The 56,662-nt window shown below is 57.1% G+C and carries 53 protein-coding genes (2 of these 53 only partly in view); 30 read left to right on the forward strand and 23 right to left on the reverse strand.

Annotated features, from left to right (window positions below; translation table 11 throughout):
- A protein-coding gene (locus ACRZ9U_RS03735) for a membrane lipoprotein lipid attachment site-containing protein (RefSeq protein WP_170392214.1) crosses the window boundary here: on the forward strand, positions 1 to 300 show its 3' portion. Its footprint begins 207 nt before the window's first position; the window shows 300 of its 507 coding nt (coding positions 208-507); its start codon lies beyond the left edge, outside the window; the stop codon is at positions 298 to 300.
- Positions 301 to 594: 294 nt separating this feature from the next.
- On the opposite strand, the gene ACRZ9U_RS03740 is transcribed toward ACRZ9U_RS03735, so the two are convergent.
- The 8 genes from ACRZ9U_RS03740 to ACRZ9U_RS03775 all read right to left on the reverse strand — a co-directional run bounded on the left by ACRZ9U_RS03740 (position 595) and on the right by ACRZ9U_RS03775 (position 9,504).
- Positions 595 to 1,650 carry a sn-glycerol-3-phosphate ABC transporter ATP-binding protein UgpC gene (locus ACRZ9U_RS03740; RefSeq protein WP_170401600.1) on the reverse strand — a complete coding sequence of 352 codons (1,056 nt, stop codon included), beginning with the start codon at positions 1,648 to 1,650 and terminating at the stop codon, positions 595 to 597.
- Positions 1,650 to 2,897, reverse strand: a complete 1,248-nt coding sequence (locus tag ACRZ9U_RS03745; protein WP_480459619.1) for an MGH1-like glycoside hydrolase domain-containing protein — start codon at positions 2,895 to 2,897, stop codon at positions 1,650 to 1,652. Before ACRZ9U_RS03745 ends, ACRZ9U_RS03740 begins: the two co-directional genes overlap by 1 nt.
- Positions 2,898 to 2,902: 5 nt before the next feature.
- Positions 2,903 to 4,111 carry a carbohydrate ABC transporter permease gene (locus ACRZ9U_RS03750; RefSeq protein WP_170401594.1) on the reverse strand — a complete coding sequence of 403 codons (1,209 nt, stop codon included), beginning with the start codon at positions 4,109 to 4,111 and terminating at the stop codon, positions 2,903 to 2,905.
- A complete protein-coding gene (locus ACRZ9U_RS03755) occupies positions 4,111 to 5,343 on the reverse strand; it encodes a carbohydrate ABC transporter permease (RefSeq protein ID WP_170401591.1) in 1,233 nt (410 codons plus the stop codon). Before ACRZ9U_RS03755 ends, ACRZ9U_RS03750 begins: the two co-directional genes overlap by 1 nt.
- A gap of 57 nt (positions 5,344 to 5,400) precedes the next feature.
- Positions 5,401 to 6,756, reverse strand: coding sequence for an extracellular solute-binding protein (locus tag ACRZ9U_RS03760; RefSeq protein ID WP_170392204.1), 1,356 nt, complete (start codon positions 6,754 to 6,756; stop codon positions 5,401 to 5,403).
- Positions 6,753 to 7,913, reverse strand: coding sequence for a LacI family DNA-binding transcriptional regulator (locus tag ACRZ9U_RS03765; RefSeq protein WP_480901306.1), 1,161 nt, complete (start codon positions 7,911 to 7,913; stop codon positions 6,753 to 6,755). Before ACRZ9U_RS03765 ends, ACRZ9U_RS03760 begins: the two co-directional genes overlap by 4 nt.
- 439 nt (positions 7,914 to 8,352) lie before the next feature.
- Positions 8,353 to 9,090 (reverse strand): Bax inhibitor-1/YccA family protein, encoded by a 738-nt coding sequence (locus ACRZ9U_RS03770; RefSeq protein ID WP_010441904.1) that lies wholly within the window; start codon positions 9,088 to 9,090, stop codon positions 8,353 to 8,355.
- 195 nt (positions 9,091 to 9,285) lie between these two features.
- Positions 9,286 to 9,504, reverse strand: a complete 219-nt coding sequence (locus ACRZ9U_RS03775) for a YjiS-like domain-containing protein (protein WP_170401585.1) — start codon at positions 9,502 to 9,504, stop codon at positions 9,286 to 9,288.
- A 127-nt stretch (positions 9,505 to 9,631) separates the two neighbouring features.
- Between ACRZ9U_RS03775 and ACRZ9U_RS03780 the strand changes: the two genes are divergently transcribed.
- Positions 9,632 to 10,510 (forward strand): LysR family transcriptional regulator, encoded by an 879-nt coding sequence (locus tag ACRZ9U_RS03780; protein WP_170401582.1) that lies wholly within the window; start codon positions 9,632 to 9,634, stop codon positions 10,508 to 10,510.
- Here ACRZ9U_RS03780 and ACRZ9U_RS03785 read toward each other — a convergent pair.
- Complete coding sequence (locus tag ACRZ9U_RS03785; RefSeq protein WP_170401579.1) at positions 10,494 to 11,462, reverse strand: NADPH:quinone oxidoreductase family protein; 969 nt, start codon at positions 11,460 to 11,462, stop codon at positions 10,494 to 10,496. The two genes, ACRZ9U_RS03780 and ACRZ9U_RS03785, sit on opposite strands and share 17 nt — an antisense overlap.
- Before the next feature lie 337 nt (positions 11,463 to 11,799).
- Between ACRZ9U_RS03785 and ACRZ9U_RS03790 the strand changes: the two genes are divergently transcribed.
- The 3 genes from ACRZ9U_RS03790 to ACRZ9U_RS03800 all read left to right on the forward strand — a co-directional run bounded on the left by ACRZ9U_RS03790 (position 11,800) and on the right by ACRZ9U_RS03800 (position 14,456).
- Positions 11,800 to 12,171: a helix-turn-helix domain-containing protein gene (locus ACRZ9U_RS03790; RefSeq protein ID WP_170343628.1), complete on the forward strand. Its 372-nt coding sequence runs from the start codon at positions 11,800 to 11,802 to the stop codon at positions 12,169 to 12,171.
- A 44-nt stretch (positions 12,172 to 12,215) separates the two neighbouring features.
- The gene (hisN, locus tag ACRZ9U_RS03795; protein ID WP_170401576.1) at positions 12,216 to 13,007 is read left to right on the forward strand and encodes a histidinol-phosphatase; all 792 of its coding nucleotides are present in this window, start codon (positions 12,216 to 12,218) and stop codon (positions 13,005 to 13,007) included.
- A 114-nt stretch (positions 13,008 to 13,121) separates the two neighbouring features.
- A complete protein-coding gene (locus ACRZ9U_RS03800; RefSeq protein ID WP_170401572.1) occupies positions 13,122 to 14,456 on the forward strand; it encodes an 8-oxoguanine deaminase in 1,335 nt (444 codons plus the stop codon).
- A gap of 62 nt (positions 14,457 to 14,518) precedes the next feature.
- Here the strand turns inward: ACRZ9U_RS03800 and guaD are convergent, their stop codons facing one another.
- Entirely contained in the window at positions 14,519 to 15,811 is a 1,293-nt protein-coding gene (guaD, locus tag ACRZ9U_RS03805; RefSeq protein WP_170392193.1) for a guanine deaminase, read from the reverse strand.
- 138 nt (positions 15,812 to 15,949) lie between these two features.
- On the opposite strand from guaD, the gene mgtE reads away from it, so the two are divergent.
- The 5 genes from mgtE (at position 15,950) to ACRZ9U_RS03830 (ending at position 21,545) form a co-directional block, all read left to right on the forward strand.
- The gene (mgtE, locus tag ACRZ9U_RS03810) at positions 15,950 to 17,344 is read left to right on the forward strand and encodes a magnesium transporter (protein WP_170401569.1); all 1,395 of its coding nucleotides are present in this window, start codon (positions 15,950 to 15,952) and stop codon (positions 17,342 to 17,344) included.
- Entirely contained in the window at positions 17,341 to 17,907 is a 567-nt protein-coding gene (locus tag ACRZ9U_RS03815; RefSeq protein WP_170401566.1) for a 5-formyltetrahydrofolate cyclo-ligase, read from the forward strand. Before mgtE ends, ACRZ9U_RS03815 begins: the two co-directional genes overlap by 4 nt.
- Before the next feature lie 112 nt (positions 17,908 to 18,019).
- Complete coding sequence (locus ACRZ9U_RS03820; RefSeq protein ID WP_170401563.1) at positions 18,020 to 18,832, forward strand: TIGR00282 family metallophosphoesterase; 813 nt, start codon at positions 18,020 to 18,022, stop codon at positions 18,830 to 18,832.
- A 91-nt stretch (positions 18,833 to 18,923) separates the two neighbouring features.
- Positions 18,924 to 20,702: an SLC13 family permease gene (locus ACRZ9U_RS03825; RefSeq protein ID WP_170392185.1), complete on the forward strand. Its 1,779-nt coding sequence runs from the start codon at positions 18,924 to 18,926 to the stop codon at positions 20,700 to 20,702.
- A 96-nt stretch (positions 20,703 to 20,798) separates the two neighbouring features.
- Positions 20,799 to 21,545 (forward strand): YbaY family lipoprotein, encoded by a 747-nt coding sequence (locus tag ACRZ9U_RS03830; protein ID WP_170401560.1) that lies wholly within the window; start codon positions 20,799 to 20,801, stop codon positions 21,543 to 21,545.
- On the opposite strand, the gene ACRZ9U_RS03835 is transcribed toward ACRZ9U_RS03830, so the two are convergent.
- From ACRZ9U_RS03835 to ACRZ9U_RS03850, 4 genes are all read right to left on the reverse strand, one after another.
- Positions 21,546 to 23,207: an FAD-binding dehydrogenase gene (locus ACRZ9U_RS03835; RefSeq protein WP_170401557.1), complete on the reverse strand. Its 1,662-nt coding sequence runs from the start codon at positions 23,205 to 23,207 to the stop codon at positions 21,546 to 21,548.
- 11 nt (positions 23,208 to 23,218) lie between these two features.
- Positions 23,219 to 24,076, reverse strand: a complete 858-nt coding sequence (locus ACRZ9U_RS03840) for a bile acid:sodium symporter family protein (RefSeq protein ID WP_170401554.1) — start codon at positions 24,074 to 24,076, stop codon at positions 23,219 to 23,221.
- A 72-nt stretch (positions 24,077 to 24,148) separates the two neighbouring features.
- On the reverse strand, positions 24,149 to 24,883 hold the full coding sequence (locus ACRZ9U_RS03845) for a glutamine amidotransferase (RefSeq protein WP_170401551.1): 735 nt from the start codon (positions 24,881 to 24,883) through the stop codon (positions 24,149 to 24,151).
- A gap of 16 nt (positions 24,884 to 24,899) precedes the next feature.
- Positions 24,900 to 26,672, reverse strand: coding sequence for an SLC13 family permease (locus tag ACRZ9U_RS03850; RefSeq protein WP_170401548.1), 1,773 nt, complete (start codon positions 26,670 to 26,672; stop codon positions 24,900 to 24,902).
- Positions 26,673 to 26,782: 110 nt separating this feature from the next.
- Here ACRZ9U_RS03850 and ACRZ9U_RS03855 point away from each other — a divergent pair, with 110 nt between their 5' ends.
- Both ACRZ9U_RS03855 and ACRZ9U_RS03860 read left to right on the forward strand, forming a co-directional pair.
- The gene (locus tag ACRZ9U_RS03855) at positions 26,783 to 27,523 is read left to right on the forward strand and encodes a YebC/PmpR family DNA-binding transcriptional regulator (RefSeq protein WP_170392173.1); all 741 of its coding nucleotides are present in this window, start codon (positions 26,783 to 26,785) and stop codon (positions 27,521 to 27,523) included.
- Between the two features lie 172 nt (positions 27,524 to 27,695).
- Positions 27,696 to 28,970 carry an MFS transporter gene (locus ACRZ9U_RS03860; RefSeq protein WP_170392172.1) on the forward strand — a complete coding sequence of 425 codons (1,275 nt, stop codon included), beginning with the start codon at positions 27,696 to 27,698 and terminating at the stop codon, positions 28,968 to 28,970.
- On the opposite strand, the gene ACRZ9U_RS03865 is transcribed toward ACRZ9U_RS03860, so the two are convergent.
- Positions 28,967 to 29,860 (reverse strand): LysR family transcriptional regulator ArgP, encoded by an 894-nt coding sequence (locus tag ACRZ9U_RS03865; RefSeq protein WP_170392170.1) that lies wholly within the window; start codon positions 29,858 to 29,860, stop codon positions 28,967 to 28,969. The two genes, ACRZ9U_RS03860 and ACRZ9U_RS03865, sit on opposite strands and share 4 nt — an antisense overlap.
- A gap of 84 nt (positions 29,861 to 29,944) precedes the next feature.
- On the opposite strand from ACRZ9U_RS03865, the gene ACRZ9U_RS03870 reads away from it, so the two are divergent.
- The 6 genes from ACRZ9U_RS03870 to ACRZ9U_RS03895 all read left to right on the forward strand — a co-directional run bounded on the left by ACRZ9U_RS03870 (position 29,945) and on the right by ACRZ9U_RS03895 (position 35,772).
- Positions 29,945 to 30,544 (forward strand): LysE/ArgO family amino acid transporter, encoded by a 600-nt coding sequence (locus tag ACRZ9U_RS03870; protein ID WP_170401545.1) that lies wholly within the window; start codon positions 29,945 to 29,947, stop codon positions 30,542 to 30,544.
- 40 nt (positions 30,545 to 30,584) lie between these two features.
- The gene (locus ACRZ9U_RS03875; protein WP_170401542.1) at positions 30,585 to 31,517 is read left to right on the forward strand and encodes a DMT family transporter; all 933 of its coding nucleotides are present in this window, start codon (positions 30,585 to 30,587) and stop codon (positions 31,515 to 31,517) included.
- A 57-nt stretch (positions 31,518 to 31,574) separates the two neighbouring features.
- Complete coding sequence (gene betI / locus ACRZ9U_RS03880; RefSeq protein ID WP_170392164.1) at positions 31,575 to 32,147, forward strand: choline-binding transcriptional repressor BetI; 573 nt, start codon at positions 31,575 to 31,577, stop codon at positions 32,145 to 32,147.
- Positions 32,144 to 33,652 (forward strand): choline-sulfatase, encoded by a 1,509-nt coding sequence (betC, locus tag ACRZ9U_RS03885; protein WP_170401539.1) that lies wholly within the window; start codon positions 32,144 to 32,146, stop codon positions 33,650 to 33,652. Before betI ends, betC begins: the two co-directional genes overlap by 4 nt.
- 88 nt (positions 33,653 to 33,740) lie before the next feature.
- Positions 33,741 to 35,399, forward strand: a complete 1,659-nt coding sequence (betA, locus tag ACRZ9U_RS03890) for a choline dehydrogenase (protein ID WP_170401536.1) — start codon at positions 33,741 to 33,743, stop codon at positions 35,397 to 35,399.
- A 133-nt stretch (positions 35,400 to 35,532) separates the two neighbouring features.
- The gene (locus tag ACRZ9U_RS03895; RefSeq protein ID WP_170392158.1) at positions 35,533 to 35,772 is read left to right on the forward strand and encodes an HP1242/YdcH family protein; all 240 of its coding nucleotides are present in this window, start codon (positions 35,533 to 35,535) and stop codon (positions 35,770 to 35,772) included.
- Positions 35,773 to 35,828: 56 nt separating this feature from the next.
- Here the strand turns inward: ACRZ9U_RS03895 and ACRZ9U_RS03900 are convergent, their stop codons facing one another.
- Together ACRZ9U_RS03900 and ACRZ9U_RS03905 are read right to left on the reverse strand one after the other, a co-directional pair.
- Positions 35,829 to 37,229, reverse strand: coding sequence for a helix-turn-helix transcriptional regulator (locus ACRZ9U_RS03900; protein WP_170392156.1), 1,401 nt, complete (start codon positions 37,227 to 37,229; stop codon positions 35,829 to 35,831).
- Between the two features lie 64 nt (positions 37,230 to 37,293).
- Entirely contained in the window at positions 37,294 to 38,499 is a 1,206-nt protein-coding gene (locus ACRZ9U_RS03905; protein WP_170401533.1) for a multidrug effflux MFS transporter, read from the reverse strand.
- 181 nt (positions 38,500 to 38,680) lie between these two features.
- On the opposite strand from ACRZ9U_RS03905, the gene ACRZ9U_RS03910 reads away from it, so the two are divergent.
- The 3 genes from ACRZ9U_RS03910 (at position 38,681) to ACRZ9U_RS03920 (ending at position 41,211) form a co-directional block, all read left to right on the forward strand.
- A complete protein-coding gene (locus ACRZ9U_RS03910; protein ID WP_170392153.1) occupies positions 38,681 to 40,213 on the forward strand; it encodes an acyl-CoA carboxylase subunit beta in 1,533 nt (510 codons plus the stop codon).
- A gap of 28 nt (positions 40,214 to 40,241) precedes the next feature.
- The gene (locus ACRZ9U_RS03915; RefSeq protein WP_480439172.1) at positions 40,242 to 40,721 is read left to right on the forward strand and encodes a DUF6497 family protein; all 480 of its coding nucleotides are present in this window, start codon (positions 40,242 to 40,244) and stop codon (positions 40,719 to 40,721) included.
- A gap of 136 nt (positions 40,722 to 40,857) precedes the next feature.
- Positions 40,858 to 41,211, forward strand: coding sequence for a hypothetical protein (locus tag ACRZ9U_RS03920; protein ID WP_170392151.1), 354 nt, complete (start codon positions 40,858 to 40,860; stop codon positions 41,209 to 41,211).
- 86 nt (positions 41,212 to 41,297) lie between these two features.
- Here the strand turns inward: ACRZ9U_RS03920 and ACRZ9U_RS03925 are convergent, their stop codons facing one another.
- Positions 41,298 to 42,449 (reverse strand): DcaP family trimeric outer membrane transporter, encoded by a 1,152-nt coding sequence (locus ACRZ9U_RS03925; protein ID WP_170401530.1) that lies wholly within the window; start codon positions 42,447 to 42,449, stop codon positions 41,298 to 41,300.
- Between the two features lie 650 nt (positions 42,450 to 43,099).
- Here ACRZ9U_RS03925 and ACRZ9U_RS03930 point away from each other — a divergent pair.
- Together ACRZ9U_RS03930 and ACRZ9U_RS03935 are read left to right on the forward strand one after the other, a co-directional pair.
- Positions 43,100 to 43,303 carry a hypothetical protein gene (locus ACRZ9U_RS03930; protein ID WP_170392147.1) on the forward strand — a complete coding sequence of 68 codons (204 nt, stop codon included), beginning with the start codon at positions 43,100 to 43,102 and terminating at the stop codon, positions 43,301 to 43,303.
- Positions 43,304 to 43,420: 117 nt separating this feature from the next.
- Positions 43,421 to 45,466, forward strand: coding sequence for an acetyl-CoA carboxylase biotin carboxylase subunit (locus tag ACRZ9U_RS03935; protein ID WP_170401528.1), 2,046 nt, complete (start codon positions 43,421 to 43,423; stop codon positions 45,464 to 45,466).
- A 76-nt stretch (positions 45,467 to 45,542) separates the two neighbouring features.
- On the opposite strand, the gene ACRZ9U_RS03940 is transcribed toward ACRZ9U_RS03935, so the two are convergent.
- Positions 45,543 to 45,989 (reverse strand): DUF4174 domain-containing protein, encoded by a 447-nt coding sequence (locus tag ACRZ9U_RS03940; protein ID WP_170392143.1) that lies wholly within the window; start codon positions 45,987 to 45,989, stop codon positions 45,543 to 45,545.
- A 170-nt stretch (positions 45,990 to 46,159) separates the two neighbouring features.
- Between ACRZ9U_RS03940 and ACRZ9U_RS03945 the strand changes: the two genes are divergently transcribed.
- The 7 genes from ACRZ9U_RS03945 to ACRZ9U_RS03975 all read left to right on the forward strand — a co-directional run bounded on the left by ACRZ9U_RS03945 (position 46,160) and on the right by ACRZ9U_RS03975 (position 52,426).
- Positions 46,160 to 46,975 carry a hypothetical protein gene (locus ACRZ9U_RS03945; RefSeq protein WP_480901307.1) on the forward strand — a complete coding sequence of 272 codons (816 nt, stop codon included), beginning with the start codon at positions 46,160 to 46,162 and terminating at the stop codon, positions 46,973 to 46,975.
- Complete coding sequence (gene scpA, locus ACRZ9U_RS03950; RefSeq protein WP_170401522.1) at positions 46,972 to 49,098, forward strand: methylmalonyl-CoA mutase; 2,127 nt, start codon at positions 46,972 to 46,974, stop codon at positions 49,096 to 49,098. Before ACRZ9U_RS03945 ends, scpA begins: the two co-directional genes overlap by 4 nt.
- A gap of 109 nt (positions 49,099 to 49,207) precedes the next feature.
- Positions 49,208 to 49,810, forward strand: a complete 603-nt coding sequence (locus ACRZ9U_RS03955) for a VOC family protein (protein WP_170401518.1) — start codon at positions 49,208 to 49,210, stop codon at positions 49,808 to 49,810.
- Entirely contained in the window at positions 49,807 to 50,331 is a 525-nt protein-coding gene (locus ACRZ9U_RS03960) for a GNAT family N-acetyltransferase (protein ID WP_170401515.1), read from the forward strand. Before ACRZ9U_RS03955 ends, ACRZ9U_RS03960 begins: the two co-directional genes overlap by 4 nt.
- A gap of 9 nt (positions 50,332 to 50,340) precedes the next feature.
- The gene (locus tag ACRZ9U_RS03965; protein ID WP_170392133.1) at positions 50,341 to 51,021 is read left to right on the forward strand and encodes a molecular chaperone DjiA; all 681 of its coding nucleotides are present in this window, start codon (positions 50,341 to 50,343) and stop codon (positions 51,019 to 51,021) included.
- A gap of 3 nt (positions 51,022 to 51,024) precedes the next feature.
- Complete coding sequence (locus ACRZ9U_RS03970; RefSeq protein ID WP_170401512.1) at positions 51,025 to 52,017, forward strand: endonuclease/exonuclease/phosphatase family protein; 993 nt, start codon at positions 51,025 to 51,027, stop codon at positions 52,015 to 52,017.
- A 37-nt stretch (positions 52,018 to 52,054) separates the two neighbouring features.
- The gene (locus tag ACRZ9U_RS03975; RefSeq protein WP_170401509.1) at positions 52,055 to 52,426 is read left to right on the forward strand and encodes a hypothetical protein; all 372 of its coding nucleotides are present in this window, start codon (positions 52,055 to 52,057) and stop codon (positions 52,424 to 52,426) included.
- On the opposite strand, the gene ACRZ9U_RS03980 is transcribed toward ACRZ9U_RS03975, so the two are convergent.
- From ACRZ9U_RS03980 to ACRZ9U_RS03995, 4 genes are all read right to left on the reverse strand, one after another.
- Positions 52,427 to 53,971, reverse strand: a complete 1,545-nt coding sequence (locus tag ACRZ9U_RS03980) for a Ppx/GppA family phosphatase (protein ID WP_170401504.1) — start codon at positions 53,969 to 53,971, stop codon at positions 52,427 to 52,429.
- A 50-nt stretch (positions 53,972 to 54,021) separates the two neighbouring features.
- Positions 54,022 to 54,711 (reverse strand): HdaA/DnaA family protein, encoded by a 690-nt coding sequence (locus ACRZ9U_RS03985; RefSeq protein WP_170401502.1) that lies wholly within the window; start codon positions 54,709 to 54,711, stop codon positions 54,022 to 54,024.
- Positions 54,712 to 55,785 carry an AI-2E family transporter gene (locus ACRZ9U_RS03990; protein ID WP_170392915.1) on the reverse strand — a complete coding sequence of 358 codons (1,074 nt, stop codon included), beginning with the start codon at positions 55,783 to 55,785 and terminating at the stop codon, positions 54,712 to 54,714. It abuts the gene before it with no gap.
- A gap of 90 nt (positions 55,786 to 55,875) precedes the next feature.
- On the reverse strand, positions 55,876 to 56,662 hold the 3' portion of the coding sequence (locus ACRZ9U_RS03995; protein ID WP_170401499.1) for an isopenicillin N synthase family oxygenase. The gene runs 188 nt beyond the window's last position; only the last 787 of its 975 coding nucleotides appear in the window; the start codon falls outside the window, past its right edge; its stop codon occupies positions 55,876 to 55,878.

The following is a 56,662-nucleotide window of genomic DNA, read 5'->3' on the forward strand; positions in this document are numbered from 1 at the left end:
AAAGCCGAGCTTGAAAAGATCGCGGGTGTCGCAATCGATAATGGCGGTCGCTCAGATGCGAATTCAGTTCAGCTCACTGGCAGTGATACCAATCTGTACCTGAGCAATGTCAGTGTAAACGGTCAGTTGTTCGGCGTCCTGCGTACGGAAAACAACTCCACCAAAGTTGATACATCGGTGGGCTCGGCCTTTGGCGCTCAAACAGAACGCTTTACCGGATGCTTGCCCGCGGGTGATGTATACCGCAAAGGTTCGTCCGAGCGCAGTTCGGGTTTTGCAGTGCCACTGAACTGCCGTTAATTTAGCTTACATAATCTAAGTAAAAGCCCCCGCCATTGGCGGGGGCTTTCTAGTTTCAGAGTTTCTGCAAGTCTTACGAGGCGCTGAACAAGGGCCCAAACCCAGCAGCGGTCATTCAATCCATATGACACACCGGACGATGATCACGCGAGTTCAGAGGCCCCCGCCATCCGTAGGCATCCAAGCAAGCGCTATGCGTGTTCTCTATTTCGCCTCACCGCCAAAGAATAATCAGTGGTGAAACTCAGCCCCGATCAGCAGAACTGTTTAACCTCAACTGATAGGAAGCCACGTTCATTGCTCTACCAATGCCTGCCCATTCTCGTCAAAGAAATGAAGTTTGTCGGTGGGGAAATGCAGGCCGATCTTTGCCCCAGGCTTTAGAGCGGTGTCCCCATTCAGGCGCACGGTAACCTTCTCTTCGGCGCCGCAATCCACAATCAGAAAGGTATCTGCCCCCAGATACTCAATCACCTCGATGATGCCATCACATTGCCCATCGCCCGATGATACAACATCGATGTGTTCGGGGCGAATGCCGAGTTTGCTTGCTACACCCGAGCGTGCAAAGCCGCCGCCTCTGCCATGTTCCAGAGTGTAGCCATCATTCTGAGTCGTGCACGGCAATATGTTCATTTTGGGGCTGCCAATGAACTGTGCGACAAACAGGTTGGCAGGGCGTTCGTAAAGTTCGCGGGGTGTGCCGACTTGCGCGATCTTGCCGTACTCAAGCACGACGATGCGGTCGGCCAATGTCATCGCTTCAACCTGATCGTGCGTCACGTAGATCATTGTGCGCTTCAGGTTCTGATGAAGTTTCGCGATTTCGTAACGCATTTCGACACGAAGCGCTGCATCAAGATTCGAGAGCGGTTCATCGAACAGAAACGCCGTCGGGTCGCGCACGATAGAACGACCAATTGCAACGCGCTGCCGCTGTCCACCGGACAGGTCCTTGGGGCGACGTTCCAGAAAAGGTCCCAGCTTGAGAACCTCGGCGGCTTTATTGACCTGCTCTGCTATCTCGGCCTTCGGAACACCCGCGACCTTAAGTGAGAACCCCATATTTTCGGCGACCGTCAGGTGGGGATAAAGCGCATAGGACTGGAACACCATCGTCAGACCCCGCTTGGAGGGTGGGTGATCCGTGACATCATTGCCGTTGATTAGTAGCGATCCGCGCGAGATATCTTCAAGCCCACCGATCATGCGAAGCAGGGTGGATTTTCCACAGCCCGATGGACCGACGAAGACGATGAATTCACCTTCATCAATCATTAGGTCAACGCCTTTGATGACCTGGGCCGAGCCAAACCACTTTTCGACGGATTTTAGTTCGATGCTGCCCATTAGTTCCTCCCTGCCCAATGCAGCCAAACCGCGGCTGTCCAGGTGAATGAATTCCCTCCGGCAGGGCTGCCGGTCAGAGGATCGTAGTATTCAGCGAAGCCGTTCGTTGCGATCAGCTGCGACGTTTTCTGGCGCAGTGCCTCCGCTTCTTCCAGGTGCCCCATATCCGCCAATCCAAACCCGATCAGCATATTCATGAACCCCCAAGTGGGACCCCTCCAGTACCTGCGTTGGTCGAAGTTGGGCATCGCGGGGTCATAGCTGGGAACTGGAAAGGGTACTTTTGCAAGCGTCGCCCGCAGGCGCTCCAGCATGTGCTGTGAATCAAGTCCACCAAACCAGCAAAGATACGACGCGTTAGAGATGCTTCCGGCCCAATCACCAGTCAGCGCATCACGCGAGTCGAACGAGCTCAGCGTTTCGTTCCACAAAGATCGCGCGCCCGCTTCGAGCCTTTGAATGTCACTACTTAGTCCATCCGCAGCAATTCCAAGCCTTTCGCTGATCTCCTGCAGATCGCGTGCGGCGCGCAGAGTGATAAATGTCATCGTCGGATCTGCGACTCGGAAGGGATTCAGGCTCAGCAACTTCTGTTGGTCCCAGTCGGCCTGACAGCCGATCTGAACCAATTTGATATAGCGGTCATAGTCGTATTTGGTCGGTCGGTCTGCACTGTTGACGTGGCTTGTGTCACGGCGCTGGTAGTCTCCGACACCTGTGGGATCTACGCCCTCCATTGCTTTGTCCCAGTCCGGTGCATTGTCGCGACCAGCTTCCCACGGATGCGTGGTGCAGACCGCGCCGTGTTCGTCGAGTCGCCATCTCATGATCCAGCGATGCCACGCCAGCAGAGATGGGAAGAGCGCGCGAACGCGGTCCGCGCCTGCATCGCCATCTTTTTCCCAGATCTTCCGCGCCACAGTTGCAGCCACCGGGGGCTGAATGATGCCTGAGGATGGGATCGGCCCGTGGCCACCCCAGACATCCGGGCCGGGGTAATATCCGTCATCCTGTTTGTGGAACAGGATATGCGGCACCATTCCATCATCCCACTGGCCCGAGAACAGTGTTTCAAGTTCCACCCAGGCTCGATCAATGTCGAACTCGGCAAAACCAAGCGCCGCAATCGCGCTGTCCCAATTCCATTGATAGGGGTAAAGCCCTTCGGTCGGGATGGTGTAGCCGCCGCGATCATTGGCAACCAGAATGTTGCGCGCCTCGCGGTCGGGGTTTGTATGTTGGTTCATCTCAGTCATCCTTTGACGGACCCCGCAGTCAGGCCCTTAGTCATGAAACGTTCAAGTCCCAGGAACAGCGCCATGATCGGAACGGTGGCGATCACCGCACCGGCCATCAGATGCTGTCGGGGAATTTCCGAGGAGTTCAGCATCGTGACGCCTCGGGTCAGGGTAAATTTCGAAGGGTCGTCCAGCAGCATGAAGGCCAGCAGGAACTCGTTCCAAGCGATCATGAAGACGTAGAGCGAGACCGACGCCAGCGCAGGCAGGCTAAGCGGCAGCGTAATCTTCCAAATCACTGCCAGCCGCGAAAGCCCATCCATGAGACCGGCCTCTTCCACCTCAGTCGGCAAGCCACGGAAATAACCTTGCAGCATGTACAGCGCGACAGGGATCGTCGTGACCGGGTAGATCATCACGATGCCAAGTATCGAGTTGCGCAAGCCAGTCAGCGAGAACGCGATATAGATCGGCAGCGCCAGAACGATCATCGGCACCATGTAGATCAGCAGGATCGAGCGTGAGAACGCCTTTTGCCCCGAGAAACGGAACCGCGCCACCGCATAGGCTCCGGGGACGCTGAACAGCAGGGTGATAAAGACCGTCAGGACCGAGACGTAGAGCGAGGTCCAAAGATAGGTGCCGAAGTTGAAATCACGAAACAGCTCGGTATAGCTGCGAAACAGCGCGGTGCCTTGTGACAGATCTACCGAGAAATCCAGCGGGTTCTGTAACAGGGCCTGTTGCGACTTCAGGCTGGTCATCACCATCACATAGAACGGAATGATCACGATCGCGGTGAAGAAGATGTAGCCAAAGCCCGTGCAGAACCGGATTACCGCCTCTTCGTATTCGTGACGGGTGAGCTCGCCGAACGGTGTCTCTTTCAGGATTGCGGCCATGGATAGGTGCATCACGACCGCCATCGCCACCACTGTGACCAGTATTGCCTGCAAGGATGTGTCAGAGCCGATCAGGACAGGTCCGAATCCGGTCAGGCAAGACAGGCCTAGCAAGGCGGAAACACCCAGTCGGGCCGGCGCGCGTTGCGCCGAGAAGCGGACATACACCAGACCGGCAATAGCCCCCCATATCAAGCAGAGCAAGACCTGTGGCCGGAACGCAGCCCCGGTCGAGAATGACATGGTGATGGCGACAGTAGTGGCGATCACCACCAGCCAGAGCGCGCCTAGAATCGAGGCGGTTATATACCCTTTGCGCATCACAAACCCTCCTCACGGCTGATGAAGCGGAAGAAGACGAAGCTGAAGGCAATCAGGCACATCAGGATCACAACGGCCACCGCTGCGCCAGCGCCGATGTTCGAAACCGCAAAGGCCTGTTCATAGACATTTACGGTCAGAGTACGGGTGCCGGCATTGCCGCCGGTCAGCAGGAAGATGTCGTCGAACTTGTTAAACGTCCAAATGAAACGCAGCAGGAACAGTACCGACAGGATGCCCAGCAGTTGCGGGATGCTCAGTAGCCAGAATTTCTGGAATGGTGAGGCTCCATCCATATCTGCTGCTTCATACATGCTGGAGTCGATTGATTGCATCCGCGCCAGAATGAACAGGAACGACAGCGGGAAATAGCGCCAGATCTCGAACACTGTCACCATGATCAGCGCCAAAGGGCGTTCCCCGAAGAAGTTGATCGGTTCACTGCTTAGTCCCATCTGCACCAACAATGCGTTGGCAGAACCCGAGAACGGGTCGAACAAGGTGACCCATGTGAAGGCCACAGCGATGACTGGCGCCACATAGGGGAACAGATAGAGGCCGCGTATGAACCCTTGTCCCTTGAAGCTTTTATTCAGTAACAATGCTGCAAACAGGCCCATCACCAAAGCTCCAATGGTGCCGACCACGGTGTAGAACAACGTGACCCACAGCACGCCCCAGAACTCGTCTCCATCAAAGACACGGGCGTAGTTTTCCAGACTGAATTCAAGGTTGGTCAGGACGCTGGGTCCGCTCCCGGTCACGCCGGGCTCTGATCCTTCGAGCAGCTCTTCGAAAGCGTCCGGATCTCCGTTCAAAGTGACTGGAATACGGATGCGTTCGCGTTGACCGCCTTCCAGTGTGCCGAAATCGCAGAACAGGTTTTGCCCGTCCAGAACACAGGGACTTGCAACTTCGCGCGCCGTCACGCCGTCCGGTAGAACATCTGTCAGGGTGACGCCGACAACGGCGATGTCCTGACTTGAGTTGCGGACGCGGTATTCAATCCGCAGATCGTCTCCCGATCCGCGCAGGCTTTCACGCACCACAGGTGCAGGCGGACGAAGGTCAGACAGGGTGAAGGGCTTGAAGCTGATCCAGAAGATCGCCAGCAAGGGCAGGATCACCACAAGCGATACACTGATCACTGTCGGAGCCAGCAGCGTCCAGGCCAGACGCGCCTCGCGTTTGGCTAGCGCCCCGGTTCCGGTCGGTGGGGTGGCCGAAGACATGGGATACCTCGAAGGGTTGGGTGCAGCGGCGTAATCGCCGCTGCATGTGTCACAAGGTTACTGAACCTTCGCGAGCTCGTCGTTCATTGCGGCCACTGCAGCGGCGGCATCGATTTCATCGTCGATATATTGGCGCACGACCCGGTTAATTGCCTGGCTGTTGATCATTTTGGACGCCAAAGCCAGCTGGCCTTCAGCAACGCCCCAGCGCTGCGCCACGTCCAGACCGCCGACGATCTCATCGATCATCGCCTGATCATACAGCTCGCCCAACGGGGCTTTGCGGTCCACGCCAACAGGCAGCTCTGCCCATGCTTCCGAGAACGCGGTCGGGTTGTCAGCATTACCGCGACGGACCGGAAACTTGCCCTCGGGTGCGATGGCCAGTGTTTGAGTATAGCCGTCGTCCATGGCGAATTTCACGAACTCCATCGCCGCGTCGGTGTCGGCGTCGTTGGTGATGCCAAAGTAACGAACGTCACCCCAAGCCGCGCCATCCGGGTTCGATGGGCCCGAGAAGTTAGTGACGATACCAGTCTTCGAGGCCAGATCGCGCGAGGTCGGATCATCGTTGATCGTCGGCGGGGCGCTGTCGCGCAGACCGGCCAGTTCGTCAAGGATGAAGGGCGACCAGATGATCATCGCTGCTTTGCCATCAAAATACAGCTCGCGCGATTGTTTCCAGAATAGCTCACCCGGGGGCGAGGCTTTCGAGATCGCCTTGTAGAAATCCAATACCTCTATGGTCTTGGCTTCATCCAGCGGCTGGAAGCCGTCCGCGCCAACAGGGGTCACGCCATTGGCGAGGAACACATGCTCCAAAACCTGACTCATGAAGTTTTCATCAACTTTGGTTGCAGCAACGAAACCGTACATCTCGGGCGGGTTGTGCAACTGCTCCAGCGCAGCAACGACGTTGGCGAATGAGTTCGGGGCCTCAAGGCCAGCTTCATCAAACAGGTCTTTGCGGTAGACAACCATTTGGGTCCATCCATCGACCGGTACCGACGCGGTTTCGTCATTGAACGCCGCCATACCAAGCGCGCCGGGGGCGAAGGTGTCGGCGCCCAGTTCTTCGATCACTTCGGTGGCGGCTTCGGTGTCCAGAATGCCCGCTTCAGCCCATGGCAGGGCATATTGCAGCGGATGATAGACCACATCTGGCAGGTCTCCGGCGGCAAATGCTGCTGTGGCGCGTGTACCCAGATCACTTTCGGTGACCGGGATAACCTCGACCGTGGTGCCGGTTTCAGCCTTGAACTGGTCAGCCATTTCCTGTTGCTTGGCCAGCCGCTCGGGCTGTTCTTCGGTGGTCCAGAAGCGGATCGTATCCGCCTGAGCTGACGTCGCCGCCAATACTAGCGCAAGCGATGTTCCAAGCATCATTCGCGATGCTAAAGGTGCAAGTTTCATAGTCGGTTTCCTCCCCGGTTATGATCTTTTGAAAGTTGAATTTTTCGGGCCAGTTCCTTGGCTGTAACGCTTGGTGGCCCGTCGGAATTGCGTTCGATCAGAACGGCCTCACTAATCTCACGCAGATCTGCGGGCGCTTCACCGCGAGTCTGACTGATCAGCATCGTCGCAAGGCGTTCTCCGGCCCGCTTAGAATCGACGCTGAACGTGGTGAGACCAGGGCTGACATATTGGCATTCAGGGATGCCGTCATATCCCAGAATTGATACATCTTGCCCGACCTCGAGGCCCAGTTCTGTACAGACCGAGTAACACCCCAGCGCAGCCAGATCCGTTGCAAACACTATTGCAGTAGGTGGGTGATTCAGCGTCAAAAGCGCGCGTGCCTCAACCGCACCCTCCTCGCGCGTACGAGCACCTTCCCGGATCAACTCGGGATCGGCAGGCAAGGCCGCGATCTTGAGACCTTCAAGATAACCGTCACGGCGCAGATGGCTGTAGTTGAATTTCGGATCGCTACCGACATAGCCGATACGCGTATGGCCAAAATCGACGAGCCGACCGACCGCATCACGGGTTGCAGATTCACCCGAAATGTCGAACCAGGATGTCTCATCCTGCCAGTCCGCCTGCCCATACCCCGTGCGGCCATACATGATGAAGGGAACCTTCAACTCTTGCAGGTATTTCACCCTCGCATCGTCGACCTCGGTCCGGGGCAGAATGAATCCATCGGCTTTGCGCTCTTCGACAAGCCGCCCCAATACATCAAGCATATCTTTTTCGGACTTCGCCGTAGAAATCGTCATCGTCCAGTCGGATGCGCTCGCCGCTTCGCATGCTCCGGCCAGAAAGTCCTGAAGAAATGGGTTATGCCGGTCTGGTTCTTCGCTGTTGATGACCATGGCAATGGCGCGCACCCGCCCGGTTCGTATCGCCTGCGCATGGCTGAGTGGGCGATAGCCCATCTTTCGCGCGGTGGTTTGAACGCGCTTTCTCGTGGATTCCGAGATGTCGGTATATCCATTCAGGGCGCGGGACACCGTGCTCTTAGAAAGCCCAAGATGATCGGCCAATTGATCCAGTTTTACCCTGCCGGGGCCAGAATGACTCCGGGGGCGAGACTGCGGTTGCTGGAGACTTGGATTCGTCATCATTCTTCTATTTGTTTTCTCCGAAACCGGTTTCGGCAACCAAAATTATGAAATTCTTTGATTGGATCGACCAAGTACACGAACGTACCAATGGCGAAAGGCGCTGATGAACGCACATGCTAACTTGCAAATGCGGCTTTCAGAGTGGTGCAAAATTAGGGTTGCGCCAAGAAGGATGACTGCCAACTGCTACAGTAACTGCACGCTGATCATTGTTCGCCGAGCTTTGATGGGAATCGGTGAGTCGAGCATGAGAACTATGCGTAAATACGGGCGACTATCCGGCTATGAGGGCGTGTAAAATTTGTGGAGGCAAAAGAAACTGGTCGGAACATCATGCGATTTCACCAAGGCTTGGTATGGGCTTTTGAAGAGCAACATAAAAAAAACCCCGCTTAGCGGAGTGCCAAGCGGGGCTTTCTGTATTCTGTTGGAAGCGGTTTTATTCTCTGTTGCCCAGAAGTTGCAGCAGGAACATGAACATGTTGATGAAGTCCAGATACAAGTTCAATGCACCCATGATCGCCGCTTTGCCAAGCCATTCCTGATCGCCCGCATGAGCCATCTGCAGATAGGTGGTTTTGATCTTCTGCGTGTCATAGGCGGTCAGGCCGGCAAAGATCAGCACACCCAGGATCGACACTGCGAACATGATCGCAGGCGACTGCAGGAAGATGTTGATAACCATCGCGACGATCAGGCCGATAACGCCCATCATCAGGAAAGTACCCATGCCGGACAGGTCTTTCTTGGTCACATAACCGTACAGCGAAAGACCTGCAAACGCGATCGAAGTCACAAGGAATACCTGCGCGATCGAGATGCCGGTGAATGCTACGAAAATCCAGCTCAGCGACAGGCCCATCACGGCTGCAAATGCATAAAAGAACAGCTGTGCGCCGGACGCCGAGAGGCGGTTGATGGCGGCGCCAAAGCCAAACACCATCGCCAAAGGTGCAAACATCACGATCCAGCCCAGGATATTGGGGCTCAGCGTGACCGGATCACGGAAGATCGACAGCAGTTGCGGGCTCGAGCCCACGGCCCATGCCACGGCAAATGTGATCAGCATGCCTACGGACATCGTGCCGTATACTTTGTTCATATGGGCGCGCAGGCCCTCGTCTATCTCGGCAGCGCGCGCGCCGGACGCCGTCCGGATCGTGTCGAATTGTGCCATATAGGGGTCTCCCTTCAATATTCTGTTCGCAGCCCACGGATGCGAGCCGGTTTCCCGGTAAATATCGGAGAGTGTGGCCCTCGTTTCAAGGGTTTTAAGCCTGAAACTCAGCAAAACTGTCGGCAATTTTTGCAACTGTCGCCAAAAAACCGGCGGCTTGGTCGCCAAATCCCTCAAGCCGCCGGTATTTTCGAATTAATACAGATGTTTGTGCCAGCTGTCGGGCGCGTCCCAGAACGGGCGCTCTGCTTCGTTACGCGCGTCTTTGCGTGAAACGCCGATGTCATTCAGTGCATCATCATCAAGCTGGGCGAGTTCGCGACGCTGACGAGCGAGGCTAAGCAGGTCAAGTATCCGGTCGCCAATTGCCTTACGCTTGATGCGACGAGGGGTTGAGATGGCTATATGGGTCATGAGTATTGCCCTTTCCTGATTGTCTGATGAAACGTGGCGTTTCAATCAATTTCCTTGATCTATATGGAGCAGTCTGACATATTTTGGAAATGAATGTTTATGACGAGTCTCATAAGGAATCTTGAACATGCGAAATCTGGACATCACTACATTGCGGTCTTTCGTAGCTGTTGCTGATCATGGTGGCGTGACGCGTGCCGCTGGATTTCTTCACCTCACGCAATCTGCGGTCTCTATGCAGCTAAAACGGCTGGAAGAGCTTTTGGGCCTGGAATTACTGGATCGATCCGGTCGAACCATCGCGCTAACGGCGTCCGGAGAGCAGTTGCTGGCTTATGCGCGGCGGATAATTGCGTTGAATGATGAGGTAATCGGGCGGCTGACGGATCAGGCGTTTGAGGGCGAGGTCGTGCTAGGCGTACCGCATGACGTCGTTCATCCGTTCATCCCGCGCGTGTTGAAGCGTTTCAATGCCAGCTTTCCTCGGGTCAGCGTAAACTTGGTCACTTCCAACACGCGGCACTTGAAAGAAGAGTTCGCACGCGGAAGCTTCGATCTGATTGTGACTACGGAATCGGGTGCGGGCGAAGGTGCCGAAACCCTGCACCATATGCCTTTGCGTTGGGTTGGCGCGCTGAACGGATCTGCCTGGCGCCAAAAGCCTTTGCGGCTGGGGTTTTGCCGGAATTGCATTTTTCGCCCAGTCGCGACAGCGGCGCTGGATGATGCGGGAATCGAATGGGATATGAGCATCGACAGCGATTCCGACCGCACCGTTGAAGCCACCGTCAGCGCTGATCTGGCTGTGGGAGTTTTGCTGGAAGGCACCCAGCCCAGCCATCAGGAACTGATTGACCATGCCGGGGTTCTGCCGGATCTGCCTGTGCAGTTCATCAACCTCTATGGTGCCGAGCGGGTACGTGAGGAATACGTATCAGAGCTTGCGAACCTACTGCGCCAAAATTTCAATCATCCAACGGCGCAGCCGCTTAAAGTGGCGAGTTGATGCGGATCACCACCTTGCCAGTGGATTTGCGATCGCGCAGCAGTTCCAAACCTTTTGCTGCATCCTGCAAGGGCAGGACGTGGCTGATATGAGGCTTTATCCGGCCCTCAGAATGCCAGCGGAACAAGGTGCTGAAGCTGTCGCGCACGATCTCGGGTCTGAAATTCAGATAGCCGCCGATATATACGCCGATCACGGTCAGGTTCTTGACCAATAGATGGTTGGCCGGGATCTGGGGCACCTCACCTGCCGCAAATCCGATCGGTAACAAGCGGCCTTCCGGGTTGGTCGCGCGGAAGGCGGCCTTGAAGACATCTCCACCAATCGCATCGTAGACCACGTCAGCACCACCCAGAGCGAGAACGCGGTCGCGCAGGTCTTCGCTTGCGTCAAGCAAATGGTCCGCACCAGCTTTTTGTGCCACGGCCAATTTGTCCTGCCCGCGGGCTTGGGCGATGACTGTCGCACCCATCAGTTTTCCGATTTCAACTGCGGTCAATCCCACGCCACCGGCAGCACCGGTGACCAGTAGGGTCTCGCCCGGTTGCAGTCGCGCCCGGTGCGCAAGAGCAATATGGCTGGTGCCATAGGCAATTTGGATTGCGGCCGCGTCTTCGAAACTCATGGAATCTGGAAGGGGAATTGCCCGGTCCGCATCAAAAACGCCTGATTCGGCCAGGCCGCCTTGACCTGAATAGACTGCAACACGATCGCCCAACTTCAAATGCGTAGCATTGTTTCCAATTTCGGTGACAATCCCTGCAATCTCCATGCCCAGCGTAAACGGTGCTTCGGGGGTGTCTTGATACGTTCCTTTCTGCATCAGAAGGTCTGCAAAGTTCAGGCCGCAGGCGCGGATTGCGATACGAACTTGGTTCTCTTGCAGCGGTGCTTCGCGTGTTTCGCATAGCTGAGCGGGTGCCCCTTTGGTCTCGATACGAAATGCCTGCATCATTGGTCTCCGCTCTTTTGTCGCCATAGGCCGTTTGGCTTGACCGTTTGTCAATTCCATTCGCAATCTTCACAGCGTTAAACTGAATAGGGTGGATCAACTGTTTCCCATTTAGAAACTATCAATCTCTATGTTGGCCGTACAACCACAAACCACTGTTCGAATTCTCTGATTCAACCAGCTTGAAAAAATAACGGATTGCGGCAATATTGTACTATGGTGCTGTTCGGGGGGCACGATCCGAATTAGGGAGTTCTTAAGCAGCGACCCGCTAACTAAGCGGCGATGGCTGCTGTCGCGGTTTCCCGGACAGGTGTTTGTGTAAAGGAGACTACCAATGACCCATCACGTCGATGTCCATGTGGGCAAACGCGTCCGGCATCGCCGCTGGCTGATTGGCATGACTCAGCAGCAGTTGGCGCAGCAAGTTGGTATCAAGTTTCAACAAATCCAAAAATACGAAACTGGGGCCAACCGGATAAGCGCATCGCGTTTGTGGGACATTGCCGAAGCTTTGGATGTTCCAGTCAGCTTTTTCTTCGAGGGTCTTGAAGAGGCTCAGAAGTCGGATGCAGACAAGAAATCGGTTCCTGCGGATTTGATGGGTGATAAAGAAGCGCTTGATCTTGTTCGCTCGTATTATGCGATCCCGGAAAACCAGCGTCGCCGCCTGTTTGAACTGGCACGCGTGCTGAGCGACGTCGCCTGATACAAGCGCTTGACTTCGCGGGGTGTGGGGCGCACGGGTAAGCAATGCAAAACACCCTACGAAGCGATCTAGAGATTGCCGAAGAAATGGCCGACGCTGCGCGGGCGGCCATTCTTCCGTTTTTCCGCCAATCTAACCTGAAGACAGACAACAAACTCGATGCCGGTTTTGATCCGGTGACAGCCGCTGATCGCGAAGCAGAAAAAGCAATGCGTAGGGTGCTGGCTGATCACCGGCCTGAGGACGGTATCCTGGGGGAAGAGTTCGGTCATTCCGAGGGAACAAGCGGACGAGTTTGGGTGCTGGACCCAATCGATGGCACGCGCGGTTTCATAAGTGGTACGCCCACATGGGGTGTCTTAATCGCCCTGAGCGATGAGACTGGACCGAAGCTTGGTGTGATCGATCAGCCCTATATCGGCGAACGTTTTATCGGAGATAAAGAGCACGCCTTTGTCAAAGGCCCTTTGGGACGCACCGAACTTGGGACGCGTGACACTCGATCTCTGGACCAGGCGATCATCTTCACCACCTTCCCGGAGGTTGGCAGCGCGGTCGAGGCCGCCGCCTTCAAGGCGGTTTCTCAGAAAACGAAGCTGACACGCTATGGGATGGATTGTTATGCCTACGCGTTGCTCGCTGCAGGTCAAACCGATCTAGTGGTCGAGGCCGGATTGAATTCCTACGATATCCAGGCCCCAATCGCGGTGATCGAGGCCGCGGGTGGTATTGTGACGGATTGGCAGGGCAATCCGGCTCATAATGGTGGGCGTGCGCTCGCTGCAGCCAATACTGAGATTCATGCGGCAGCGCTAGAAATTCTGAAGCAATACTAAACGGGTTGCCGACCCTTCTTTGCGACTTTAAACTGATCACGGCTGGTTCTTACGCCCGTTTTCCACCAGCCCATCACTCCATGCATGAGACGGGCAGTATGCGGGAGTGCGAAAATGACAGAATTTCTGATCCGTAACGCCGATATGATCCTGACGATGGATGATGATCGGCAAGAGCTTGCAGGCGCTGATCTGCTGGTTCGGGATGGTAAGATTGCCCAGATTGGCCAGCGCCTTACGAGCGATGGCGAAATACATGATGCCACTGGGTGTGTTGTGACCCCCGGTCTGGTGAACACCCATCACCATCTCTACCAAACGCTCACCCGCGCGGTTCCCGGCGGGCAGGACGCTTTGCTGTTTGGTTGGTTGCGAACGCTCTATCCCATCTGGTCCCGCTTTGGTCCTGACGAGATGTTTATATCTGCCCAGATCGGATTGGCCGAGATGGCACTGTCCGGCTGCTCGCTTAGCTCTGACCACCTTTACCTATATCCCAATGGCGCGCGGCTTGAACACACGATCCATGCAGCGTCAGAGCTGGGGCTGCGTTTTCATCCCACGCGTGGGGCTATGAGCATTGGCGAAAGTGATGGTGGACTGCCTCCTGATGCTTTGGTCGAATCCGAGCAGGCTATTCTGGAGGATATGATCCGCGTAGTAGATGCCTATCACGACCCATCTGAGGGTTCGATGTGTCGCGTTGGTTTGGCGCCATGTTCGCCGTTCTCGGTTAGTCGGGACCTGATGCGCGATGCCGCGCTGTTAGCGCGCGACAAAGGTGTGATGCTGCACACCCATCTGGCGGAGAACGATGAGGATATAGCCTATTCTCAAGATCAGTTCGGCTGTAGACCCGGCCAATACGCCGAAGAATTGGGCTGGACCGGTTCGGATGTCTGGCACGCTCATTGTGTCAAGCTGGATGGCGCCGAGATTGACCTGTTTGCACGTAGCCGAACCGGCGTTGCGCACTGTCCATGTTCCAATTGTCGTCTTGGTTCAGGTATCGCGCCAGTCCGAAAAATGCGTGATCAAGGCGTGCCAGTCGGGTTGGGTGTGGATGGATCAGCCAGCAACGACAGCGGCAATCTGATGGCCGAGGCGCGCCAGTCTATGCTGCTGCAACGAGTCGCAAACGGCGCTGACGCCATGTCGGCCCGTGAGGCGCTTGAGATCGCCACCCGAGGCGGGGCGGATGTGTTGAATCGGCCCGATTGCGGCCGGCTTATGCCCGGTAAACGAGCTGATATTGCCATTTGGGACGCGCAAGGAATTGAAAGTGCAGGCAGTTGGGACCCCGCTGCGCTCCTTCTGGCCGGACCAACGCGTGTCAAACACCTCTTTGTCGAGGGACGCCAGATTGTTCGTAACAGTCAGATCGCCACGATCGACCTGCCAAGGGTCATAGAAACCCAGAATCGTCTGGCACGCGCGCTGGCAGAATAGCGGATCCGCTCTTCATCTGGCTAAAAATACCTCCGCCGGAGGCATGGGCCATAGGCCCATTCCTATCGACCAGAAACAGCTCGTCCGGCGATCCAGGTATCGGTTACGGCACGGTCATCACCCATCATAATGGTCGGGAACACCGCTTCCCAAAGATCATCAGCATGAGCTTCGCGCTGGGCGATAGCAGGCGTCGATGCGAGGTTCAGCACCGCCAGATCGGCCTCCATGCCCACGGCGATGTTGCCAATACGGTCATCCATCCGCAGGGTACGAGCCGATCCCACCGTTCCAAGCCAAAGCAATTGCGAGGGGTGCAAGGGATGGCCTCGCAATTGACCAATCTCATAGGCCGCAGCCATTGTGCGCAGCATTGAAAAACTTGAGCCGCCTCCGGTGTCGGTGGCCAAGCCCACGCGGTGCCCTGAGTGGATCAGACCATTCATGTCAAACAGGCCAGAGCCGATAAACGTGTTTGATGTGGGGCAGTGGATCAGAGCTGCATCTACCTCGCGCAGACGATCGCGCTCCCGCTCTTCCAGATGGATCACGTGCCCGTAAAGGCCATTTCCACCCAGCAGCCCAAACTGCTCATAGGTGTCCAGATAGTCGCGCGCGTCGGGGAACAGGGATCGGACCCATTCGATCTCATCGGTCTGTTCGCTCAGATGGGTTTGCATCAGGCAGTCGGGATGCTCGGCCCAAAGCGCGCCCATCGCCTCCAGCTGTTCTGGCGTCGATGTCGGCGAAAATCGTGGAGTGATGGCGTAAGATATGCGATCAACCCCATGCCACTTTTCAAGCAGAGCTTTGGACTGGTCGTATCCGGTTTGTGCAGTATCTCGCAGCCCCTCAGGCGCATTGCGATCCATGCAGGTTTTACCCGCGACGACCCGCTGCCCACGCGCCTGCGCGGCGGTAAAGAAGGCATCAACACTCTCTGGATGAATGGTGCAAAAGCTGCACATGGTTGTGGTGCCATGGGCTGCGGTTAGGTCTAGATATCTGTTTGCAATTTCAGCGGCATAGGCGGGGTCGTCAAACTTCATCTCTTCAGGGAACGTGTAGCTGTTCAGCCAATCGATCAGCCGCTTTCCCCAGCTCGCGATCATCGCCGTCTGCGGATAGTGGACATGAGAATCCACAAATCCCGCCATGATCAGCTGATCGCCATAATCCTTAATGTTGGCTTCGGGATGCGCGTCAGACAGGTCGGACGCCTGGCCCAGTGCCGCGATGCGGCCATCTTCGATCAGGACGGCTTGGTGAATTTTGGTCGCATCGGTGGGCTCACCTTCGAACGGTGATCCGTTGAAGCTAAGCACACGTCCCTTCAGAAGCGTCTTTTGCGCCATTTGTTCTGTTCTCCGCCTGTTTTGGACCGCCAACCAGCATAGGGGCGCGAAAGATGCGGGTAAATTGGACCATTGTCATTGTTTTCCGGTAGCTGCTTCTTCTATCTAGGGGCAATCGACAAGATAGAGGGGCAGCGCATGACGACAGGCAACGACGAAGCCAGACCCGATCAGCCCCGTGACGAAGACGCCTATGCGCTGGACCCGCGAACCGTTGCAGCCATCCTGTATGCGGTTGATGTCGAAGATCGCGCCAAGCTGATTGAGCTGATGGAGCCGCTGCACGCGGCCGATATTGCTGACCTTCTGGAACAGATCAATCCTTACGACCGTGCGCGCCTGATCCGGCTGTATGACAAAGAGTTCGACGGCGATATCCTGTCGGAGCTCGACGAGTCAGTTCGGGAAGAAGTAATCAATGTCCTGAAACCGGACGTTCTGGCCGAAGCCGTTCGGGATATGGAAAGTGATGACGTTGTTGACCTTCTGGAAGATCTTGAAGAGCCGCAGCAAGAAACCATCCTGGGCGCGCTTGAAGACTCCGAACGCGTCGCGGCAGAGCAAGCCCTATCTTATCCAGAAAACTCTGCTGGCCGCCTTATGCAGCGCGAGGTGGTCATGGCGCCCGATCACTGGACCGTGGGGCAGGCCATCGATTTCATGCGTGCCACCGACGATTTGCCGGAACAGTTCTATCACGTCATACTTGTTGACCCGCGATTGAAACCGGTTGCTCAGGTCACGCTGGGCAAGTTGATGGCAACCCGGCGCGAGGTGCCGCTGCAGGACATTGCCGAAGATGAATTCCACACCATCCCCGTCGAACAGGATGAAGAGGACGTAGCCTATGCGTTCAATCAGTATCACCTGATTTCGGCTCCCGTCGTGGATGGCGACGGTCGTTTGGTCGGTGTCATCACCATCGACGATGCGATGGTGGTCCTGGACGAAGAATACGAAGAGGATATGCTGCGTCTTGCGGGCGTCTCGGACGAAAGCTCTCTGTCCGATAGTGTAGCGGCAACCAGTAGGCGCCGCTTGCCTTGGCTTGGTGTCAATCTGGTTACGGCGATTTGCGGATCGCTGGTGATTTCTCAGTTTGAGGCCGCGATTGATCAACTGGTGGCGCTCGCGATCCTGATGCCGATCGTCGCCTCGATGGGGGGCAATGCCGGGACCCAATCACTTACCGTTGCAGTGCGGGCGTTGGCAACACGCGACCTGACCGGCTCGAACGTAGGGCGCGTAATCCGGCGAGAACTGCTGGTGGGAATGCTCAACGGGCTGTGTTTCGCTATCGTGTTGGGAACCGTCGGGATGATGTGGTTCGACTCCCCGCTGCTGGGTGTCGTGATCGGATCGGCGCTGGTCGTGAACATGATCATCGCGGGCTTTGCTGGTACGGTAGTACCGGTAGTGCTGGACCGTCTGGGTGTTGACCCGGCGCTGGCGTCAGGAACCTTTGTGACCACGACAACGGATGTCATGGGGTTCTTCATCTTTCTGGGGCTTGCCAGCGTGGTGCTACTGTGAACGAGACAACCGATCTGACCGAAATCAAGGCCGCAGCGCGCAAGGCGGCATTCGTGCGACGCAAGGTAGCGTTTGATATGCGCATCCCGGGCGCGGCCGGGCGCTTGTCCGAGGTTCTGGCGGGTCATCGCGGTGTTCCCATGTCTGGCTACATGCCGATCCGCACCGAAATCGACCCGCTGCCTGCAATGGCCGAGGCTTCTGCATATGGTCCAGTGGGCGTGCCTGCCATTCAGGCCGCAGGGCAGGCGTTGCGCTTCTCTCGATGGACGCCTGAGGGCATACTGAAAGATGGACCCTTCGGCGCGAAAGTGCCCGAGATCGATGACTATTTCGACCCGGAAATCCTGATCGTGCCACTGGTTGCGTTTGATGCGAAGGGTGGCCGCTTGGGCTATGGCGGCGGCTTCTATGATCGCACGCTTGAAGGGTTGCGCGCCAAGCGCCCGACGCTTGCCATAGGATTTGCCTTTGATGCGCAGGAAGCCGAACATCTGCCGCTGGAGCCGACCGATCAACCACTCGATATGGTGATTACTGAAAGCCGGGTGCTAACTTTCTAAGTTATCCCTCGCTATGCGCGATCGCGATTTCCTTTACATTGGCAGGCTTCAGGCTGAGTGATTGTTTGCTTCTGCCTTGTTATTGCCACTTCCAGCCCCTAGGACCGCAATCATGAGGATTTTGTTTCTTGGTGACGTCATGGGGCGCTCGGGTCGCGCCGCCATCCAGCAGCATCTGCCACGCCTGCGTGACGAATGGCGGCTGGATTTTGTCGTTGTCAACGGCGAGAACGCCTCGAACGGAATGGGGCTGAGCGGGGACCACGCCAAGCTGCTTTTGGACGCGGGGGCCGATTGTATCACCTTGGGCGATCATGCTTTCGACCAGAAAGACATGCTGCAGTTTATTGAGAAAGAACCTCGCATCGTGCGTCCGTTGAATTATGCCAAAGGGGCACCGGGGCGGGGGCATCGACTGTTCACCGCGCCGGGCGGTCGCAAGGTTCTGGTGGTGCAGGTGTTAGGGCAGGTCTTCATGAAACGCCCCTTTGACGATCCCTTTTCGGCCATTGAACCGATCCTGAAATCGCACCCACGCGGCGGCCAGGCGCAGGCGATCATCGTCGACATGCATTGCGAGGCAACGTCCGAGAAGATGGCGATGGGCCATTATTGCGACAAACGCGCGAGTCTTGTGGTTGGGACGCATACGCACGTTCCAACGGCAGATGCGCAGGTATTGCCGGGCGGTACAGGATACCTGACCGATGCCGGGATGTGCGGCGACTATGACTCGGTCATCGGAATGGACAAGCAGGAACCGATGCGCCGGTTCATAACCGGGATGCCCAAGGCGCGGTTTACGCCTGCGACCGGTGAGGCGACTTTGAGCGGAGTTTTTGTCGAAACCGATGACCGCGATGGAAGCGTAAAATCCGTGCAGATGATTCGTGTTGGCGGGCGGTTGCAGCAGTCTACACCCTGAAAAGCACGTCAGACTTGCCCCGCCGCACGCAATACGTGAAACTACCTATTAGGCGCGTATGCCAGATCAGGGTTCGGACAGAATACCAAGAATGCAATTCCTTCAACTGACAGAGATGGGCAGCGCAATTCTGGCGCTGATGATCGTAGCGGGCATGTTCATCATGTTTCTGCGCGAGGTCTATCCGACCGAAGTTGTCGCCATCGGCGGGGCGGCCCTGATGCTGGCAACCGGTATCCTGCCCTATCAAAGTGCGCTTGCAGTCCTTTCGAATCCCGCGCCGTGGACCATCGGCGCGATGTTCATCATCATGGGTGCCTTGGTGCGCACCGGAGCGCTTGACGCGTTCACCTCGCTCGCGCAGAAGCAGGCGCAGGTGAACCCTCGGTTTGCCATCGGGTTATTGATGGCGTTTGTCGTCGTTGCTTCGGCGGTGGTGTCGAACACACCGGTTGTCGTTGTAATGATCCCGGTCTTTATCCAGATCGCCCGCACGCTGAACGTTTCGGCGTCCAAATTGTTGATCCCGCTCAGCTATGCGGCGATCCTTGGGGGTACGCTGACGCTGATTGGCACCTCGACTAACCTGTTGGTCGATGGTGTGGCCCGCGCACAAGGTATGACGGCGTTTTCAATCTTCGAGGTTACCCCGCTGGGCATCGCGCTGGTGATCTACGGTATGGTGTACCTGCGCTTCATTGCGCCACGACTGCTACCCGAGCGTGACAGCATGGCTGAGATGCTCAGCGACCGGTCCAAGATGAAGTTCTTTACTGAGGCGGTTATCCCACCCGACAGCAATCTGATCGACCGCGAAGTGACCGGCGTTCAGCTGTTCAAGCGCCCCGGAGTGCGTCTGATCGACGTGATCCGGGGGGATGACTCGCTGCGGCGGAACCTCAAGGGGGTGACGCTGAAAGTGGGCGACAGGGTAGTTTTGCGCACCGAGATGACCGAATTGCTGAGTCTTCAAAGCAACAAGGAACTCAAGCGCGTGGATCAGGTCTCAGCCGTTGAGACCAAGACAGTTGAGGTTCTAATCACGCCGGGCTGCCGAATGGTCGGTCGAACGCTTGGTGCGATGCGGTTACGTCGCCGATATGGTGTCTACGTCCTGGCGGTTCATCGCAGGAACCAGAATATCGGGCGTCAGTTGGATGCTTTGACAGTGCGTGTCGGGGATACGCTGCTGTTAGAGGGCTCGCCTGCGGATATCCAGAAGCTGGCCGCCGATATGGATATGGTCGATGTTACACAACCTTCGGCACGAGCGTTTCGCCGCAGCCATGCGCCCATAGCCATCGGTGCGCTGGTCGGGATCGTCGCCCTGGCGGGGTTGGGCGTGGCACCGATTTTGCTGTTGTCGATCATCGCCGTTGCCGTGGTTCTGCTGACCCGATGTATCGACGCGGATGAGGCGTTCTCATTTGTCGAAGGCCGATTGCTGGCCCTGATCTTCTCCATGCTCGCAATTGGGGCTGCGCTCGATAAATCGGGCGCGGTTACACTGATTGTCGAAGCGGTCGCACCGGCGCTGGGCATGTTGCCACCTTTCTTGATCATATGGGCCGTATATCTGTTGACCTCGGTGCTAACCGAATTGGTTTCGAACAACGCCGTGGCGGTGGTGGTCACTCCGATCGCGATCTCTCTGGCTCAGGCTGTAGGAATTGATCCGCGCCCGCTGGTGGTCGCGGTGATGGTGGCGGCATCGGCATCCTTTGCGACGCCGATTGGCTATCAGACCAACATGATGGTGTATGGCCCGGGTGGGTACAGATTCACCGATTTTCTGAAAGTTGGTGTGCCGCTGAACCTGACTGTGGGTCTGCTGGCGTCACTTCTTATTCCGTTCATCTGGCCGCTCTGACACTGGCACGGATTCGCCGACCTGGTGTTTCGGGCCTTGTAAATGTCGATATCGTCACAATCTTTTTGCCTAAGATGAATGTGAAAGGATGGGATCATGCCTTTTCCAAAACTCGGGCAGGCCATTGTGGCCGGAGCAATCGTATTGGCCTTGCTTGGCAGCCAAAGCTCGGCAGGAACAGTCACTGGCACGGCAACCTACCGTGAACGGATCGCCCTGCCACCGGATGCGACGCTATTTGTCGAATTGCAGGATATCTCTCGGGCCGATGCGGCAGCGGTCACGCTGGCGGCGCAACGCTATGCGTTGAACGGAGTGCCCTCGGAATTTGAGCTGACTTTTGACGACGCGCTGATCCGCGAGGGTATGACCTATGCAGTACGCGGATCGATCTATCGCGGGGGTGAGCTGTTGTTTACGACGGATACGGTCCATCCCGTGCTGACCAACGGCGAAGGCAATTCGGCAGATCTTGTGCTGGTGCAGGCCGGTGCTCAGAGCCCCGCGACCCTGGAAGGGACCGAGTGGACAGCCATCGGTATCGGTGGAACCGTGCTAGATACAAAACGGCCGCCCCAGCTTTCCTTCGCCCAAGGTGGTGCGTTCGGTGGCACGGGCGGTTGCAACCGGTTTTCCGGGCAAGCCGAGATCACCGGCAACAGCCTTGAGTTTCCAGACAATATGGCCGCGACTTTAATGGCGTGCCCGCCAGAACTGGACGAGGTCGAGGATCAGTTCTTTGCCGCCCTGCAAAACGTGACGAACTATGCCGTTGCCGGCGACAGCATGGTTTTGCTCGATGCTGCAGGTGAGCCGATACTGAAATTCGTGCGCACCCAGTAATCAGGCCACTGCGCGGGACCTTCCTGCGTTGCGACCCGAGAAGATGCAACCGCCCAGAAACGTGCCCTCTAGCGCGTTGTACCCGTGATAGCCGCCGCCGCCAAAGCCCGCGACCTCTCCGGCTGCAAACAAGCCGGGGACGATTTGTCCATTGGCGCCGATCATCTGACTGTCCAGATTGGTCTGCAGCCCACCCAGTGTCTTGCGGGTCAGTACGTGCAGCTTGACCGCGATTAGCGGGCCGTTTGATGGATCGAGGAACTTGTGCGGTTTGGCCGTCCGGATCAGCTTGTCGCCCCGATAATTGCGTGCCGCAAGGATGGCCATCATCTGGGCGTCTTTGGAAAACGGATTGTCGACCTGAGAATCCCGTGCCTCGATCTGGGTGCGCAGATGCGTCTCGTCTATCAGACCCCCGCCTAATTGGTTCATGCCGCTGACCAATTCAGTCAGCGTGTTGGCGACGACGAAATCCTCGCCCTTTTCCTTGAACGCCTCGACCGGGCCAGTCGCCTTGGTGCCAGACAGGATGCGCTGACGGATCACCTCTTTCCAGCTGCCCGAAGTGAAATCCGGGTTCTGCTCGGACCCCGATAGCGCAAATTCCTTTTTGATGATCTTCTGGGTCAGAACAAACCAGCTGTATTCATATCCGGTTTTCAGGATCTCTTTCAGCGTTCCCAGCGTATCGAACCCCGGCAGGCAAGGGGGTTGCAGGCGATTGCCGCGCGCATCGAACCACATCGAACTTGGGCCGGGTAGAATACGTATACCGTGCGCGGGCCAGATCGGATCCCAATTGCGCACACCTTCAGTGTAATGCCACATTCTGTCGCCGTTGATGACATGTCCGCCAGCTTTCTCGCTGATCGGGATCATGCGGCCATCGACATGAAACGGAACGCCTGCCACCATATCTTTGGGCGGTTCACCCAGCCGGTCGCGGGGCCAGTTCTGTCTCACCATCTCAAAATTCCCACCGATCCCACCAGAGGTGACAATAACCGAAGGGGCATAGACTTCGAATTCGCCTACTTCGTCCCGGTTGGTCTTGCCACCTCTTTGAATGCCGTCATCGGCCAGGACTTCCCCTGACACGCCTTTGGCAGAACCATTTTGCATAATGATGTGGCTGACTTGGTGACGGAACTTCAGTTGGATCAAGCCGGCGTCGACATGCGCGCGGACGCGGCGGATAAAATGCTCAAGTACACCTGGGCCGGTTCCCCAAGTGATGTGAAAGCGCGGGACCGAGTTGCCATGTCCGTCCGCATAAGAACCGCCGCGTTCGGCCCAGCCCACGACGGGAAACCAGCGCAGCCCCATTTCATGCAGCCACGGACGCATTTCACCTGCGGCGAACTCGACATAGGCTTCAGCCCATTTGCGGGGCCAGTTGTCTTCATCGCGGTCAAACTGCGCGCTGCCCATCCAGTCGCGCAGGGCCAGATCGTGGCTGTCGCGGATGCCCATGCGGCGCTGCTCGGGGGTGTCGATCATGAACAGGCCGCCGAGGCTCCAAAACGCCTGTCCACCCAGAAAATGCTCGGGCTCCTGATCCAGCACGATCACCCGCTTGCCCCGGTCGCCCAATTCGGCCGCCGCCGAGAGGCCCGCAAGGCCGCTTCCGATCACGATCGCATCTGCGGTGTTATTGGTCATCGGATGTCCTTTCAGCGGCTGCGGAACCAAAGGATGAAGGGGGTTACGACCACATACATCGTGATGCCATAAACGGCGGCAGGAACGGCAAGTGGGCTGAAGCCGGTCGTGGTGCCGGTGATCAAAGCTGCCAGCGTAATTCCCATCGCCGAATTCTGAATGCCAGTCTCGACCGAGATCGTTTTCGCCTCACTCCATGTCAGATTGGCGATGCGCGCCAGCCCCAGACCGATCAGCAACAGCGCAACGTTCAACGCGATTAGAGCTGCCCCAATCGAGCTGAGGTTTTGGATGAAGAACTGCCAGTTTCCGGCCAGTGCAGCCGCGACGATCAGCACGAACAGTATCGATGCGAGCGTCGAAAGCGGGCCGTCGACCCGAATGGCGAACCCCCTTGCAAAGTGACGTATGGCGACACCAATGGCGACTGGAAGGGTCGTGATCAGGAACAGCGCGGTGGCTAATGCGCTGATCGATACTTTGGGTGCGGCCTCGCCCATGAAATGATCTATGGACCATGCGGCGAGAATGGGGACGGTCACGATGGACAGCAGGCTGATCACCGCTGTCAGGCTGACCGACAGCGCCACATCACCTTTGGCAAACTTTGCGAGGATGTTGCTGGTGACCCCACCGGGGCAAAAGCTTAAAAGCATGACACCCACGGCGATTTCAGCGGGCAATCCGAACAGAGTGACCGTCGCGAAGGCAGCCATTGGTATCAGCACAACTTGACTGATGGCGCCGATGGCGAAGGGGTACCCCCGCGCCAAAACCCGGCGGAAATCGGCGGCTTCTAGCCCGATCCCCAGTGACAACATGATAATAGCCAGCGAAATGGGCAGGCCAACGTTGATAAGCAGGTCCAAGAACAACTCCTCCCAAAGTCATTCGGGCCAGCGTATGCGAGGGGTCGTAGATCAGGCAACAACGCCGTTGGGTCACCCGTAGCGTTGAGCAAACCGGCGCAGGATTTCACCCGGCTCCGTAACGTCTGCGGCATGGCACATATCGATCAAGCTTTGCGCATCCTCCGGCGGAAAATAGCCGTGGTCCTTGTAGATATTGATCCGCTGCTCAAAATCTTTGGCGTCCGCTTCGGGGTGGAATTGGGTGGCATAGACATTCTGCCCCCAGCGGATCATCTGAAACGGGCAGGGGTCAGACGCTACCAGATGAACGCAGCCATCCGGCAGTAACTGTACGGCTTCCTTATGTCCCACAAACGCTTCGAATTTCGGCTTTAGGCCTTCGGTCAAGGGGTCTTGGGCGCCATCCTCTGTCAGACGGCAGTCGGACGGTCCGACCGGTTCGCCAAATTGCCGTTTGCTGACATCTCCGCCCAAATGTACGGCGAGAATACCCAAGCCATAGCAGCAGCCCATGAACGGGTGATCTTTCGCAGTGATCTGGGGCATCAGTCTCATGATCGCGCCTTCGATCTTTGCATCCAGCGCGGATTTGGTGGTCGGATCGTCACTGACGCAGCCGGGACCCCCACCCACGATGACACCAGCGTAATCGACGACATCCAGCCCTTCGGGCAGGTCTTCGCAATCCAGCCGGATGCGTTGAGTTTGCGCAGGGCTGAGCCCGGTTTTGTCCAGGATCGAGGCATATTCGGCATCCGATGCATCGGTTTCCGGGCGCAGTTGCAGGATCAGAAAGCGTTTCATAGGCAGCCTTTAGCCATCAAAGCGGCCAGAACACAAGGATCGCGGGGATCGAGACCGCGATGATCAGGATTTCCAGCGGCAGTCCCATGCGCCAGTAATCACCAAAACGGTATCCTCCGGGACCAAGCACCAGCGTATTGTTCTTGTGCCCAATGGGCGTCAGAAACGCGGCAGACGCCGCAACGGCCACCGTCATCAGAAACGGATCGGGCGACACCTCAAGCGTGCGCGCCATCTGAATGCCAACCGGGGCGGCGACAATGGCGGTGGCTGTGTTGTTCAACACATCGGACAGGGTCATCGTCACGACCATCAGTACGGTCAGGATTGCCCAGGCGGGCAGGCCGTTGGTCAGCTGAATCAAGGCGTTGGCGATCAACTCGGTTCCGCCCGAGGTTTCAAGCGCGCTGCCCAGTGGGATCATTGACCCCAGCAATACAACCACCGGCCATTCGATGTGGTTGTAGATATCCGCAATCGGCATGATCTTAGTCAGAACATAGGCTACGACCACGAACCCCAGTGCGATCGGCAGATAGATCAGCCCGATACTGGCCGCCAACACGGCAGCCGCAAATAGGCCGATGGCAAGCCAGGCTTTCTCATTCGCGGTTACATTCAAGCCGCGCTCGGCCAAGGGCAGGCAGCCGAGCCACTCAGTGACATCGGGTGCTCGGTCGCGCGGGCACAGCAGCAATAAGATGTCGCCGGGCTCGACCTCGGTTTTGCGAACCTGGCTGGTGATCCGGCGCCCTTGGCGTGAAATGCCCATCAGGACTGTACTCTGTCGCCAGGCCAGTCCTAACGCCTGTGCAGTTCGCCCAGTGATGCGCGCGCTTTCGGGGACAACGACTTCAACCACTTCCAGCCCTTCGCCTTCGGCAGTCAAAACCTCCTGCCGACGGGCGTCCGAGAAATCCAGATTGAGCGCGGCGCGGAACTCATCCAGCGCTTCGGGGCGTGCTTCCAGAACAAGCGCATCGCCTTCATGCAGGGTTGCGTGGGTTGATCGACCATAGCGTCGCTTTCCGTCCCGGATCAGGCCGATGATAGCGACGTCAGATTTCTCGGCGGCCTCATAGAGCTCACTGACCCGTTTCCCGATATGGGGCGATTCAGGCGGGATCGTCAGTTCGGCGATGTATTCGGCCAAAACTTCCGAGGTTTCTTCCTGCGCGCCGCGATTGGGGATGAGGCGCCAGCCGATCAGCGCGACGAACGCCAGCCCTGCAATTGCAGCCAACCCGCCCACCGGTGCGAAATCGAACATATGAAACGGTTCGCCCAGCGTTTCAGCCCTGATCGAGGCGATGATGATATTTGGCGGCGTACCGATCAGCGTGGCCATCCCTCCCAGGATCGTCGCAAAGCTGAGCGGCATCAGGCTAAGGCCGACCGGGCGCCCCGCTTTGCGCGCGGTCTGGATATCGACCGGCATCAGCAGCGCCAGCGCCGCGACGTTGTTCATGAAGGCTGACAGGATCGCCCCGATGCCGCCCATTAGCGCGATATGCGCGCCCAATCCGCGCGATGCATCGACCAGCGTGCGCGTGATCATGAACACTGCACCCGAGCGCACCAGACCGGCAGAAACCACCAGCACCAACGCCACGATGATCGTGGCCGGGTGCCCGAACCCGGCAAAGGCATTGTCAACGGGCACCACACCCAGCGTGACCGCGATCATCAAGGCGGTAAATGCTACAAGGTCATAGCGGAAACGCCCCCAGAGCAGCATTCCGAAAACGGCGATGAAAAGGGAAAAAAGAATGATCTGATCTGTCGTCATACCGCCACCATAGTCACGGGCGAAGACAGGGCAAGCCGCTCTCTTGATCCTTTGCCCCGCAAACGTCTATATGAGCGCCAAACACGCAATCACGATGACGAGGACGCACCATGGCAGGCCACTCCAAATGGGCCAATATCCAACACCGCAAGGGACGTCAGGACGCCGCGCGGTCCAAACTGTTTTCCAAGCTGTCGAAAGAGATCACGGTCGCCGCCAAGATGGGCGACCCCGATCCCGACAAGAACCCGCGCCTGCGTCTGGCGGTGAAAGAGGCCAAGTCGAATTCGGTGCCCAAGGACGTGATCGACCGTGCGATCAAGAAGTCCGTAGCAGGTGAGGGCGATGAATACGAAGAAATCCGGTATGAGGGCTATGGTCCCAACGGTGTGGCCGTGATTGTTGAAACGATGACCGATAATCGCAACCGTACCGCCTCGACTGTACGTTCGACCTTTTCGAAGAATGGTGGAAACTTGGGTGAAACCGGCTCGGTCGGGTTCATGTTCGACCGCAAGGGCGAAGTTGTGTATCAGGCAGACGCAGGCGATGCGGATACGATTTTCGAAGCCGCGATCGAGGCCGGGGCAGAGGATGTCGAAAGCTCGGATGACGGTCACATCATCTGGTGTGCAGATACAGATCTGAACGATGTGTCGAACGCGCTGGAAGAGGCGCTGGGCGAATCCGAATCCACCAAGCTGGTCTGGAAGCCGACAACGACGACCGAGTTGGGTCTGGAAGACATGCAAAAGCTGATGAAACTGGTGGATGCATTGGAAGACGACGACGACGTTCAGCGCGTGACCACTAACTTCGAAGCGACCGACGAGGTTATGGCGCAGCTCTGATGTACCGGACAAACGCCAGATGAACCAAACCCGGCCCAGCGGCCGGGTTTTTCTGTTGCAGTTGCGCGTCTTACACAAGACTTGGTCCTGAAGCCTCTTGCGATTAAACTCAGATCATTGAGGCTGAAGGACCTGAAAGGCAACCGTAGGCACATCATGCAGAGCATCGCAAATGGCGAGTAAATCGACTGATCCGGCCCGACGAAATGTCCCGGTTCTGGCTAGCCAAAGTATCCTTTCCCAGGTGGCGTGGACTTTGGGCAGCCCGTCTATCGTATTGCCATTCCTTGCGGTCTCGCTGGAGTTACCGATGTTCCTTGCCGGTGCATTGGTGTCGATCCGCATGGTTGGCAGCATGATCTCGGACGTGTTTTTCGCCCGCTCCATTGCTGCGCAGGCGCGGAAGAAACGCGGGATTGCCCTGACCGAGATCGGAATTGGTGGTTGCCTTCTGATGGCTCTTTTGATCGCGGCCACTGGCAGTGTCTCATTGACGGCCATTGCCTTTGTGATCGCCTTTTTCATGATTGGGCTTATTGAAGAAAGCCAATCCCTGATGCTGTCTGACTTGTTGGGCGATCATCTGAAATCGAAATCCCGGATGGTTATCCGTTATCTCCAATTGGGCGCGGGAGGTCTTTGTGCCATCGGCTTGGTGTTGCTGATACACGAGATCACGAAAGAGTACCCGCCATTCTCGCGGCATTCCGCGGTGATTGCGGCCTCGGTCGTGTTTTTCTTGTTTTCAGCATTATGCATTCTCGGCATGGCCGAGATCGCCCCCGATGAGTCCGGTAATGGAAAACCTAAAGGTGCAGGGCGTCAATCGCTGCAGAACATCATCTCCGGAATCGTAAGTATGTTCGAACAGCCATGGTTCCGGCGCTATATGGCTCTGCGGCTTCCTTTGGTTGTCGTGTCTCTGTCGGTTCCGTTTTTTGCGCTCATCGCTGCCGAGGCACATCACAACTCGGCCAAGGGTTTGACAGCCATGATCATCTCATCCGCGTCCGGCTACCTGGTCTCGGCACCCTTGTGGCAACTGGTGAACATGAAATCACACCGTACCGTGATGGTCGCGGGCAACTTGTTGGTCGCAGTGACAGGGATCGTTTTGTTGGCGTTCCACTATGCCGGTATCGATCACGAAGTTCACTTGCACGCCATTGCCCTTTTTGTCGTCTCGGTGGCGACAACTGGAATTTCCAGTGCGCGCCAGCTTTATTTTTTAGACGTTGCGCCCAAGGAACAACGTATTCAGGGCGCAGCAGCCATCAAATCCATCTGCAGACTCGCTGCCGTTGCACTGTCTGCAATTTTGGCTGCGGTTGCACATATGCACGAGGTTGCAGCTGCCATCGTGTTTATCGTGCTGGCCAGCATCTGGGCGGCATTTAGCTGTTACCGCATCGCGAAACCGCAAAAGGCTGCAGAGTCGCAGGCCTAATGTGCCGCCGGCGCGATCAGTTGCTGCGTTGCCGCGCGGCGTACCGCTTGGGTCAAGGGTGCAAGGGCAGGGGCAAGGACGCGCCCGATCTGCCAGGTCAGTTCGATATCGAGCGGCGCATCGGGGATTACTTCGCAGATCTGCCCATTTGCGATCGCTCTTCTTACAAGGCTTTCGGGGTTCATACCCCATCCTAATCCGGCGATTGCCGCGTCAACAAAGGCATTTGTGGACGGCAGAAAGTGAGACGGTGGCGAAAGACGGCTGCCTGTCTGGGCATATATCCAGGATTTCTGCAGATTATCCTTGCGGTTAAAGGTCAAGCAGGGGGCCTGTGCCAGGGATTTGGCGGAAACCCCATCAGAAAACCACCGTTGCATGAAGCCGGGGCTCGCGGTCGGCAAATAGCGCAAAGTGCCCAACGCAATGGCATCGCATCCGGTAATGTTTTGACCACCCACCGTTATCGCCGCACTTACGTCGCCACGCCGCAGCCAGTCAGCCGAATGGTCCTGATCGTCAATTACAAGGTCGAACAGTATGTCTTCGGCGCGCGCCATCGCGTCGATAAACCATGTGGCCAGACTGTCAGCCGGTAGCGCGACGCGAACCCGCACCGGACCTTCACGCTGATCCAAAGTCAGCTCTCGCGCCAGCTTTGCCTCCAACAGGCCGATATCTTCGGCATGACGGGCGATCCGCAGACCCGCCGGAGTGCCGATGCATGGGGTGCCGCGATGAATAAGGGCCGCACCAACACGATCCTCCAACGCCTTGATCCTCTGCGAAATAGCCGACGGGGTGACGGATAGCTCTGCGGCTGCGGCCTCAAAGCTGCCGTGTCGCAAGATCGCCGCCAATGCTGAGAGCTGATGAGGGTCGAGGAGCATTAGAGTTACTTAATCTGGGTAATCATCATTAATTTGATAGATTCACACTGGCCATGTAGTCAACGAGCATCGACAGGAGGCTGCATGTTCCCATCAATGATTGCCGGGTTTGCCCTGAGTTTTAGCCTTATATTGGCGATAGGCGCTCAGAACGCCTTTGTTCTGCGCCAAGGCCTGCGGCGCGAGCACGTCTTTGCACTGTGTCTGACCTGCGCAGTGTCTGACGCGATACTGATCGGGGCGGGTGTTGCAGGGTTCGGCACCCTGGCTCAGGCCGCGCCGTGGTTTGAAACGGTGATGCGCTATGGTGGGGCGGTGTTTCTGATTTGGTACGCCCTACGAAGTTTTTGGTCTGCCTGGCAGGGAGGGGCGGTGATGGATACCGCAACAGGGCAGCGCACCAGCCTGCGTGCGGCCATGCTAACTGTGCTGGCCTTCACTTGGCTCAACCCCCATGTATATCTGGATACGGTCGTATTGATCGGGTCGATATCGGCCCAATATTCAGATCGCATGGGGTTTGCGATAGGGGCGATGACTTCGAGTTTCGTTTTCTTCTTTTCGCTCGGCTACGGTGCCAGAGTGCTTTCACCGATTTTTGCACGCCCGCGCGCATGGCAGATTCTTGATTTTATCATCGGAATCGCGATGCTTATGATCGCGTTGAAACTTGTTATCATGTGAAGGGTTGTCCCGGATCAGAATTCGGTGTTCAACCGTTTGTATGACCTCACCTAATGATCAGCACCGCCCGCTTGTTGGCATGTTTTGGATGCTTGCGGCCGGGCTGTCCTTTGTGGGCATGAATGCGCTGGTGAAGGTGCTGGGAACCAGCATGAACCCCATTCAAGCGGCATTCTTGCGCTATGTCCTGGGTCTGGTGTTTCTTTTGCCCGCAATCCGGGCGATCCTCGGAACTCCATTGACCCCGCGCAATCTAACGCTGTTTGGACTACGCGGAATGGTCCACGCCATCGCCGTCATGCTTTGGTTTTTTGCGATGACGCGCATCCCCCTCGCCGAGGTGACCGCGATGAATTACATGACACCTATCTACGTCACGGTGGGTGCGGCAGTGTTCTTGGGTGAAAAGCTAGCTTTTCGTCGTATCGCCGCGATTGGTGTTGCTGTGATTGGAGTAGTGATCATCCTGCGCCCGGGCTTTCGCGAGATATTGCCCGGTCACATAGCGATGCTGGGGGCTGCACTAGCGCTTGGTGGTTCCTATCTGCTTGCCAAAGTCATGGTCCGTGATATCCGTCCCTCAGCCGTTGTTGCCCATCTTTCGATATGGGTCACCATCGCGCTTATCCCTTTCGCCGTTGCGGTTTGGGAGCCGCCCAGCCTGCGCGATCTTGGTATACTTTTCATCGTCGCCAGCTTTGCGACTGCGGGGCACTATTTCATGACGCTTGCATTGCAGGCTGCCCCGGTGGCCGTGACCCAGCCGGTGACGTTCTTGCAGCTGATCTGGGCCACTTTGCTCGGCGCTTTGGCCTTCCATGAACGCATCGACATCTGGGTAATTGCAGGAGGCACTCTGATCCTGGCTGCCGTCAGCTTCATCACCTGGCGTGAAGCCGTGCTGAGCCGTGGCGGCACACCGCCGCAAGGTTCTGAGACCCCACCGGCGAAACCAAGAACCGTTATTGATTGACGAGTCAATAAAAACCGCTTAGCCTTCCTTGCACTCAGGTATGGCGAAGAGGCGAAGATGCCAAAACTCGGAATGGAGCCGATCCGGCGGGACGCGATCGTCAAGGCGACGATCGCCGAGCTTGGCGCGCAAAAATCCCTTGATGTCACCGTTAGCCAGATCGCCAAACGCGCAGGTATGTCCAGTGCATTGGCGCATCATTACTTTGGGGGCAAAGAACAGATATTCCTAGCCGCGATGCGGCGTATCCTGACGGATTTTGGATCTGAAGCGCGCGCACAACTCAGCACGGCAGATCCGGAAGAGCGCGCACAGGCCATCATTCGCGCCTGTTTCGCGCCATCATGTTTCACACCGGATGTTATCGCAGCTTGGATGACTTTTTATGTTTTGGCGCAAACCAACGATGATGCGCTGAGGCTCTGGCAAATCTATCAGGCACGCATCCGCTCGAACCTGATCCATGCGTTGCGCCCACATATGAGTGACCCGAGCGAGGCTGCCGAAGGTATGATCGCGCTGATCGATGGTTTGTACATCCACTCTGCACTGAATTCCCCACAAGAGCCGCAGCGGGCAGTCACCCATGCGCTGCGGGTACTGAGAGTTTTCCTAGAGGCCGAAAAATGACAAAGCCGAATATTCTGATCCTGATGGTGGATCAGCTCAACGGGACCCTCTTCCCCGACGGTCCTGCAGAATGGTTGCATGCGCCGAACCTGAAGAAGCTGGCGGCAAGATCAACGCGTTTCGCAAATGCCTACACTGCCTCGCCGCTCTGTGCTCCGGGACGTGCGAGCTTTATGTCGGGTCAACTGCCATCGCGCACTGGCGTCTATGACAACGCCGCCGAGTTCAGCAGCGATATCCCGACCTATGCCCACCACCTTCGTCGTGCAGGATATTACACCTGCTTGTCCGGCAAGATGCACTTTGTTGGCCCAGACCAGTTGCACGGGTTCGAAGATCGTCTGACTACTGATATCTACCCGGCAGATTTCGGTTGGACGCCGGATTATCGTAAACCCGGTGAGCGCATCGACTGGTGGTATCACAATATGGGCTCGGTCACTGGGGCAGGCATTGCCGAGATTTCCAACCAGATGGAATATGATGACGAGGTCGCTTATAACGCCAAGGCCAAGCTATATGACCTTGCACGCGGCAAGGATGATCGCCCCTGGTGTGTGACCGTCAGCTTCACGCACCCACACGATCCTTACGTGGCGCGACGCAAGTACTGGGATCTGTATAAAGATTGTGAGCATCTTGAGCCACAGATCGCGGATCTGGGATATGACAATCAGGACCCGCATTCCAAACGTATTTTCGATGCCAATGACTGGCGCAGCTTCGACATAACGACCGAGGATATTCGCAAATCCCGTCGCGCCTATTTCGCCAATATCTCATATCTGGATGACAAGATCGGTGAGATACTGGAGGTTCTGGAAACGACGCGTCAAGAGGCGATCATACTGTTCGTGTCCGACCACGGCGACATGCTGGGTGAGCGCGGGTTGTGGTTCAAGATGACTTTCTTCGAAGGCTCTTCCCGCGTGCCGCTCATGATTTCGGCCCCCGATCTTCCAGTAGGTCGCATCGATACACCAGTTTCGACGATCGACGTGACACCGACGCTTGGTACGTTGGCGGGCGTCGATATGGCTGAAATCTCACCTTGGACGGATGGTGAGGATCTTGTGCCTTTGGCAAAGGGCACAGACCGAACCGCGCCGGTTGCAATGGAATATGCCGCCGAGGCCTCATACGCTCCTTTAGTCTCTTTGCGTTATGGCAAGTGGAAATACAATCGCTGTACATTGGACCCCGATCAACTGTTCGATCTCGAGGCTGATCCGCATGAGATGGAAAATCTCGCTGGCCTGCCCGAACATGCAGGCACCTTGCAAACACTGCGTGCTAAATCCGAGGCGCGATGGGATTTGGATCGCTTTGATGCCGATGTGAGGGCCAGCCAAGCCCGGCGCTGGGTGGTTTACGAGGCATTACGGCAGGGTGGCTATTATCCTTGGGATTACCAGCCTCTTCAGAAAGCGTCTGAACGGTACATGCGCAATCATATGGACCTGAACGATGTCGAGGATAGCCAGCGTTATCCGCGTGGCGAGTAATCCTTTACATTTTTGAAATTGCACCCGTCGGAAGTGCGGAGATTTTTCGTCGAAAAATCTTGCCCCGAAGGTGAACGGAGACACGAATATGGAAGCAGATTTTGTCATTGTTGGCGCCGGTTCTGCTGGTTGCGCGATGGCTTACCGTCTGAGTGAGGCCGGAGCTTCGGTTCTGGTGATCGAGCATGGCGGCACTGACGCCGGACCCTTCATCCAGATGCCTGCCGCCCTAAGCTATCCGATGAATATGTCGCGATATGACTGGGGCTACAAATCCGAGCCCGAACCGCATCTGAACAATCGTCAACTTGCTTGCCCCAGAGGCAAGGTGATCGGAGGGTCGTCTTCGATCAATGGCATGGTCTATGTGCGCGGTCACGCTCGAGATTTTGACACCTGGGCCGAGATGGGTGCAGATGGATGGTCTTACGCAGATGTGCTGCCGTACTACAAACGCATGGAAACCTGGCATGATGGTGGCCATGGCGGTGATCACACTTGGAGAGGTACGGATGGACCTCTGCACGTGTCGCGAGGGCCTCGTGAAAATCCGCTGTTTAAGGCGTTCGTCGATGCAGGTCAGCAGGCTGGATATGAGGTCACTGGCGACTATAACGGTGAGAAACAAGAAGGTTTTGGGCCGATGGAGCAGACCGTCTGGAAAGGACGGCGCTGGTCGGCGGCGAATGCGTACCTTAGGCCAGCGCTCAAGCGGCAAAACTGCGAAATCATCCGGGGTCTTGCGGCGCGCGTGATTATTGAATCCGGGCGCGCATCCGGGGTCGAATTGATACGGGGTGGTAAACGGGAAGTGATCACAGCGCGGCGCGAGGTTGTATTGGCGGCTTCGTCGATCAATTCGCCTAAACTGCTGATGCTTTCGGGGGTTGGACCTGCGGCGCACCTGGCTGAGCACGGTATCAAAGTGGTCGCCGACCGCCCTGGCGTCGGCGCCAATCTGCAGGATCACCTAGAGCTTTATATTCAGCAGGCCTCGATCCAGCCGATCACGCTTTACAAGCATTGGAACCTGATCAGCAAAGGAATGATCGGAGCGCAATGGCTGTTTACCAAAACAGGCCTTGGTGCATCGAACCAGTTTGAAAGCGCCGCCTTTGTGCGTTCGAAACCGGGTGTGGAATATCCTGACATACAATATCATTTTCTGCCGATGGCGGTTCGCTATGATGGGCAGGCGGCAGCCGAAGGGCACGGATTCCAGGCGCATGTGGGGCCAATGCGGTCGCCCTCGCGCGGCGCTGTGACTCTGCGATCCGCCAAAGCCGAAGACGCGCCGGTGATCCGGTTCAACTACATGAGCCATGATTCGGATTGGGAAGACTTCAGAACCTGCATTCGCTTGACCCGAGAGATCTTTGGACAGCAGGCGTTCAAACCCTTTGCCGGTAAAGAGATCCAACCGGGGGCGGAAGTTCAGTCGGACGATGAGCTAGATGCCTTTATCGCCGAGCATGCCGAAAGCGCTTATCACCCTTGCGGGACTTGCCGTATGGGCCGTGCGGATGACAAGGATGCCGTTGTCGACCCGCAGGGGCGTGTGATTGGGGTGGATGGATTGCGCGTCGCCGATAGCTCGATTTTCCCGCAAATCACCAATGGCAATCTGAACGCACCGTCGATCATGGTGGGTGAAAAGATGTCGGACTATTTGCTGCAGAAAGACCCTTTGCCCAAAGCGAACGACCAACCCTGGATAAGTCCGAGATGGGCAACGGCACAGCGCTGACACATCCAAAACCCACGGCGTGCATTTATCCTGAAAGCTGGTTGATTGCGCTCAGAATTTGATCGGCGTCAAAGCGGAGTGCGACAGTCATGTTTAGCCTTGGGATGTAACGCTGAAACAAGGAGCCAACTGGATGTCTCATACCCCGCATGAACTGGCTGAAGAGTTCCCCGACAAGCTCGAAGTGATGAGCCAGCTCAAGCAAACGGATGCGCATTTTGCCCGACTTGCGGATGAGTATCATGAGGTCAACCGCACCGTGCATCGGGCTGAAACCAATGTTGAGCCGATGGAGGAATTGGCCGAGGTTGATTTGCGCAAGAAACGCGCGGCGCTCAAGGACGAGATCTGGGCGATCTTGTCAAAAAGCTAAGGATTAGGCGGGGGCTCTGCCCCCGGACCCGCAGGATATATATGGCCAGATGAAGATCAGGTGACCTCATAAGGCAGGGTGCCGCGGCTATGGGCGTCGATGGTCAGGCGGCGCTCTAACGGTGGGACCGATCTTTGGTGGCAGGTCTGGCGCTCGCAGATGCGGCAGGATATGCCGATGGGCTCGTAAGCGCTCGCGTTGTTTATGTCGAGATTATCGGCGTAGACCAATGCTTCGGCATGACGAACCTCACATCCCAAGGCGATGGCATAGCGGCGGACAGGAGCACCGAACGAGCCTCCGGATTTTGAAACATCACGAGCCAATGAGATATAGCGGACGCCATCCGGTGTCTCGGCTAGCTGTTGCAGGAAATGACCCGGGGTCTCGAATGCCCGGTGGACATTCCAGAGTGGGCAGGCACCGCCGAAACGGGCAAATTGCAAGCGCGTAGCTGAATGGCGTTTGGTGATCGTTCCGGCCTGATCGACACGGACAAAAAAGAACGGAATCCCCTTTGCGCCGGGGCGCTGTAGCGTGGACAGGCGGTGCGCCACCTGTTCAATCGATGCCCCGAACCGGTTGCTGAGCAGCTCCAAATCATGCCGATAGTCCTGCGCTGCGGATAGGAAAGCGCCGTAAGGCATCAGCGAAGCCCCGGCAAAATAGTTGGCGAGGCCAATCTTGGCGATGGCGCGGGCCTCATCGCTTTGGAAACGGGCGAAATCCAGCGTTGCTTCAAGCAGCTTATCCTGACTGATCAACGCCACCTGCAGCAGCAGTTGGAAGACCTGCGTTTGTGGTGCGGCGCGCGAGGAAAGGCGCAGGGTTTTGTCACCAGCATTGTAGCTGCGTAAGGTTTCTGTGTCGGCGAAAGTGACGTGAATGCCGCGTTCTGACAGGCTGTTCAGGGCGACTTGCCGAATATCGCTGGTTTCATCGGCACGGCTGGCGAAGCGTTCGGCGGCGCGGTCAACGGCGTCAATATAATTGTCGCAGTAGTGAAAGAAATCGCGCACCTCTTCCCATGGGCTGGCCTGAATACGGGCATCCTCGCGGCCCAATGCCTCGTCGAGCGAGGCGAGGCGTTCATGGGTCTGGCGATAGGCGCGGTGTAACTCGATGAACGCGCGTGCAAGCGCGGGCGCATTTGAAGCGGTGAGCCTGAGATCAGCCAGAGGGGGCGCCGTTTCGGCGAACACCGGATCGGCCAGTGCTTCGCGCATATCCGAAACCAATCGTTCGCTATCCCCTGTGCTGAGTTCGGTCACATCCATACCAAACTCTTGCGCCAGTGCCAGAACAACGGTCGTCGAGATCGGCCGGTTGTTATTCTCCATCTGGTTCAAATAGGGCAGTGAAACGCCCAGTTTTGCGGCGAAATCCTTCTGCGTGAGGGTCAGGCGTGTGCGCATTTCGCGCAGCTTGGCGCCAGCGTATAGTTTCTGAGTGGCCATGGCGGTTCTTTGCAGCTTTACTGAATCTGCAGGCTAACTTTGCAAACCCTGTCGCGCAAGCCGTCTACAGACCCAATTGCCGTTCGCGCCAGATAACAACGCTGATCGCGCAGATAGCCAGGGCGGCGGTTGCCAGCATCAGCCAAAGCAGAGGCATCGCGCCTGTCTCATGCGTCAGCAATGCGCCTGCCAATGCGCTGAGTGCCGCGCCGCCGCCCAACATGATCGCACCGCTCAAACCAGAGGCAGTGGCCGCCAGATGCGGGCGGACCGAAAGCGATCCGGCGGTTGCATTTGGGATCGCCATGCCGTTACCCAACCCGACGAAGGTCATCAGGCCAAAGAAGCTGAGCGCCGTTCCCAAATCCACTAGGAACAACAAAGCTGATAGGGCCACGCCAATTGCATTCAGCCAGCATCCCCAGCGCACCATTTGGTTGACGCCGAAGCGAACCGAGAATCGACCGCTGATGAAGTTGCCGAAGAAATAGCCAATCGCAGGCGCACCAAAGTAAATGCCGACCTCGGCGGCTGTCATGCCGAACACTTCGGTCCCGATAAAGGGTGCGCCCCCGAGATAGGCAAAGAACGCACCTGAAGAGAAAGCCGAGGACAGGGAATAGCCCCAGAAGCGGGGCGATTTCAGCAGTTCAGGGTATTCGCGAAATTGCTGCATCAGTGTTTTGCCGCTTGCGGCCGCGGTTTCGCCAAAGTCTTGGTAGGTCAGCACCAGCGCCAGCGCCGCAAGAGCGAAAGGCAGCCAGAAATTGGCTTTCCAGCCAAAAGTTTCTTCGAGAAGCCCGCCGACAGCAGGGCCGATCATCGGAACGACTGCCATCCCCATGGTGACATATCCGAGCATCGAAGCAGCCTGGTCCTGTTCGTACATGTCCCGCACAGCCGCACGACTTAAGACAATACCAACGACAATGACGGCCTGAAACATTCTGAAGGCCAGAAAGGTCTCGACATTTGGGGCGTATATACACCCCAGCGTTGCCAGCAAAAAAAGGGCGAGTCCCCACAGCAGTACAGGCCGACGTCCGGCCTTATCGGCGATGGGTCCTATTAAGATTTGCAGTGCCGCGTTGACCAGAAGATAAAGCGCGATCGAAAGCTGCATCACCTTGTAATCAGTCTGAAAATACGTCGCCATAAAGGGAAGGCTGGGCAGATACAGATTCATGCTCAGCGCCGACAATCCTGACAACAAAACGAGTGTTGTAAGCGTGGGGGGCGTGCGGCTGACAGAGGGTGAACTGAACTGCATGGTTTACCTTTAGACCCTGATCGCGCGAAATGCCATCGGCAGTTTGGCTTGTTGTGTTAATTAACAAATTTGCAGTTATCTCAAATAGTGTTGCCAAATATTTGCAAATTTGCCGAAAACTTCTTTGGCCGCCGATCCCAACTCGTTATGGTCGCGCAAATTCTCTTGGGAGACTACCGACATGAAAGACATCCTTTCCGAGCTCGAAGGCCGTCGCAACAACGCGCGATTGGGTGGTGGGCAAAAACGCATCGACTCACAACACGCCCGCGGAAAGCTGACGGCACGCGAACGGATCGAGTTGCTGGTAGACGAAGGCAGCTTTGAAGAGTTTGACATGTTTGTCAGCCATCGCTGCACTGATTTCGGAATGGAGAAACAAAAGCCTGCTGGTGATGGGGTGGTCACAGGCTGGGGTACGATCAATGGTCGAATGGTCTACGTCTTCAGCCAGGACTTCACCGTATTCGGCGGCTCGCTGTCAGAAACCCATGCGCAGAAGATTTGCAAGATCATGGATATGGCAGTTCAAAACGGAGCGCCGGTGATCGGGATCAACGACTCGGGCGGGGCGCGGATTCAGGAAGGCGTCGCTTCATTGGCCGGATATGCCGAGGTGTTCCAGCGTAATATCATGGCCTCGGGCGTCGTTCCGCAGATCAGCGTGATTATGGGGCCGTGTGCAGGTGGTGCGGTTTACAGTCCTGCGATGACCGACTTCATCTTCATGGTCAAAGACACCTCGTACATGTTCGTGACCGGCCCAGACGTTGTGAAGACCGTCACCAATGAGGTCGTGACGGCGGAGGAACTGGGAGGGGCTTCGACCCACACCAAAAAGTCGTCGGTCGCTGATGGCGCGTTTGAAAACGATGTGGAGGCGCTGGCCGAGGTGCGCCGTCTTGTCGACTTCCTTCCGCTCAACAATCGCGAGAAACCGCCAGTTCGTCCGTTTTTTGACAGCCCTGACCGGGTCGAGACATCGCTGGATACGCTGATCCCGGACAATCCGAACACGCCGTACGACATGAAGGAACTGATCACCAAAGTGGCGGATGAGGGTGATTTTTACGAGATTCAGGAAGACTACGCTAAGAACATCATCACCGGTTTTATCCGGCTTGAAGGGCAGACCGTGGGCGTCGTGGCCAACCAACCCATGGTATTGGCAGGATGTTTGGACATCGATAGTTCCCGAAAAGCGGCCCGGTTCGTGCGGTTCTGTGATTGCTTTGAAATCCCGATCCTGACGCTTGTTGATGTTCCGGGCTTTCTGCCGGGCACTTCGCAGGAGTATGGCGGCGTGATCAAGCACGGCGCGAAACTGCTATTTGCTTATGGCGAAGCGACCGTGCCAAAGGTCACCGTAATCACGCGTAAGGCCTACGGTGGCGCGTATGACGTTATGGCCTCCAAACACCTGCGCGGCGACTTCAATTATGCGTGGCCCACGGCTGAGATCGCGGTGATGGGTGCAAAGGGCGCGACCGAAATCATCCACCGCGCCGATCTCGGCGATTCCGATAAGATCGCACAACACACTCAGGACTATGAGGACCGGTTCGCAAATCCCTTCGTTGCGGCCGAGCGCGGCTTCATTGATGAGGTGATCATGCCACAATCGACCCGCCGCCGTGTATCACGTGCATTTGCGAGCCTGCGCGGCAAGCAACTGAAGAACCCTTGGAAAAAGCACGACAATATCCCGCTGTAAATGCCCGCCGAGGAGGCCCGAGCCGTAAATGCCCCGATTGACCGGACATAAGACCGTGCAGGTTGCAACCACTCTGCACGCTCCCCCGGAGGAAGGAAGCCGCCGCTGGCGGATCCGGGGATGCGCCGGGGTTTTTACGTTGCTGGTCGGAGTAGGTTCGGCGCTGGCCTCAAACCTGCTGCCCGTGCCGTCGGGTCAACCGGTCGAGCTTAGCGATGTGCTTCTGGACACCAATCCGGGTGAGCTTTGGGTGCGGTTTCGGTTCATTGCACCCAAGATCGGATCGACTGCAGGTCGTATCACATATGATGTCGCCGTAGTCGACATGGAGCATTTGTGTGAAACACTGGCGGTGCCTTACGTGGCCCAGCACGAATTGCAGCCTGCCCGGATTGTGATTTCGTTTTCGGACAGACCGGTAGCGTTCGGCACCTCCGAACCTGACGCAACGCAGTTCTTCGAAGCCTACCGGCTGGATCAATCCCGGTGTATCTGGGAGGGGCTCTGACCATGAACCAACAATGTCACGGTCTCAGAGTGTCCCGATACAGTGATGCAGCTCTGGAGGTTCGCATGATCACTTCAATCCCGCAGGCATGTCCGATGGCCTGCCATATCTGGAACTTGTCCGTTGAGGTTTCGCAATGCTGAAACATCGCGGTTTCCCCGGACGTTTGCCCGGAACAGACTTCCAGTTCACCATTCGGCGGGCCAATCCCAAGGGCGTTACGCCGCTGACCCAGCGAGAACGCTTTCGCGATCGCAAACCCGCCGACAAGCGCGCAGATGTCGCGTTTATCGAGGCGTTATGGGCGCATTTTGGTGATCAGCCCTTTGAGCGAGGCAATCTGGACGCGGGCCGTCTAAGTTGGCTGTTCGGGCGTGAGGTTGTCGCCGCCGAAGACCCGTTTGATCCTGCAAGCTATGATGCTCTGCTGGTGATCAATCTGGACGCCGCGCGCCAATCTTTCCCTGACGTGTTCGACGGAGTGCGCTGATTGTGACCGGGGCTGCCGCACATAACACTCAGATGATCAGTGACACTGGAACCCTGCCCGCTAATGGGCAGGGTAGGCTGTTTTCATCAGAAGTTGAGTTGCGCGGCCAACTGGACACGATTGCCGTCGAATGTGTCGCCGGAAATTGTGTCGTTCCGCTCTCCATAGATGTATTCGGCGCTGAGCGTCAGGTTGTCTGTCGCCTTGTAAAAGGCATTGACGTGGATCGTCTCAAGCTCGGTGAACGACAAAGTACCGGTCGATGTAGGCAGGTCGTAGTCTTCCTTGCCATAGGCGATGCCGACGTTCCATTTGGAACTCAGGTCCTGACGGAATTCGATGGTGTAGCCATCAACATCGTTGGCCTGACCCCCGACGACTGCGTCGCCCAAGCCGATCAGGTAGGGGCCAAGTGCCTCGCCGTTGACATAGTTGACCTGGAACAACCCACCTTCCCACGGTCGGATCGAGCCCGACAAAGAGAAACCGGTCTGATCGACCTCGACGTCGCCGGATTGCGCCTTGCCGTAGAGCGCCGAGGCACGAGCGATGTATTTGCCATCGTTGTATTCGACCGAACCAGTCAGCACGGGATCATCCGAATCCGAGCCGCCGACGTTTTCTTCAACGGAAACGGCGAAGGTGGTATTCGATCCGATATTGTTGGTGTAGCGCACCTGCGGAACGCGCGCGAAAGCGATCCCGACCGGCCCGTTAAATTCCACCGAGGTCGGGTAGGTGTCCAGAGGTTGGAAATTGGTCCAGTATTGTCCGATCAGCCATTGTTCCCCAATTCGGATATTGGCATGACGAATTCGGAATTCGGCGGTTCCGTCCGAGCCGAAGGCATCGACTTCGATCTGGCCCTGAATGTCACCGATTCCCGAAGGCGTGCTGGTGCGCAGGCCGATACGAGACTGACGGACTGTGGCGCCAAACGTACCATCTGTCTCGGCCGAGGGTTCACCTATCACGTTTACGAATGCGGTGTCGCCCTGATCGTATTCGAAGTCATAGAAGAAGTCGGCTTTGACATAACCGTAGACGTCCAGAGTGGTGTTGCCGATCTGCAGATCCCCAGTGCCAGACCCGGGATTGGAGGATTCCAGCGCTTCGACCCGGGCGCGCAGTGCAGCCAATTCAGCCTGAGTTTGTGCATCTTGCGCCAAGGCTTGCATACCGGTCACGGAAAGCGCGCTGGCAGCAAGCAGGCTGGCGGTTTTACCCTTTGTTATCATATGGATAGTTCCTTGTGTGCGAGTGTGCAGGGGCACCGTTCCACGCAACTGAATTCTTGGGAAATCACCAAGTTGAGAGAAGATGCTCTCAATTTTTCAAGCAAAAGTGTCGGTAGACATGTGACGTTTCACGCTGCGGCGAAACCGGAATCTAAGTTACTGTCACCGGAAGGATTTTTGTGTGAGTTTGTAGTGATGTTGCGTGAGGTGCCTCGCGCACTGCCTCGCTACAAGTCTTCGATTTGTAACAGGAACGTGACGGATTTCAGACGTAGTCGTCGCTGTCCGGGCGATTACGACGTCGGCGCAAATCTGCGTGGTGCCGCGCTGGATGGGCAGGTTTCAGCCGGAATCTCAGATGGAAACAATAACTGGTTGGCGGCCAGAATTGTGCTGTGCACAGTGATTGGGCCGTGCGGCTCTACTTTGCCTGCGTCGCACAAGCACCTACTATTCCGTACCCCTTCCTTCCGCGGGCAGGCTTGTGTTCCCCACAGAGTTCTGTCCGCGGTTTTCTTTTTGTCAGGTTTGGACAAAAAGCGGCAAAAACCTGCGCAATTCGCAAGTTTGTGGTCCGTGTTATTGCATAACAAGGCGCGAAATCGGCATCTGCTCTCAAAGACTGCAAAAAATCTAGAAGGGCAGAAACCATGCGAATCAAACGAATTTCCCTTGCGTTGGCAACCTGCGCGGGTTTGGCGGCCTGCGGTGGCTCGACCGGCGAACAGGCGATCCTTGGCGGCGGTGCGGGGGCTCTGGGGGCAGCGGTCCTCAGTGCAGATCCGCTGCTTGGGGCGGCAGTCGGGGCTGCGGGCAACGTGCTTTACTGCAAGACCCAGAACAACTGTAACTAAAGCTGAATTTAACGGGGCTGGAAAAGTCCCGTCCGTCATTGCGCATCACGCCGTCGTGGGGTCAACGCCCCACGGCGGCGTTTTGCGTTTCCAGAACATCAAGCCAAAGGACGTTCCATGTTCAACAAGATCCTGATCGCAAACCGGGGCGAGATTGCCTGCCGGGTCATCAAGACCGCCCGCAAGATGGGCATTGGCACGGTTGCCATCTATTCAGATGCTGACAAGAACGCCCTGCATGTTTCAATGGCGGATGAGGCCGTGCATATCGGCCCGCCGCCCGCCAACCAGTCATACATCGTCATCGACAAGGTGATGGATGCCATCCGTAAAAGCGGCGCGCAGGCGGTCCACCCCGGTTATGGCTTTCTGTCCGAGAACTCCAAGTTCGCCGAGGCGCTGGATGCCGAAGGCGTCGCCTTTGTCGGCCCCCCGGTCGGTGCGATCGAAAGCATGGGGGACAAGATCACCTCGAAGAAGATCGCGCAGGAGGCCGGGGTTTCGACGGTGCCCGGTTACATGGGCCTGATCGAAGACGCCGATGAGGCGGTGAAGATTTCGAACGACATTGGCTATCCGGTGATGATCAAGGCCAGCGCTGGCGGCGGTGGCAAGGGCATGCGGATTGCGTGGAATGACGAAGAGGCGCGGGAAGGTTTCCAGTCATCCAAGAACGAGGCCGCGAACTCCTTCGGCGACGACCGGATTTTCATTGAGAAATTCGTGACTCAGCCGCGCCACATCGAGATTCAGGTGCTCTGTGACAGCCACGGCAATGGCATCTATTTGGGCGAGCGCGAATGTTCGATCCAGCGCCGCAACCAGAAAGTTGTGGAAGAGGCGCCATCGCCGTTCCTTGACCCTGAAACCCGCAAGGCGATGGGTGAACAGGCGGTCGCGTTGGCCAAGGCTGTGAACTATGCCAGCGCCGGTACGGTCGAGTTCATCGTGGATGGCGAAAAGAACTTCTACTTCCTCGAAATGAACACCCGCCTGCAGGTGGAACACCCAGTGACCGAACTGATCACTGGTGTCGATCTTGTCGAACAGATGATCCGTGTGGCGGCTGGTGAAAAACTGTCGATCACGCAGGATGACGTCACCCTGACAGGCTGGGCGATTGAAAACCGTCTTTATGCAGAGGACCCGTATCGTGGCTTCTTGCCCTCGATTGGCCGCCTTACCCGTTATCGCCCGCCGCAGGAGGTCGCAGCCGGCCCGCTGCTTGTGAATGACAAATGGCAAGGTGATGCGCCTAAAGGGGATAGCGCTGTGCGTAACGATACCGGCGTCTATGAGGGCGGCGAGATCAGCATGTATTACGACCCGATGATCGCCAAGCTGTGTACCTGGGCACCGACCCGCGAACAGGCGATTGAAGCCATGCGCGTGGCGCTGGACAGTTTCGAAGTCGAAGGCATCGGTCACAACTTGCCATTCCTCTCAGCGGTCATGGATCACCCGAAATTTGTAAGTGGTGAAATGACGACCGCTTTCATCGCCGAGGAGTATCCGGACGGGTTTGAAGGCGTCGACCTTCCCGAAGAAGATCTGCGTCGCATCGCAGCCTCGTGCGCTGCCATGCACCGGGTTGCCGAAATCCGTCGCACCCGCGTATCGGGCCGGATGGACAACCATGAACGGAAAGTCGGCAAACGTTGGAATGTCGCTCTGCAAGGGCAGGATTTCAGCGTCAAGGTTAAGGCTGACAAACAGGGCGCGACTGTCAAATTCAAAGACGGGTCAGCTCTGCGTGTGTCCTCTGACTGGACGCCGGGTGACCAACTTGCGGTGTTGGACGTGGATGGCAGCCCGTTGGTCTTGAAGGTTGGAAAGATATCGGGCGGGTTCCGTATCCGAAACCGAGGGGCTGACCTCAAGGTACATGTGCGCACCCCGCGTCAGGCCGAACTGGCCCGCCTGATGCCCGAGAAGCTGCCGCCTGATACATCGAAAATGCTGCTCTGCCCAATGCCGGGCTTGATCGTGAAGATTGATGTGGAAGTAGGTCAAGAGGTGCAGGAAGGTCAGGCACTTTGTACCGTTGAGGCGATGAAGATGGAGAACATCCTGCGCGCCGAGAAAAAGGGCGTTGTCTCCAAGATCAACGCGGGCCCCGGCGACAGTCTGGCCGTTGACGATGTGATCATCGAGTTCGAGTGATGATGCGCGCACCTGCGACATATCTTTCAAGGTTCCCAGCGGCTTCCGCCGGGATCTTGAGGCATGTCGCAGGTGCTCAGCCGCCCTCACGTCGTTCGCGGATTTCGCGCTCGCGCAAAGGCGTCTTGTCAATGGACCGGCCAATCTCACGCACGCTCCATGGGCTGGGTTTGCGCAGTTTGACGACACCATCCTTGTCAACAAACACCATCTGGAAACCACGCGGTCGCAGTTTTGATCGGATCGATGATCGCGCCGCCGGATCAGTATCGGTCAAGACAATCACGTCGCGATCCCGCATTGCGTCCTCGCCTTCGAGCAACATGTCAATCTGTTGCTGGAATCTTGGGTCTGCCGGGGTATCGGCAAAAACGACGATCGGGCGATGCGTCCAGAGAAAATCGCTTAGATCGCTGTCAGCTACTGGACGAACAAAGCTGTCATCCGCAGGGGCAGTCGCGTCGGCGGCCAAGGCGGCCAACGGGAATAGTGCCGAGAAAACAAAGGCAAGCGTGCGTGTCATAAGGCCTCCTGTTGTGATGAATATAGCCTCTGCTGGGGCGAATGCGACTGACGAAATGCGTGTGATCACCAAAAATTTGCTTCGTGGACGCCGCACCCACCCATGCGTACTTATCAATTTGCCTACAAAACGCGCCGTTCCCGCGGCCTTCGCGTTGGGAGAGTAGGCCGATGGAAGTGATCCTGCATTGTGGCGCACATCGATGTGCAAGCACCAGTTTCCAGAACTATCTGAGCCGGAACGTGCAGGTCCTTGCAGATCAAGGGCTGGCGTATTGGGGGCCGGAGCGAACACGTTCCAATGGCCTCAACAGCTTGAACAAATTGACGACTGAGGTCTGTGATGGATTACGCCGCGAGTTAGACGTATGTCAGCAAGACGGCGCGACGCAGCTATTGGTCAGCCAAGAGAATTTCGTGGGCTCGATGGAGCGCAATATCGCCTTTGCCTCGCTTTATCCCGGCATGCAGGAACGCGGGCAGCTTTTGGCAAAGGCCTTCGATGGCGGAGTCAGCAAAATTGCACTGAATATCCGCGCGTTGGATATGTATTGGTCTTCCGTGGCCGCCTATAAGTTCAAACGTGGCAGCGCCCCAATCGAGCCCACAAAGTGGACCCGCATCGCGCAAAGCAAGCGGAGCTGGCGCGACGTCATCACTGACATTAGCCTCGCCTTCCCGGGCGTCCCATTGCTCGTTTTGCCGTTTGAGGAATTTGCGGGTCATCAACAGGCGCAGCTTCAGGCGCTGACGGGTCGCACCGCGCCCGAATTCAGCGATGGCCTTGCGTTGAATGCTGCGCCCAAAGCCACGCCCCATGGTCTGACCGCTGAACAGGCGATGCAGCTTTGGGCTGATTATGCCGATGATCTGGAATGGCTTGCCTCGGGCGCCGATGGGAGGGCTGAACTGATCCGCCGGACAGATAGCAATGCACGCGGGGTCGCCCCCGCCGAAACCAGAATTGAACAGAGGAAATCGACATGACCGACACCAACGACTGGCAGGTGCTGGCTGAAAAAGAGCTGCGCGGCCGACCTTTGGGCGATCTGACCAAAGAGACGCTGGAAGGCATCGACGTCAAACCGCTTTATACTCAGGAAGACACGGCTGATCTGCCGCATATGGGCTCGCTTCCGGGCTTCGGGCCGTTTACGCGCGGCGTTAAAGCGACGATGTATGCAGGGCGTCCTTGGACGATCCGTCAATATGCAGGCTTCTCGACGGCTGAAGAATCGAATGCATTTTACCGCCGCAATCTGGCGGCCGGCCAGCAAGGTGTCTCGGTCGCCTTCGATCTGGCGACTCACCGGGGTTATGACAGTGACCATCCCCGCGTGGTGGGCGATGTCGGCAAAGCCGGTGTGGCCATCGACAGCGTTGAGGATATGAAAATCCTGTTCGACGGTATCCCGCTGGACAAGGTTTCGGTCTCAATGACGATGAACGGGGCGGTGATCCCGGTTCTGGCCAGCTTCATCGTTGCAGGTGAAGAGCAGGGGCATGACAAGGCCGTGCTCTCGGGCACCATTCAGAACGACATTCTGAAAGAGTTTATGGTGCGTAACACCTATATCTACCCGCCCGAGCCTTCGATGAAGATCATCTCGGACATCATCGATTACACTTCGAATGAGATGCCCAAGTTCAACTCGATCTCGATCTCGGGCTATCACATGCAAGAGGCCGGGGCGAACCTGGTGCAGGAACTGGCTTATACGCTGGCCGACGGGCGCGAATATGTGCGCGCAGCGACGGAATCAGGCATGGACGTGGACAAGTTCGCGGGTCGTCTGTCGTTCTTCTTTGCCATCGGCATGAATTTCTTCATGGAGATCGCCAAACTACGCGCTGCGCGCACCCTTTGGCATCGGGTAATGACCGAGTTCGGGGCGAAATCCGAACGGTCGAAAATGCTGCGAACTCATTGCCAGACCTCGGGCGTGTCGCTGCAGGAACAGGACCCCTATAACAACGTGGTCCGCACTGCCTATGAGGCCATGAGCGCGGTTCTGGGCGGCACACAGTCACTGCATACCAACGCACTGGACGAGGCGATCGCGCTGCCAACCGATTTCTCAGCACGTATCGCGCGAAACACGCAGCTGGTGTTGCAAGAGGAAACCGGCGTGACCGATGTGGTCGATCCGCTGGCGGGCTCTTACTACGTCGAAAGCCTGACCAACGAGTTGGTCGAAAAAGCCTGGGCTCTTATGGAAGAGGTCGAGGAAATGGGCGGTATGACCAAGGCCGTTGCCAGTGGCATGCCCAAGCTGCGGATCGAGGAAAGCGCTGCGCGCCGTCAGGCTATGATCGACCGGGGCGAAGAGGTCATCGTTGGTGTCAACAAGTATCGCAAAGAGCAAGAAGACCCGATCGATATTCTGGACGTCGATAACGTGGCCGTGCGCGAAGCTCAGGTCGCGCGGCTGGAGCGTATCCGTGCAACGCGCGACGAGGCGGCTTGCCAACAGACACTGGACGCCCTGACAACAACCGCCCGCGAGGGAGGCAACCTGCTGGCCGCCGCCGTCGAGGCCGCCCGAGCCCGCGCATCCGTAGGAGAGATCAGCATGGCAATGGAGAAAGAGTTCGGTCGTCACCGCGCCGAAGTGAAGACCCTGGCCGGTGTTTATGGGGCGGCCTATGAGGGTGACGAAGGTTTTGCCGCGATTCAGAATTCCATAGAAAAGTTCGCCGAGGCCGAGGGCCGCCGCCCGCGTCTGCTGGTGGTCAAGATGGGGCAGGACGGCCACGACCGGGGCGCCAAGGTGATTGCCACCGCCTTTGCCGATATCGGGTTTGACGTGGATGTCGGCCCTCTGTTCCAGACGCCTGCAGAAGCCGCACAGGACGCGGTGGACAATGATGTGCATGTGATTGGGATCTCTTCGCAGGCTGCGGGGCATAAGACATTGGCGCCTCAGTTGGTTGAGGAACTGAAAAAGGCGGGGGCTGAGGACATCATAGTCATCTGCGGTGGGGTCATTCCGCAACAGGATTACCAGTTCCTTTACGATCACGGTGTGAAGGCGATCTTTGGTCCGGGAACGAACATCCCTGAAGCGGCACAAGACATCTTGCGTTTGATCGGCGAAGCCAAAACCTGACGCCGGCGCCAAGATTTTTCGTACGAAAAATCTTGTGATTTCGCCCCTTTGCGGAAAACATGCGACCAGACCCAAATGGTCTGGTCGTTTGTCATCAGGAGGCGTCTTCATGTTACTGGATCATCTGGCTGTTGCGGGCGAAACGCTTGAAGAAGCTTCTGACCATATCGAACAGGCGCTGGGCGTGCGGCTTCAGGACGGCGGCAAGCACGAAAAATTCGGAACGTATAATCGACTTCTGGGCTTGCGGGATGGGCTCTATCTGGAGGCGATTGCGATCGACCCCGAAGCCTCCAAACCGCAAAGGACGCGCTGGTTCGATCTGGACCGGTTCACCGGATCACCCCGCCTGACCAACTGGATTTGCCGGGTTCCGGATATCGAAGCGTCACTGACCGTTTTCCCCGACGGCGTCGGACAACCTATCGATCTGAACCGAGGCGCGCTTCGCTGGCGTATGGCAGTCCCCCCAAATGGACGTCTGCCATTTGACAACCTCTTTCCGGCGCTTATCGAGTGGAAGGGTGATCTGCATCCGGCACAAATGCTTCAGGACAGTGGCTGCCGGTTACGCCGCCTGATTGTGTGCCATCCGGATGCAATCGACTTAGCCAAAGGTCTGGGGGCGTTGGAGTATGTCGCGTTTGACAGCGGCCCGGCTGCATTGCGCGCTGAAATCGAAACACCGCACGGGTTGCGCGTGCTGGAATGAACATCCGGCAGGCCAGAGCCCAAGATGCACCTGCGATTGCGGCGATAGCAAACGTGATTATCCGTGATACGCTGGTCACTTTCACCACCGATGAACGCAGCGTTGAAAGCGTGGTGGCAGAGATCGAAACCAGAGGTCCCGCCTTCTTGGTCGCCGAGCGCAGTGGTGCCGTCGAGGGGTTTGCGACCTATGGCACCTTCCGCTCGGGACCGGGATATGCGCAGTGCCGCGAACATTCGATACAGTTGGCACCCGAAGCCAGAGGCCAGCATGTTGGCCGTTCGTTGATGGAGGCTCTTGAAGCCAACGCGCGGGAGGATAACGTGCATGTCTTGGTGGCGGGCATTTCATCGGCCAACCCTGCAGCCATCGCCTTCCATAAGGCAATTGGCTTCAAGCAGGTGGGACGCATGCCTGAAGTGGGGTTCAAATGGGGGCAGCGGCTGGATCTTGTCCTGATGCAGAAAATACTCGGCCCGCAGTCATCTGTCGCACCTGACAGTCGTGACAAGGCACGCTAGGGTGCGCCCATGTCGATCTGGTCCAGAATAGCCGACGCGCTGAACGCGCTTGCCCAGGGCGAAAGCCTGACTGCGGTGTTTGAGAAACTGCGCACGCCGCCAGAACGTTCGGTGGCCTTTGCGATTGCTGTCGTGGCGCTTGGCGCCAAGATGGCCAAGGCCGACGGTCAGGTGACGCGGGATGAGGTGACGGCTTTTCGTGAAGTGTTCCAGATCGCGCCCGAAGATGAAGACGGGGCGGCCAAGGTCTTTGACATGGCACGGACAGACGTTGCTGGATATCAGGACTATGCCCGCCGGATTGCCCGCATGTTCGCCGAAGATAGCACCACCCTGTGCGATTTGATGGAAGGGCTGTTTCACATTGCTATGGCGGACGGGTTCTACCATCCGAACGAAAACGAGTTTTTGGAAGAAGTCAGCCGCATTTTCGGCCAGACCGACGCTCAGTTCATGGCCCTGCGCGCGCGTTTCGTACCGGATGCGCCGAAAGACCCCTATACGGTTCTGGGCGTTCCCCGCGACGCTCCTCTGACCGAAATTCGCAAGGTTTGGCGGCAACTGGTGCGAGAAACTCACCCCGATGCGATGCTGGCACGCGGCGTTCCGGAAGAGGCGGTGCGGCTGGCCGAGAAAAAGATGATCGATATCAACCGCGCCTGGGATGAAATCAACGGCGCCCGGGTCTGATCCGTGCGGTTGGCGACCTACAATATCGAATGGTTAGCCAACCTGTTTGATCGCAATGACAGCCTGATTGTCGATGACAGCTGGTCAGGGCGTCACGATGTGACCAAGGCCCGGCAGGTTGAGGCGATCGCAAAGGTGCTGACTGCGATTGATGCCGATGCGATGCTGATCGTCGAAGCCCCCAACACAGGCAAGTCTCAGAATACCGTCCGTGCCTTGCAGCGATTTGCCGAGGCGTTCGGTCTGCGTACAAGCCATGCAATCATGGGATTTCCCAATGATACACATCAGGAATTGGCCCTGCTTTATGATCCCGAAATTCTTACAGCCAAACACGACGCAAGGGAGGCTGAGAACGCGCCTCGTTTCGATGCCGAGTTCCGGATCGACCTGGATGTGGATGCGACCGAGGATCTTGTTCGGTTTTCAAAGCCTCCGATGGAATTGGCGATCCAAACAACCTCAGGGCAGGAGTTTCGACTGATCGGGGCGCATCTGAAGTCCAAAGCGCCCCATGGCGCTGCATCGCGGGATGAGATGATACGAATTTCGATTGCCAATCGCCGTAAGCAGTTGGCGCAGGCGGTATGGCTGGGTCGACGGGTCCAACATCATTTGACGGAGCAAGAGCCGGTGATTTTGCTGGGCGATCTCAATGACGGACCCGGACTGGACGAGTTCGAACACCTCTTCGGTCGATCGTCGGTCGAGATATTGTTGCAGGCGGGGCTCTATGATCCTCATGCAGCAAGGGCATTGGAACTGCGCCCCTGTTCTGTCCCAGCAACTGCACGATTTGCGCGGCCTAATGAGGGACGGTATCTTGAGGCGTTGTTGGACTACATCATGATTAGCGAGGATTTGCGCGCCCACCACCCGAACTGGCGCATCTGGCATCCGTTTCGCGATGCCGCCTGCTGGGGCAACCCCGAGCTGAGGGATGCCTTGCTAACCGCATCCGACCACTTCCCGGTGACGTTGGATATCGACCTCTGACCTTTCAACACTCGGCACGCTCGCTTATATTCAAGCTATGCTACGTCTCATGCTGATCAGCGCTGTTTGTACCGCCTTGGCCCTGCCTGCCCAGACACAGGACGCTTCAGGTAAGTCGCTGATGGAGCGGGGTGCCGAGTTGTTTCTGGAAGGCTTGCGGCAGGAGATGGAGCCAACGATCGAAGACCTGCGTGGATTTGCGGACCAATTTGGCCCGGCTTTACAGTCTTTCATGCGGGAAATGGGTCCAGCGCTGGCTGATTTGGCTGCTCAGGTGCAGGATTGGAGCGCGTATGAAGCGCCCGAGATGTTACCAAACGGCGACATTATCATCCGCAAGAAGCCCAAAGATCAGCCCGAAGAAGTTGTGCCGGAAGAAGAGACTTCTAACGGTTATACCGATATCTGATTATCCCCGAATGATCACTTTGGGTTCTGATTTCAGCGCGCCGGCCAACGAGTTAAAACGGGCCTCGGCGACTTCGTTGAACAATGCGCCTGCCGATTTGGGCAGACGCAGTTCGAGCTTTTGTTTTTTGGGATAGTAACGCATCTTGCCCATGGCTGCGTCGTGCTGCATCCAAAGCATCGCTCCGAACCGTAGTGCTTTGCCCAGGATTTCGGCTTGTTCCTGGCCGCGTTCGTCGAGCAGTTCGTAAAGCTCGGTAAAGCGGCTCCCTTCACGTTTGTTGCGATATCGGTGTTGCAAAGCGAGCCCGATAAAGATCCGCTCGGAGTGTTTGATCCCGCTCATGTTGGCGCGGGTGACATATTCGAAACAGGCCTCGGCCCGGTAATCTGGATGCGCACGCCAACTGACGTCATGCAGCAGACAAGCTGCCTTGATCAGGCGCAGCATCGGTTCCGGCGCCGAACGGAACAAGGGCATGACAAAATCGAACAGGTGTTTGCCGAAACCGGGCAAGCGCGCGTCTTTCGCTTCGGCAAACCGGCAGGCTTCGATCAAAGGATCCCGGTCGCGCAGGCGTTGCGGCATCTGTTCATACAGCAATCCTTCGCGGATGCCGTAGCTTGAAATCGCGATGTCCTTTGGTTTGAACGTGCGGATCAGGCGTGAAAGCACATCCATTGCATAGGGGATCAATGCCATACGCGAGCCCGACACACCGGCCAATGCGCGCAATTCATCAGGATCATTCTGTTCGATGAACTTGATGGTCTCGCGTACCTGACTTTGTGTCATGCGGTATTCGTGCAGCACGTTCAGCGGATAGCCTCGGCGCAGCATGTCCAGACGTGCGAAGGCGCGCCAGCTGCCGCCGACCAGAAACAGCCGATCACGTTGAGGGCCCATCCGGTCGCGCATCTCTTCCAGCGTCTTCTTGATATGCTCCTTACGCGCCCGGCGACCGCCTTTGATATCGCGCAGTTTGAGCGGCCCCAGGGGCGAAGTCATGCGACGTCCGACCTTGCCGCCTCCGATCTCAGCGAGTTCGACGGACGAGCCACCGATGTCGCAGATCAGCCCATAAGCTCCGGGCCAACCCAGCAGCACGCCCTGAGCTGAGAGCCGTGCTTCTTCCTCGCCATCGACAACGTTGATGATCAGGCCGGTTTCGGCTTTTGCCTGCGCACAGAAATCCGGTCCATCGCTGGCCTCGCGCACCGCAGCGGTGGCGACCGCGTGCAGGGCGGGCAGGCCGAGGTCTCTGGCAAGATGCTGAAACCTGTGCAAGGCAGCCAGCGCCCGTTTGCGACCTTCAGGGTTCAATCGGCCGGTCTCTGACAGGCCGGCGCCCAGTTCGCACATCACCTTTTCATTGTAGAAATAGGCCGGTGAGCGCGCCGCGCCGTCAAAGATCACCATCCGGACCGAGTTCGATCCGATATCGACAACCCCGACCCGGGAAAGTGCACGGGCGCCCGGATCTTCGAACAGCGGCCTTCCGAACAGCCCGTGATCCGGGAAATCAGTCTCGGCAATCTTGGTCATGGTGTCCCCAGGTCTTTTGCGCGACAGGATGCGAGATCACCCTTGTCCGGTCAATTACAGGCATCCGATTGTTCGGCCTCTGTGTTCAATAGACGCACCGCCAGCGCACGGGTGATGTCGCGTTTTTCAGTCAGCGCAATTTCGTCAAGCTGCTCGACCACGCGGGCGGCGGTTTCAAAGCTTCGATTCATGTGCTTGACCAGATATGCCATGACATCCGGCCCCGGATTGAGCTGCCGGTCGGTGAATAGCTTCGCCAGCACTGCGCCCAGCAGCGCATCGTCCGGCCCTTCAAGCGACACATGATGCGCACCTTCGGCCCGGCTTTGCAGATCGGCCAGCGGCAGATGCCACAGTTTCGGCGTCGTGCGCCCGGTCATCAGCAAGGCGTGGCCCTCGGCCAGAACCAGATTGTGCAAATGGAACAGAGTTTTCTGCTGCTCGACGTCCGCCGCGATTACTGGCACATCTTCGACCGCCACCGGACCGCGCGCCAGGTCCGGCACGTCGTCATATCGAAGCGCGGCGGCTTGTACGATTCGACCGCCGGTCTCGCCGGCCCAGACATGCGCCAGATGGGTCTTGCCCGATCCTGCAGGGCCGCTCAGCACCAGTTTGTTGCCAGGCCATGAGGTGGCAGAGATCATCGCAACAGCTAGCGCATTAGCAGGCGAGACGAAAAAGTCTTCGCGGCCCAAGGCAGTCTTGGACGGCAGATCAAAGCTGAGCTGCATGGCCATTTATTCGTCTTCCTGATTGAGCCCTTCAAGCCCGGTATATAGGCGGCTGTGCAGATACTGCTCGGTCGCAAACCGTGCCAGCACGCCCAAGGCAGCCGCTACAGGTACTGCGATCAGCATTCCGACAAAGCCGAACAGCGCGCCGAAGACCGACAAAGCCAGCAGCAGCCAGACCGGGTGCAGGCCCACCGAACTACCGACGAGTTTGGGCGTCAGGAAGTTGCCCTCGGTCACCTGTCCGATAGCAAAAATACCGGCGACCAAACCGATATGTGCCCAATCCCCCCAGAACTGAAACAGGGCCAGGCCTATGGCTAGGGTGCCTCCGATCAGGGCGCCCAAATAGGGGATGAAGGTTACCAGTCCTGCAATGAAGCCGACGATCAGGCCGAATTGCAGGCCGACCAGCATCAATGCGACAGCATAGTAGGTGCCGAGGATCAGGCAGACGGTACCCATTCCACGCACGAATGAGGCAAGAACGGCGTCGATTTCACCAGCAAGTCGTTTGATCGTGGGGGCGTGATCACGGGGCAAGAGCTCTCCGATCCGGGTGATCATGCGATCCCAATCCATCAGCAGATAAACCGCGACAACCGGTACGATAACCAGCAGGACGACGACATTTATTGCTGAACCCAATGAGGCCAGAACGGTTTGCAGCACATCGCCGGTTTTTGATTTCAGCGTCTCGCCAAATGACACCAGCATCTGGTGGGTATTTGATTCGCGATCGAGCAAAGCCGGGAATTGTTTCTCAATAAAGGCGCGCAGTTCTTTAAAAAGGCTTGGCAAAACATCAATCAGATCCAGTAGCTGTGTGATCAACGCGGGCACAACCATAAGAATCATCAAAACAAAACCAAACACGCCGACAACGGTAATGATCCCGGTCGCAGCCATGCGCGAAAGGCCGAGTGTTTCCAGGCGGTCCGCAACGGGATCAAGGAAATATGCAATCGCACCACCGATCACAAAGGGCAGCAAGACATCGCCCAACAGGTACAAAAGCAGCACGAAAACAGCGGCGGCAATGCCCCAGTATCTAAGCTGATCCTTCACCGGCAAGGCCATGGCGCAATCCCTCGTTTGCACAGCATTGCCGTGTTCTTGGCCCATGACGCCCGGCGATGCAAGCGGTTCATGGCGCGCGATTTTTATACCCTAGTCTGTCAGAGTACCCAGTTCCGGTGTCTCACCTGTGGCCATTTCATCAGGCCAGTTGGTGCGCCAGATTTCCGCCGACCAGTGTCCGCAATGTACCTTCGGGCGATCAAAGCCGGGCAGGGCAGGCAGCAGTGGCGCAACCACCACATCGTGGCGCGGAACGGCGAAATAAGGGAAGGAATAGCGTTCACGCCCGGATCGATTAACCACGCGATGCGGGGTCGATTTCAACCGCCCGCCCGACCACAGTTCCAGCATGTCGCCGATATTGACCACGAAGCCGCCGGGCGGGCAGTCCGGTGTGATCCAGCCGCCGGTGCGGGTCTGCACCTCAAGTCCTCCGACCGGATCGGGAGCGATTATTGTCAGCGCGTCGGTGTCCTTATGCGGATGAATTCCATAGCCAAGCTCATCCGGGGATTGTGGCGGATAGTGTAGCAGGGTCATGTTGGTCATCGGGTCGCGGAAGGCGTCGCGTAGTGTGTTGGGCGGGATTTTTAACCCCACTTCCAATGCACCCAGCAAAAGATCTGTCACGCCATCAAGCTGTAGCCAGTAATCCAGTATTACCGCGCGGGCCTGGGGCACTTCTCGGGGCCAGATATTCGGGCCGTAAAGTGCGCATTCAACCCGGATCGGCGCATCTTCGGCTGCTTCGAAATGCAGCTTGTACCCTTCGTACTTATCCGCCGCGCCCGAGCCGTCATTGGGCGTGAAGAACCCCATCGGAATGTACCCACGATAGTTTTCGCGGGTGATGGCCTGATCCCATTTTCGGGCCTCG

Source organism: Ruegeria sp. D7, from assembly GCF_056534355.1.

Coding starts and splice junctions, on each gene's coding strand:
- ACRZ9U_RS03740 (WP_170401600.1), bottom strand. CDS start 1,650: ATGGGCAGCATCGAACTAAAATCCGTCGAAAAGTGGTTTGGCTCGGCC.
- ACRZ9U_RS03745 (WP_480459619.1), bottom strand. CDS start 2,897: ATGAACCAACATACAAACCCCGACCGCGAGGCGCGCAACATTCTGGTT.
- ACRZ9U_RS03750 (WP_170401594.1), bottom strand. CDS start 4,111: ATGCGCAAAGGGTATATAACCGCCTCGATTCTAGGCGCGCTCTGGCTG.
- ACRZ9U_RS03755 (WP_170401591.1), bottom strand. CDS start 5,343: ATGTCTTCGGCCACCCCACCGACCGGAACCGGGGCGCTAGCCAAACGC.
- ACRZ9U_RS03760 (WP_170392204.1), bottom strand. CDS start 6,756: ATGAAACTTGCACCTTTAGCATCGCGAATGATGCTTGGAACATCGCTT.
- ACRZ9U_RS03765 (WP_480901306.1), bottom strand. CDS start 7,913: ATGATGACGAATCCAAGTCTCCAGCAACCGCAGTCTCGCCCCCGGAGT.
- ACRZ9U_RS03770 (WP_010441904.1), bottom strand. CDS start 9,090: ATGGCACAATTCGACACGATCCGGACGGCGTCCGGCGCGCGCGCTGCC.
- ACRZ9U_RS03775 (WP_170401585.1), bottom strand. CDS start 9,504: ATGACCCATATAGCCATCTCAACCCCTCGTCGCATCAAGCGTAAGGCA.
- ACRZ9U_RS03780 (WP_170401582.1), top strand. CDS start 9,632: ATGCGAAATCTGGACATCACTACATTGCGGTCTTTCGTAGCTGTTGCT.
- ACRZ9U_RS03785 (WP_170401579.1), bottom strand. CDS start 11,462: ATGCAGGCATTTCGTATCGAGACCAAAGGGGCACCCGCTCAGCTATGC.
- ACRZ9U_RS03790 (WP_170343628.1), top strand. CDS start 11,800: ATGACCCATCACGTCGATGTCCATGTGGGCAAACGCGTCCGGCATCGC.
- hisN (WP_170401576.1), top strand. CDS start 12,216: ATGCAAAACACCCTACGAAGCGATCTAGAGATTGCCGAAGAAATGGCC.
- ACRZ9U_RS03800 (WP_170401572.1), top strand. CDS start 13,122: ATGACAGAATTTCTGATCCGTAACGCCGATATGATCCTGACGATGGAT.
- guaD (WP_170392193.1), bottom strand. CDS start 15,811: ATGGCGCAAAAGACGCTTCTGAAGGGACGTGTGCTTAGCTTCAACGGA.
- mgtE (WP_170401569.1), top strand. CDS start 15,950: ATGACGACAGGCAACGACGAAGCCAGACCCGATCAGCCCCGTGACGAA.
- ACRZ9U_RS03820 (WP_170401563.1), top strand. CDS start 18,020: ATGAGGATTTTGTTTCTTGGTGACGTCATGGGGCGCTCGGGTCGCGCC.
- ACRZ9U_RS03825 (WP_170392185.1), top strand. CDS start 18,924: ATGCAATTCCTTCAACTGACAGAGATGGGCAGCGCAATTCTGGCGCTG.
- ACRZ9U_RS03830 (WP_170401560.1), top strand. CDS start 20,799: ATGCCTTTTCCAAAACTCGGGCAGGCCATTGTGGCCGGAGCAATCGTA.
- ACRZ9U_RS03835 (WP_170401557.1), bottom strand. CDS start 23,207: ATGACCAATAACACCGCAGATGCGATCGTGATCGGAAGCGGCCTTGCG.
- ACRZ9U_RS03845 (WP_170401551.1), bottom strand. CDS start 24,883: ATGAAACGCTTTCTGATCCTGCAACTGCGCCCGGAAACCGATGCATCG.
- ACRZ9U_RS03850 (WP_170401548.1), bottom strand. CDS start 26,672: ATGACGACAGATCAGATCATTCTTTTTTCCCTTTTCATCGCCGTTTTC.
- ACRZ9U_RS03855 (WP_170392173.1), top strand. CDS start 26,783: ATGGCAGGCCACTCCAAATGGGCCAATATCCAACACCGCAAGGGACGT.
- ACRZ9U_RS03860 (WP_170392172.1), top strand. CDS start 27,696: ATGGCGAGTAAATCGACTGATCCGGCCCGACGAAATGTCCCGGTTCTG.
- ACRZ9U_RS03865 (WP_170392170.1), bottom strand. CDS start 29,860: ATGCTCCTCGACCCTCATCAGCTCTCAGCATTGGCGGCGATCTTGCGA.
- ACRZ9U_RS03870 (WP_170401545.1), top strand. CDS start 29,945: ATGTTCCCATCAATGATTGCCGGGTTTGCCCTGAGTTTTAGCCTTATA.
- ACRZ9U_RS03875 (WP_170401542.1), top strand. CDS start 30,585: ATGACCTCACCTAATGATCAGCACCGCCCGCTTGTTGGCATGTTTTGG.
- betI (WP_170392164.1), top strand. CDS start 31,575: ATGCCAAAACTCGGAATGGAGCCGATCCGGCGGGACGCGATCGTCAAG.
- betC (WP_170401539.1), top strand. CDS start 32,144: ATGACAAAGCCGAATATTCTGATCCTGATGGTGGATCAGCTCAACGGG.
- betA (WP_170401536.1), top strand. CDS start 33,741: ATGGAAGCAGATTTTGTCATTGTTGGCGCCGGTTCTGCTGGTTGCGCG.
- ACRZ9U_RS03895 (WP_170392158.1), top strand. CDS start 35,533: ATGTCTCATACCCCGCATGAACTGGCTGAAGAGTTCCCCGACAAGCTC.
- ACRZ9U_RS03900 (WP_170392156.1), bottom strand. CDS start 37,229: ATGGCCACTCAGAAACTATACGCTGGCGCCAAGCTGCGCGAAATGCGC.
- ACRZ9U_RS03905 (WP_170401533.1), bottom strand. CDS start 38,499: ATGCAGTTCAGTTCACCCTCTGTCAGCCGCACGCCCCCCACGCTTACA.
- ACRZ9U_RS03910 (WP_170392153.1), top strand. CDS start 38,681: ATGAAAGACATCCTTTCCGAGCTCGAAGGCCGTCGCAACAACGCGCGA.
- ACRZ9U_RS03915 (WP_480439172.1), top strand. CDS start 40,242: ATGCCCCGATTGACCGGACATAAGACCGTGCAGGTTGCAACCACTCTG.
- ACRZ9U_RS03920 (WP_170392151.1), top strand. CDS start 40,858: ATGCTGAAACATCGCGGTTTCCCCGGACGTTTGCCCGGAACAGACTTC.
- ACRZ9U_RS03925 (WP_170401530.1), bottom strand. CDS start 42,449: ATGATAACAAAGGGTAAAACCGCCAGCCTGCTTGCTGCCAGCGCGCTT.
- ACRZ9U_RS03930 (WP_170392147.1), top strand. CDS start 43,100: ATGCGAATCAAACGAATTTCCCTTGCGTTGGCAACCTGCGCGGGTTTG.
- ACRZ9U_RS03935 (WP_170401528.1), top strand. CDS start 43,421: ATGTTCAACAAGATCCTGATCGCAAACCGGGGCGAGATTGCCTGCCGG.
- ACRZ9U_RS03940 (WP_170392143.1), bottom strand. CDS start 45,989: ATGACACGCACGCTTGCCTTTGTTTTCTCGGCACTATTCCCGTTGGCC.
- ACRZ9U_RS03945 (WP_480901307.1), top strand. CDS start 46,160: ATGGAAGTGATCCTGCATTGTGGCGCACATCGATGTGCAAGCACCAGT.
- scpA (WP_170401522.1), top strand. CDS start 46,972: ATGACCGACACCAACGACTGGCAGGTGCTGGCTGAAAAAGAGCTGCGC.
- ACRZ9U_RS03955 (WP_170401518.1), top strand. CDS start 49,208: ATGTTACTGGATCATCTGGCTGTTGCGGGCGAAACGCTTGAAGAAGCT.
- ACRZ9U_RS03960 (WP_170401515.1), top strand. CDS start 49,807: ATGAACATCCGGCAGGCCAGAGCCCAAGATGCACCTGCGATTGCGGCG.
- ACRZ9U_RS03965 (WP_170392133.1), top strand. CDS start 50,341: ATGTCGATCTGGTCCAGAATAGCCGACGCGCTGAACGCGCTTGCCCAG.
- ACRZ9U_RS03975 (WP_170401509.1), top strand. CDS start 52,055: ATGCTACGTCTCATGCTGATCAGCGCTGTTTGTACCGCCTTGGCCCTG.
- ACRZ9U_RS03980 (WP_170401504.1), bottom strand. CDS start 53,971: ATGACCAAGATTGCCGAGACTGATTTCCCGGATCACGGGCTGTTCGGA.
- ACRZ9U_RS03985 (WP_170401502.1), bottom strand. CDS start 54,711: ATGGCCATGCAGCTCAGCTTTGATCTGCCGTCCAAGACTGCCTTGGGC.
- ACRZ9U_RS03990 (WP_170392915.1), bottom strand. CDS start 55,785: ATGGCCTTGCCGGTGAAGGATCAGCTTAGATACTGGGGCATTGCCGCC.